The organism is Paenibacillus sp. VTT E-133291 (assembly GCF_002264395.1).
Classification (GTDB): domain Bacteria; phylum Bacillota; class Bacilli; order Paenibacillales; family Paenibacillaceae; genus Paenibacillus_AQ; species Paenibacillus_AQ nitricinens.
In genome coordinates, this window is the sequence record NZ_NFVA01000001.1 from 57,672 (window position 1) to 115,342 (window position 57,671).

The 57,671-nt window shown below is 42.6% G+C and carries 43 protein-coding genes and 2 pseudogenes (2 of these 45 cut by a window edge); 36 read left to right on the forward strand and 9 right to left on the reverse strand.

The window, feature by feature from the left end; all coding sequences use genetic code 11:
* A protein-coding gene (locus CA598_RS00275) for a Gfo/Idh/MocA family protein (RefSeq protein ID WP_094874890.1) crosses the window boundary here: on the forward strand, positions 1-620 show its 3' portion. It extends 454 nt beyond the left edge of the window; the window shows 620 of its 1,074 coding nt (coding positions 455-1,074); the start codon falls outside the window, past its left edge; the stop codon is at positions 618-620.
* A gap of 58 nt (positions 621-678) precedes the next feature.
* Here the strand turns inward: CA598_RS00275 and CA598_RS00280 are convergent, their stop codons facing one another.
* Positions 679-1,434 (reverse strand): DeoR/GlpR family DNA-binding transcription regulator, encoded by a 756-nt coding sequence (locus CA598_RS00280; protein ID WP_094874891.1) that lies wholly within the window; start codon positions 1,432-1,434, stop codon positions 679-681.
* Positions 1,435-1,618: 184 nt separating this feature from the next.
* Here CA598_RS00280 and CA598_RS00285 point away from each other — a divergent pair, with 184 nt between their 5' ends.
* From CA598_RS00285 to CA598_RS00330, 10 genes are all read left to right on the forward strand, one after another.
* A complete protein-coding gene (locus CA598_RS00285) occupies positions 1,619-2,113 on the forward strand; it encodes an RNA polymerase sigma factor (RefSeq protein WP_094868698.1) in 495 nt (164 codons plus the stop codon).
* A 20-nt stretch (positions 2,114-2,133) separates the two neighbouring features.
* Positions 2,134-3,600: a DUF4179 domain-containing protein gene (locus tag CA598_RS00290; protein ID WP_094874892.1), complete on the forward strand. Its 1,467-nt coding sequence runs from the start codon at positions 2,134-2,136 to the stop codon at positions 3,598-3,600.
* Between the two features lie 154 nt (positions 3,601-3,754).
* Positions 3,755-4,636 carry a carbohydrate ABC transporter permease gene (locus CA598_RS00295; RefSeq protein ID WP_179283542.1) on the forward strand — a complete coding sequence of 294 codons (882 nt, stop codon included), beginning with the start codon at positions 3,755-3,757 and terminating at the stop codon, positions 4,634-4,636.
* Positions 4,637-4,694: 58 nt separating this feature from the next.
* Positions 4,695-5,528, forward strand: a complete 834-nt coding sequence (locus CA598_RS00300) for a carbohydrate ABC transporter permease (protein WP_179281498.1) — start codon at positions 4,695-4,697, stop codon at positions 5,526-5,528.
* A gap of 20 nt (positions 5,529-5,548) precedes the next feature.
* A complete protein-coding gene (locus CA598_RS00305; RefSeq protein WP_094874893.1) occupies positions 5,549-6,709 on the forward strand; it encodes an efflux RND transporter periplasmic adaptor subunit in 1,161 nt (386 codons plus the stop codon).
* A gap of 38 nt (positions 6,710-6,747) precedes the next feature.
* The gene (locus tag CA598_RS00310) at positions 6,748-8,097 is read left to right on the forward strand and encodes an ABC transporter substrate-binding protein (protein ID WP_306440439.1); all 1,350 of its coding nucleotides are present in this window, start codon (positions 6,748-6,750) and stop codon (positions 8,095-8,097) included.
* A gap of 22 nt (positions 8,098-8,119) precedes the next feature.
* A complete protein-coding gene (locus tag CA598_RS00315) occupies positions 8,120-10,636 on the forward strand; it encodes a hypothetical protein (RefSeq protein WP_094874894.1) in 2,517 nt (838 codons plus the stop codon).
* A 242-nt stretch (positions 10,637-10,878) separates the two neighbouring features.
* Entirely contained in the window at positions 10,879-12,267 is a 1,389-nt protein-coding gene (gene nhaC, locus CA598_RS00320) for a Na+/H+ antiporter NhaC (RefSeq protein WP_341109023.1), read from the forward strand.
* A 113-nt stretch (positions 12,268-12,380) separates the two neighbouring features.
* Entirely contained in the window at positions 12,381-13,601 is a 1,221-nt protein-coding gene (locus CA598_RS00325) for a GNAT family N-acetyltransferase (RefSeq protein ID WP_094874896.1), read from the forward strand.
* Between the two features lie 101 nt (positions 13,602-13,702).
* Positions 13,703-14,026 carry a hypothetical protein gene (locus CA598_RS00330; protein ID WP_094868705.1) on the forward strand — a complete coding sequence of 108 codons (324 nt, stop codon included), beginning with the start codon at positions 13,703-13,705 and terminating at the stop codon, positions 14,024-14,026.
* 35 nt (positions 14,027-14,061) lie between these two features.
* On the opposite strand, the gene CA598_RS00335 is transcribed toward CA598_RS00330, so the two are convergent.
* Positions 14,062-14,937 (reverse strand): deoxyribonuclease IV, encoded by an 876-nt coding sequence (locus CA598_RS00335; RefSeq protein ID WP_094874897.1) that lies wholly within the window; start codon positions 14,935-14,937, stop codon positions 14,062-14,064.
* Between the two features lie 220 nt (positions 14,938-15,157).
* Between CA598_RS00335 and CA598_RS00340 the strand changes: the two genes are divergently transcribed.
* Positions 15,158-15,946 (forward strand): helix-turn-helix domain-containing protein, encoded by a 789-nt coding sequence (locus tag CA598_RS00340; protein WP_094874898.1) that lies wholly within the window; start codon positions 15,158-15,160, stop codon positions 15,944-15,946.
* A gap of 171 nt (positions 15,947-16,117) precedes the next feature.
* Here CA598_RS00340 and CA598_RS00345 read toward each other — a convergent pair whose 3' ends face one another.
* Positions 16,118-17,089, reverse strand: a complete 972-nt coding sequence (locus CA598_RS00345; RefSeq protein WP_094874899.1) for a M23 family metallopeptidase — start codon at positions 17,087-17,089, stop codon at positions 16,118-16,120.
* A 250-nt stretch (positions 17,090-17,339) separates the two neighbouring features.
* On the opposite strand from CA598_RS00345, the gene CA598_RS00350 reads away from it, so the two are divergent.
* The 8 genes from CA598_RS00350 to CA598_RS00385 all read left to right on the forward strand — a co-directional run bounded on the left by CA598_RS00350 (position 17,340) and on the right by CA598_RS00385 (position 26,851).
* Complete coding sequence (locus tag CA598_RS00350) at positions 17,340-18,095, forward strand: response regulator transcription factor (RefSeq protein ID WP_094874900.1); 756 nt, start codon at positions 17,340-17,342, stop codon at positions 18,093-18,095.
* A complete protein-coding gene (locus CA598_RS00355; RefSeq protein ID WP_094874901.1) occupies positions 18,092-19,843 on the forward strand; it encodes a sensor histidine kinase in 1,752 nt (583 codons plus the stop codon). Before CA598_RS00350 ends, CA598_RS00355 begins: the two co-directional genes overlap by 4 nt.
* 183 nt (positions 19,844-20,026) lie before the next feature.
* A complete protein-coding gene (locus CA598_RS00360) occupies positions 20,027-20,893 on the forward strand; it encodes an SDR family oxidoreductase (protein ID WP_094874902.1) in 867 nt (288 codons plus the stop codon).
* Positions 20,894-21,111: 218 nt separating this feature from the next.
* Entirely contained in the window at positions 21,112-21,660 is a 549-nt protein-coding gene (locus CA598_RS00365) for a CueP family metal-binding protein (protein ID WP_094874903.1), read from the forward strand.
* Between the two features lie 238 nt (positions 21,661-21,898).
* Positions 21,899-22,654 (forward strand): creatininase family protein, encoded by a 756-nt coding sequence (locus CA598_RS00370; RefSeq protein WP_094874904.1) that lies wholly within the window; start codon positions 21,899-21,901, stop codon positions 22,652-22,654.
* A 51-nt stretch (positions 22,655-22,705) separates the two neighbouring features.
* Positions 22,706-23,206: a DinB family protein gene (locus tag CA598_RS00375; RefSeq protein ID WP_094868714.1), complete on the forward strand. Its 501-nt coding sequence runs from the start codon at positions 22,706-22,708 to the stop codon at positions 23,204-23,206.
* A gap of 316 nt (positions 23,207-23,522) precedes the next feature.
* Positions 23,523-25,001, forward strand: coding sequence for an Lsa family ABC-F type ribosomal protection protein (locus tag CA598_RS00380; protein WP_094874905.1), 1,479 nt, complete (start codon positions 23,523-23,525; stop codon positions 24,999-25,001).
* Between the two features lie 221 nt (positions 25,002-25,222).
* Entirely contained in the window at positions 25,223-26,851 is a 1,629-nt protein-coding gene (locus tag CA598_RS00385; RefSeq protein ID WP_094874906.1) for a response regulator transcription factor, read from the forward strand.
* A gap of 61 nt (positions 26,852-26,912) precedes the next feature.
* Here CA598_RS00385 and CA598_RS00390 read toward each other — a convergent pair whose 3' ends face one another.
* Positions 26,913-29,642, reverse strand: a complete 2,730-nt coding sequence (locus tag CA598_RS00390) for an alpha-mannosidase (RefSeq protein ID WP_256990286.1) — start codon at positions 29,640-29,642, stop codon at positions 26,913-26,915.
* Between the two features lie 130 nt (positions 29,643-29,772).
* Between CA598_RS00390 and CA598_RS00395 the strand changes: the two genes are divergently transcribed.
* From CA598_RS00395 to CA598_RS00430, 8 genes are all read left to right on the forward strand, one after another.
* A complete protein-coding gene (locus tag CA598_RS00395) occupies positions 29,773-31,578 on the forward strand; it encodes a cache domain-containing sensor histidine kinase (RefSeq protein WP_094874907.1) in 1,806 nt (601 codons plus the stop codon).
* Positions 31,579-31,787: 209 nt separating this feature from the next.
* A complete protein-coding gene (locus tag CA598_RS00400) occupies positions 31,788-32,714 on the forward strand; it encodes an ABC transporter permease (protein ID WP_094874908.1) in 927 nt (308 codons plus the stop codon).
* 56 nt (positions 32,715-32,770) lie between these two features.
* Positions 32,771-33,655: a carbohydrate ABC transporter permease gene (locus CA598_RS00405; RefSeq protein ID WP_094868719.1), complete on the forward strand. Its 885-nt coding sequence runs from the start codon at positions 32,771-32,773 to the stop codon at positions 33,653-33,655.
* A gap of 53 nt (positions 33,656-33,708) precedes the next feature.
* Positions 33,709-35,271, forward strand: a complete 1,563-nt coding sequence (locus CA598_RS00410; protein ID WP_094868720.1) for an extracellular solute-binding protein — start codon at positions 33,709-33,711, stop codon at positions 35,269-35,271.
* A gap of 87 nt (positions 35,272-35,358) precedes the next feature.
* Positions 35,359-41,331 carry an S-layer homology domain-containing protein gene (locus CA598_RS00415; RefSeq protein ID WP_094874909.1) on the forward strand — a complete coding sequence of 1,991 codons (5,973 nt, stop codon included), beginning with the start codon at positions 35,359-35,361 and terminating at the stop codon, positions 41,329-41,331.
* A gap of 227 nt (positions 41,332-41,558) precedes the next feature.
* Positions 41,559-42,782, forward strand: coding sequence for an enolase C-terminal domain-like protein (locus tag CA598_RS00420; protein ID WP_094874910.1), 1,224 nt, complete (start codon positions 41,559-41,561; stop codon positions 42,780-42,782).
* A 38-nt stretch (positions 42,783-42,820) separates the two neighbouring features.
* Positions 42,821-43,663, forward strand: a complete 843-nt coding sequence (locus CA598_RS00425; RefSeq protein WP_094874911.1) for an NAD-dependent epimerase/dehydratase family protein — start codon at positions 42,821-42,823, stop codon at positions 43,661-43,663.
* 37 nt (positions 43,664-43,700) lie between these two features.
* Positions 43,701-45,029, forward strand: coding sequence for a family 43 glycosylhydrolase (locus CA598_RS00430; RefSeq protein ID WP_256990287.1), 1,329 nt, complete (start codon positions 43,701-43,703; stop codon positions 45,027-45,029).
* A 141-nt stretch (positions 45,030-45,170) separates the two neighbouring features.
* Here the strand turns inward: CA598_RS00430 and CA598_RS32820 are convergent.
* From CA598_RS32820 to CA598_RS32825, 3 genes and pseudogenes are all read right to left on the reverse strand, one after another.
* Positions 45,171-45,263 (reverse strand): annotated as a pseudogene (locus tag CA598_RS32820) (hypothetical protein); the annotation flags it as partial.
* Positions 45,264-45,304: 41 nt separating this feature from the next.
* Entirely contained in the window at positions 45,305-45,679 is a 375-nt protein-coding gene (locus CA598_RS00440; RefSeq protein ID WP_256990288.1) for a rhodanese-like domain-containing protein, read from the reverse strand.
* Entirely contained in the window at positions 45,666-45,806 is a 141-nt protein-coding gene (locus CA598_RS32825) for a helix-turn-helix domain-containing protein (protein ID WP_256990299.1), read from the reverse strand. Before CA598_RS32825 ends, CA598_RS00440 begins: the two co-directional genes overlap by 14 nt.
* A gap of 208 nt (positions 45,807-46,014) precedes the next feature.
* Between CA598_RS32825 and CA598_RS00445 the strand changes: the two genes are divergently transcribed.
* The 7 genes from CA598_RS00445 to CA598_RS33300 all read left to right on the forward strand — a co-directional run bounded on the left by CA598_RS00445 (position 46,015) and on the right by CA598_RS33300 (position 54,920).
* Positions 46,015-48,804, forward strand: coding sequence for a glycoside hydrolase family 3 C-terminal domain-containing protein (locus CA598_RS00445; protein WP_094874914.1), 2,790 nt, complete (start codon positions 46,015-46,017; stop codon positions 48,802-48,804).
* A gap of 394 nt (positions 48,805-49,198) precedes the next feature.
* Positions 49,199-50,755 (forward strand): stage V sporulation protein B, encoded by a 1,557-nt coding sequence (gene spoVB / locus CA598_RS00450; RefSeq protein ID WP_094874915.1) that lies wholly within the window; start codon positions 49,199-49,201, stop codon positions 50,753-50,755.
* A 200-nt stretch (positions 50,756-50,955) separates the two neighbouring features.
* Positions 50,956-51,546 (forward strand): RNA polymerase sigma factor, encoded by a 591-nt coding sequence (locus CA598_RS00455; protein WP_179283543.1) that lies wholly within the window; start codon positions 50,956-50,958, stop codon positions 51,544-51,546.
* Positions 51,530-52,342, forward strand: coding sequence for an anti-sigma factor (locus CA598_RS00460; protein WP_094874917.1), 813 nt, complete (start codon positions 51,530-51,532; stop codon positions 52,340-52,342). The genes CA598_RS00455 and CA598_RS00460 overlap by 17 nt, the downstream gene beginning before the upstream one ends.
* A gap of 183 nt (positions 52,343-52,525) precedes the next feature.
* Positions 52,526-54,142, forward strand: coding sequence for a copper amine oxidase N-terminal domain-containing protein (locus CA598_RS00465; protein WP_094874918.1), 1,617 nt, complete (start codon positions 52,526-52,528; stop codon positions 54,140-54,142).
* A gap of 299 nt (positions 54,143-54,441) precedes the next feature.
* Complete coding sequence (locus CA598_RS33295) at positions 54,442-54,579, forward strand: hypothetical protein (RefSeq protein ID WP_306440440.1); 138 nt, start codon at positions 54,442-54,444, stop codon at positions 54,577-54,579.
* A gap of 65 nt (positions 54,580-54,644) precedes the next feature.
* On the forward strand, positions 54,645-54,920 hold the full coding sequence (locus CA598_RS33300) for a hypothetical protein (protein WP_306440441.1): 276 nt from the start codon (positions 54,645-54,647) through the stop codon (positions 54,918-54,920).
* A gap of 15 nt (positions 54,921-54,935) precedes the next feature.
* On the opposite strand, the gene shc is transcribed toward CA598_RS33300, so the two are convergent.
* Together shc and CA598_RS00480 are read right to left on the reverse strand one after the other, a co-directional pair.
* Positions 54,936-56,828, reverse strand: a complete 1,893-nt coding sequence (gene shc, locus CA598_RS00475; RefSeq protein ID WP_094874919.1) for a squalene--hopene cyclase — start codon at positions 56,826-56,828, stop codon at positions 54,936-54,938.
* A gap of 132 nt (positions 56,829-56,960) precedes the next feature.
* Positions 56,961-57,407, reverse strand: a complete 447-nt coding sequence (locus tag CA598_RS00480; RefSeq protein ID WP_094874920.1) for an OsmC family protein — start codon at positions 57,405-57,407, stop codon at positions 56,961-56,963.
* Positions 57,408-57,570: 163 nt separating this feature from the next.
* Between CA598_RS00480 and CA598_RS00485 the strand changes: the two are divergent.
* Positions 57,571-57,671: pseudogene (locus tag CA598_RS00485) on the forward strand (formylglycine-generating enzyme family protein) (its annotated part continues 354 nt past the right edge of the window); the annotation flags it as partial.

Here is a 57,671-nt window from a genome sequence, read left to right on the forward strand (position 1 = left end):
GCCTAAAAGCTTGGTATTGTGATTCCACCTATCGATATACGGTCACCGAGAATGTTCAGCCAGTAATCATCTCCGGTAACAAAATGAAGAGACCGGCTGGAGATCCAAAAGCGAATAAGGAACGTTATTATATGTTAGGTCATGGAAGCCATTTGTTAGATACCGCAAGATATCTAGGTGGGAATATTGTAAGTGTTAAGGCGTGGAATACACAAAAGTTCGGTGCTTATTGCTGGTTTATTACAGCGGAGTTCGAAAGTGGCTTTGTAGCCCAATTGGATTTGACCATTGCGGTTCGGATGGATTGGCATGAAGGATTTCAAATTTATGGGGAGTTTGGATCTGTAATGGGCAAGACTTATAATCCTTGGACTCTAAAATCAAGTGATGTAGAAATTTTTAAAGCTAGTGATAACAGCTATCACAGACTGCTCGGAGCAGATGGTCATTTTTATAGATTACAGATTGAAGGTTTCGCAGATTCTGTTTTGCATCATAAGCCCGGTGTAGGGGCGACGATTGAGGATGGGTTGGCTACCCTGCGAGCGATGCTGGCGGTTGAAGAATCGGTTAAGACTGGTAATACAATTTACCTGAGTGACGTTTCTGGTTATTTGTAAAAGATGAGCACAATCTTCAATGGTGTTCATCTTTTTTTTGTGCATTATTAGGAATAGTCTATACTGTAACCACGTTAACGCCAAGTCTTTGATAGGTATCAATAATCTTACGATCTACTGTATTTTCAGTGATTAAATAGTCTAATGAGGATACATTGGCTACAAAAAAAGTTGATATTTTCTCCAGCTTCTCTTTCGTAGCTATAGCGATAACCATAGAGGACTGTTCAAAAAGTTGATTCTTAATAATGGATTCTTCATAAGAGGGAACGGTTATTCCCACTTTGGAATCCAGCGTGGATACGCCAAGGATGGTTAAATCCAAATGAATTTGCTGAATCGCTCTAAGTGTTGAGGCTCCGAATAAAACTTGGTTCTTTTTATCAAGATCGCCGCCTAACAAGGTTACACTTGCTTTTGACAACCGGCACAGCGATAACGCAATCGAAGGGGAATTGGTAATAATTCTTCCATCAAAAAACTCTGTGATGTTCTCAGCTACTTTTAGATTCGTAGATCCGCCATCAATAAAGATAACCTTAGAATTCTCAATAAGAGTGCAAGCTCGTTTCGCTAACTCCGTTTTGGTCTGGCTATTTAATTCTACACGTGAATTGAAATCCTTCATGTCGCTGATAAGGCTATGGGCTCCCCCATGAATTCGCTTGAGAAGTCCCATCTTCGACAGGCTTTGTAAGTCTTTTCGAATGGTATCTTCGGTTACATTTAATTCTTGTGTTAATTCTTGGACAACAACGCGGCCTTCCGTCTCTACTTTTTTCAGGATGTATGCCTGTCTGTCAGCTTTTAGCACCGATTCACCTTCTTTCACAAAAATGCTTTCAAGGATATACATAACGTTACTATTTTACAACATAACAAATAAATTTGAAAAAAATCAATCGTTTTTACGGTCAACTCCGTCTTACTTATATGATATGAGGGGGATGTTCCTTCCTGAATAAAGACAGAGGGGGTGGTGGAAGGTGGAAAACACAATGGATGAGATCAGAATGGTAGATTTTGCGCAAATGGATGAAGAGGCTTTTTTTAGTCGTTTATATGTGGAGCATCGAAAAATGTATGCCATAGCCTATAGTTATCTGCGAACAGAGGCTGATACGCTGGAAGTGATCCAAGAAGCGTCATGCAGAGCATGGATGAAACGCAAAAAATTAAAGGATGAGCAGTCCTTCACACCTTGGCTTATTCGAATAACGATCAATTGCTGTATGGATGAGCTTCGGCGTAAAAAACGTGTGGTGCCTACGGAAAAGATAATTGAGAAAGCGGCTCGGGAAATGAAAAGTAATGATCGAATTGATCTAGAGCGTGCGATGAATCGGATAAAGCCTAAGTATCGGCATGTCGTAACGCTTAAATATTATCATGACATGACCACTATCGAAATTGCCAAAGTGCTAAAACGACCAGAAGGTACCATTAAGACTTGGCTGCGAGAGGGACTCAAACAGCTTCGGAGCTATCTATAGTAATATTGGAGGTGAACGGAATGACAGAAAAAGAAGAATGGATGCTTCGTAAGAACATTGATGAAGTACAACAGAATGTCGAAACGATGCAGGAGATGAAAATCTACAACGCTATGAGAAAGGGAATTACGGAGGGGAAAAAACGAGAAAAGCGACGGATCTATACTACAGGAATGGGCGTGATTGCAGCTGCAGCAGTTGCATTTCTATTTACATATTCAACAATCGGATTACCGGATAAGGAAATGCTGCAACCTTCAGTACAATCGGCTAGCACTAAGCTTACGAATGATTTCAAAGCTTATCGCACATTCTCCAGATTAGATTCTGCACTTGCCAGTGCTCTTGAACAGAATCTCGTGATGCCTGTAGGTCAGAGTGCGGTAAACAAGGGATACCGAATAGATGTGACAGGTGCCGTTACCGATGGACGGAAGGTGTATGTCCTATACAGTGTTCAGAACAATACAGACGAAGTAGTTATACACGCTGATTTTGGACTTCAATTTGAAGGGATAAAGGAGTCGTCACTTCACAAAGGTGCATCATTAAGTATGCTCGCTAGTGAAAGCCGAATTCAACCTGGACAGTCTATGGATTTTATATACTCCACTAATCTTTCACCAGCAATTAAATATCCAAAGAAAGTAAACTATAATATAATTCTTACCGAAACTTCAGATAAGGCACTCCTATCCAGTAGTAATAAGTATCGGACTAGCCTTGATGTTGCTTTCGAGCTTGATCCTGACATGCTCAAAGCACAAGAACGGATTCTGAATACAGAAAGAGCGCTGATCGTGGATGGACAAAAGATTAAAGTCACTGGAGTTCAGTATACTCCGCTAAGCACCTATGTAGATCTGGAGTATGATCAGAATAATGATAAACAGATTTTCCAATTGATTAATCCTGTGCTGATTAGTAAAAAAGGGGACATCACTGATAAGTTGTATTACCCGGATACCATCAACGCTGACAATTCCGAAATCTATTCGGACAACTCCAAGTTCACGTTAGTGTTCAAACATAGTAAGGGCAGTCAGCCAGATTCAGTGTCGTTGAAGACTTTTGGGATTTCGGCAGTCGAAAAGGACCAGATGAAAATTGTCGTGGATCTAAACAAGTATCAGCTTATTCAAGCGCCCGGAACTGGACTTGAGTTAGTCACGCCAACTCCAGAGAATAACGTAGAGGAAGGAGAAATCCTCCTAAGACGTAATATTGAGAATGCTCAATATTTAGAACGCTCTACTAGACTTGCTGAGACTTTTACTGATGCAAAAGGGAAGGTGCATCATAGAGAACCTTCCACAAACAGCTTCAGCAGCTATACCACTTCTAAGGATGGGTCAGCCGTGAACGAGTTTGGATATAATTTTGGCGCGGAAGCGAAGGACTATCCTCAGCCATTAACGATAAGGATAGAGAAATATTCAAATCCAATTAAGGATACGCAGGCTGTGGAGTTATACTCGAAGAATTAGGAAGCAATGAATCATCCGTTGATAATCTATCAACGGTTTTTTTTGTGATCACAGAGACTTCACACTTTGAAATTTAAGAAATACTTAATATATACCGTACTTGTTTTTAAGAAGTTTTTCTTATTCTAAGTGCATGAAGGAGGTTACTGAAAGGATGATAAACCCAAGTATAAAGAAATGGCTCCGTAAGGATATCTCAGCGGCAATGATGTTCCTGGCACCAAGCGGTATCGGATTTGCGATGTTTTACCTTATACCGTTTGTAATGGGCGTATTCTATTCTTTTATGGACAGCACGATAGAGGGCCATTTTGTAGGGTTTGATAATTACCGAGAGTTATTAAAGAGCGATTCCTTCCGTAAAGCAGCGTCCAATACATTTTATTTTAGCGCGATAAGTGTTCCGCTAATTCTTGTACTCTCGTTAGGATTAGCGATGTTATTGAATAAAAATACATATTTTCGGAATTGGCTTAGGACTGGATACGTGTTGCCGCTTGTCGTACCTGTCGTCTCTATCATTCTGATCTGGCAGATACTTTTCGATTGGAATGGCTCGCTTAACGCCTGGCTGAACAACTTCGGTATCGAACGTGTGGATTGGATGAAGACGGATGCAGCTAGAAATGTAATCATTGTTGTTTATTTATGGAAGAACATAGGCTATAACGTGATTTTATTCTTAGCGGGATTGCAGCAAATTCCTAAGGATTATTATGAAACGGCTCAAATTGAAGGTGCCGGATCCTTACGCCAGTTTCGCAGTATTACACTGGTCTATCTAACCTCTTCGATGTTTTTTGTGGTCATCATGTCGATCATAAATTCATTTAAAGTGTTTCGTGAAACGTATTTGATCGCAGGTGATTATCCGCATGACAGCATTTACATACTGCAGCATTATATGAACAATATGTTCATGACACTCGATGTACAGAAGCTGACTGCCGCGGCAACTTTGATGTTTGGTTGTATTTTATTGATCGTGTTGGGATTGTTTGCATTTGAGCGGAGGCATCGACAATTCATGGAATAGGGGTGAAAAGGTTGTGCCAGTTGTCAAAGTGTTACGAAAAGGGGCATTAACACTCGTCATGGCTGTTATTGCTATCATATTATTATTCCCGATTGTGATCACATTCACAAATTCGCTTATGACAGAGAAAGAAATTGAGATCAATTATGGATCTATCGGGCAGATGAACGAAGTAATTGAAGGGAGAGAAGCTATCTTTGTGAATTTAAAATTACTGCCGGATCAAGTGTCCTTGGAGCAGTATGCTAAGGTTTTCCTAGACAACCCTAAATATCTGACGATGTTCTGGAACTCAGTATTCTTGGTTGTACCCATCATTGCAGGACAAACATTGGTAGCAGCACTCGCTGCCTATGCTTTCTCTAAGCTGAAATTCCGGGGGCGAGATCCTTTGTTTCTTATCTATGTCCTAACGATGCTTATGCCTTTCCAAGTAACGCTGGTACCGAACTATATTATGGCGGATAAGCTAGGCATATTAGATAGTTCATATGCGATTATATTACCAGGAATTTTCGCAGCGTTTGGTGTTTTTATGCTCAGACAATTCATGCTGGATATACCTTACGCGTATATCGAAGCGAGCAAAATGGATGGTGCAGGACATTTTTTGATTTTTTACAAGATTATTATTCCGATGATTAAGCCAGGTCTGGCAGCACTCGTTATATTATTGTTCGTTGATTATTGGAATATGGTGGAGCAGCCGCTAATCTTTCTAGAAGATCCGTTTAAGCAGCCCTTGTCAGTGTTTTTATCGAGGATCAATGAAGAAGAGCGGGGCATTGCTTTTGCTGCATCCATACTATACATGGCTCCAATGGTGATGCTATTTTTGTATGCGGAATCGTATTTTATTGAAGGCATTCAATTGTCTGGTATCAAAGGTTGATTGGAGGAGAATGACGGGATATGGAGTTAGGTATAGAGCCGACTGATCGTAGACGTAAACGAAATATTCAAGTCGTCTTCATGGTTTTTATGGGTTTGTTATTGTTTTTCACAGTATTCAGTAACACCATACAGTCTTTGACGTTGCCGAAAGTGAGAACTGAAAAACCATCAAAGGGTAATCTGTTACTTACGATTGAAGCTAGTGGGATATTGCATCCACTCGCTGAAGCTAAGCTTTCGAATACAACCGGACTGAAGGTGCAACAAATTCTTGTGAAAGAAGGTCAGCGTGTAGAAAAGGGACAAAAGCTTATTATCTATGAGAGCAAAACGGCTGAGCAAGAATTGAAAGATGAAATAACTAATTTGGAAAAGCTGAAAATTGATCAACAGAATAGGCAAGATCAGTATATTCAGTCCGCGCTGGAAGAGGATGAATTCAAAATTCGAAATGCAAGACGTGATATCGAAAAAGGTAAGTTAGATATCTTAGCCCAGGAAAATAAGATTAGCGGATTAAAAAATCGTCTAACAAGCGAAAAGCAACTATTTTCTCCGTTTGATGGATTAATTTCAAAACTGAATGCCGTTGAAGGATTAATTTCATTGGGAGAACCGGAAGTTATTGTATCGAACAGCAGTCAGGGTTACAGATTGGATATTATTATGGATTCTGCACATTTATCTAGTTTAGGGATTTCTACTGGAGAAAAGGTAGAGGTCGATGTCGATATGAGCCATGGACAAGAAGCCCAGACCATAAGTGGCTCCATCGAAGAAATTGTGAATTCAGAGTCACGTATTGATAGCTCTTCTAGTAATGATTCGGGGAAGACACAAACCATTCCTCAAAAGGCTTTGAGAATCAAAGTCGTTGATCTAGAACTTAAAGGGGGTGAACAGGCTCGGGTCAAATTCGAGAAACGATCACTCCAAGAGGGATTACTCCTATCCAAAGAAGCTATTCATGAGGATCGCGAAGGTTTGTTTGTCTATAAAGTTGACGAGCAGCGGGGGGCATTAGGCAATGTTTTTGTCGCTAAGAAAGTTCGTATTCATTCCAGTGAAAAGAACGAAAAAGAAACGATGATTCAATCAGATGTCCTCTATGTGGAGGATTCAATTATTCTGGAAAGTAGTGAACCTCTTGAAGACGGGAACCGAGTTCGACTGCAATAAGAAATCATATCAACGAGAAAATAGGAGGAAAAAATCAAATGATCAAAATGAAGAGTAACAAGCTGGGGATGTTGGCGATGGGGATGGCTATGCTTGCGACGGCCGCCTGTAGTAATTCGGGAAGCGAGTCCGGGACGAACGATCAGGGAAAACCCGTCTCGGCAGAAGGAAAAACCGTCGTGAATTTTTCGGTACGGGAGTCGAGTTCCTTCTTTGAAGCGGCGGAAAAAAGATTCGAAGAGAAGTACCCGGACATCGACCTGCAAATTCAAGCCGTGAAAAAAGCGGAAGAAGACTGGAAGCCCGGAGATTACGAGAAGTATACGAAAACGACGAATACGGAGCTGTTATCGGGCAAGGGAGCGGACATTCTCGAAGTGGCAGAGCTGCCGTTCGAATCATATGCAAGCAAAAAGCTTATCGCAAATATGAACGAGTTGTTGAAACAAGACACGTCGCTGAGTGGTGTCGACCTGCAAGCGAAGCTCGAAGTATTCAAGACGGACGGTGACTTATACGCCATACCGTTCGGGTACTTCATGAGAGGGTTTATTGGCGACGGAAATCTACTGGCCGACGAGAGTATCGACGACAGCCGGTGGACGTGGGCCGAATTCGCCGAGGTCGCGAAGGGCTTGATGTGTAAAGAGAGCGAAAGCGGCATGGACCGGCGCTACGCTTTGGCTAACGAACCGCCGGATTTGATACTGTGGGAAATCGTCGTCGACGGCTATGCCAATTTTGTGGACGTCTCGGGGAAAAAAGCTTCCTTCGACTCCCCAAAATTCGTCGCTGCCATGCAGCAGGTCAAGAAGATGTACGACGACAGCATCGCGACCGCCGAGCCGGCCGAAGTCGGCCGCCAGTTGTTTTACTCTACCGTGTTGAGTTCACCAGGCAATTTGATCGATGAAATTCACTATTATTTCGCGAATCCGAAGCTGATCGGGAAGCCGCAAGCCGGAACGGTGGGTACGAGGCTCGCCCCTAGCGTTCAGCTTGCGATTAGGGACAATTCACCGGTGAAGGATGAGGCTTGGAAATTCATCTCATTCCTGTTGTCTGAGGAAGTGCAATCGATGAAGGAAAGGGAAGATTACGGATTCTCGATGTTGGACTCGGTAAACGAGAAAGAACTGAGGGACGTTCAGAAGCAGGTGAACGCTGGTACCTATAAGCTTCCAAGCGGAAAAAAGCCGCAAGTTTCCGCTGAACAGTTCGCCCAGTACGAACAGTTCATGCGGTCTGCGGGGTACTTCACGCGGATTGACGGAAAAGTCGTGCGAATGATCGGAGATGAATCGCCCGCTTTCTTCAGCGGCCAGAAGTCAGCCGATGAGGTCGCCAAGCTGATTCAAAACCGGGCGACGACGTATTTGAACGAGTAACGGTTTAAGGGAGGGGGAACTCATGTACAAACGATTAAAGTCATATGCTGTAGTTCTGCTCAGTGCAATGATGTTTAGCCAATCTCTTGCAAACGGCACATACGCAGCATCGACAGGAGTTTCAGACGCAGCGGTATTCATTTTTGACAAACTTGGTTCAATAGCTTTGAAAAGTAATGTCAACGTGAAGCTGATAGATATGGATATTTTAGAGCAACCGAGCGGTAATATACTTATATATACACTTAGTTATAGCAATGGTAGCAGCAATAGTGTAGCTCACGTTGATTATTTCTCTAGGGTTACTACAAATGGTGGATCAGTCATTCAAGGCAAACCTATCACGAGAGATGTCACCAAAAAAATCATGCCTCCTAATAGTAGCCAAATCGTCACGTATTACGTGAATATTGGAAAGTCCACACGATTAAACGGTACTAAAGTAACCCTATTTACTTGGGATTTCAGTAGCCAGGATTATCAGAAAAAGCTAGGTGTATTTACCATTCCAGCTAGTTATTCAGCTGTCGTTCCTCAAGGTCAGAGCAAGGAAATCACTATGGATAATCTGCTAGTAAACATCAAAGCAGAAAGTCTGCAAAGGCTTAAGACGAATGGAAAAATCTATATGAGAGTAGGCGTTAGCTTTACGAATTTGGGTAAAAAAGTGCTCAGCGACACCGCTTATAAAGCATACCTGAAATCGGCCGGTGGTTCGGTGTTCGATCTTAAGCTGGAGAACGTCAGTGGCAGTTTCAATGTACAGTCTCAAGAGAAGAAGACGGTTTACTATTTAACGGAAGTTCCTTCTTATATGAAGACTGAACAAATGATATTGCAATTCGCGCAAGAAGATGAAACTTTGAAAATAATGCTTCCAGTTAAATCTTTCAAGCTTCCTGCAGTAACAACTTCTGACTTGGCTGTGGCTAATTATGCTGTTAAGAAGATTTCTATTAAGAATAACACCGTTGAAATGCAATTGAAGAGTGCTTCTGTATATTCGGAAAATGATTCCGCGAAATGGAATCTTGAGTTCCGTCTTAAGAATCTTGGAAATAAAGCTATCACGCTACCTGCATACGAGCTTACGGTTAAAGCTGCTGAAGGATTTAGTATTCCGGTAGATTCAAAAGCACTTGAAAATGTAACATTGAAACCGCTTGAAGAGAAAATTATCAATCTTAATGCGGACGTGCCATTAGAACTTAATCAAGGTAAGCTGCAGTTGCAATGGACGGAGCCCTCTGTTGATGACAAGGTTATTTTTCCAACTGCGCAGTTTAACATCCCTTATTCTCTGGAGAACAATAATCTGATGGGTCAAGAGTATACGGTCCAGAACAGGTACGGAAAATTTATGGTGAAGCTGGTCTCCTATCAGCGGTTACCATGGGATGATACGGATCAAATCGTAACTAATATAAGCATCCGTAACACCGGCTTAACCTCAGTACAGTTACCTTCTCTCAAAGCTATAGTCAAAGCAGGAATGAGTGATCAGAGCAGCTCAGCCCAGATCGTGACCACAAATACGCAAACGTCGCTTGCTCCTAATGAAGCAACAGAGATCTATGTGATAGCGAAAGTTCCATATACTTATAGTTTCAATCAGCTAAAGATTGTACTGCAGGCCACCTCAGGAGATGAAGTTACGAAGTTTCTCTCTATGAATACAAGTTCGCTAAATAATGTAATTCATACAATTTCTGTAGGTGAAACTCATCAAATGAACTCGTTAAGCAAAAAAGCAAAAGTTAGCGAGCGCCGGACAACCACTTATAATGAAAATAGTTCTAACTTGATCTATACGGAACTGGAAATGATTAACGAAGAGCCGCGCCAGTCGAAACAGGCACAGCTTGTGGCTTATTACAAGACACCTGATAACCAATTTTTCAAGGCGGTGGTTAGCCAATCGATAACTCCAACAAGCCCAAATGGTAAAAATTTGGTTACGATCTGGAGTAAACTTCCGCAAGGAGTGAGTACATCCGATCTTATGCTTTATATTGGGGAAGGGATTGCTGACGGCAAGCTTACAGATTTAGGGGGGACATCCACTGGATTTATTAATAGTGTTAAATTAGCACTTACTCCTAATACAGTAATCCCACACAATAATCTAACAAGTGTCGATCTATTCCCTTACAACTTATCGGTTGCCAATGCAGCGGGGACGATTACTGAAGAGAAAGGCACATTAGATGTAGTTGTAAACTATAGCTTATCCGAGAAAGAAGATTTTGAAGCAGGTCACTATGAACATAAGTTAGTCTTAGAACTCATTGACCCTTACGGACAATCCATGGAAAAGACTTTGGAACTGGGGGCAGATTTGCCAATGGGTAAGAATAAATCATACTTAGCCTCATTTAATAGTAACTTCCACAAAATATTAAGGGGAGGAAGCATTCGTATCAATCTATATGATGAATTCCAGGGTCATAGGATGTTACTAGGGGGTCAGTCCTATCCGTTAACTTACATTTCAGCAGAACCGAAAAACTCTAATAGTAATGGTAGCTCAGGCAATTAAAATTGTAGGAAGCTGGGTTAAGAAAAAAGTCAAAAGTGTTGGCATAATAGCCAGCACTTTTTTATATTTTTATGAACTTTTTATGGAAATTCCTTCAATGTATGTTATTTACATTGACTGTCCTCATTCTTTTCGTTAAGATTACCTCTGCGCTTCAATGCCAAAAAGCAAAAAAGCTTGAAAGTGAGGAAGCGATTAATCATTATTATTATCCCAATACAATGTTAAGGAGCATTATTGTCATGGAACGTCAGCTTAGTTTCTCAAAAAGCATGATCATCATCATTTTTATTCTCGCACTTCTATTTGTATCCATCTTTCTATTGAAAGCGGAGCCGCATCTGCCGCTTCTCGTAACTACAATAGGCACGGCCGTCTTATTAGGGATGTTTGGGTTCTCTTGGAAAAAGATCGAATCTGCCATTATTCAAGGGATACAAACGGCCATCATGCCAATTCTAATCCTCATGCTGATCGGAATTCTGATTGCGGTATGGATGATGAGCGGGACAGTGCCTTCGCTTTTATATTATGGTATGGATTATATTAATCCGAATTATTTTGCGGTGAGCGCATTATATGTCACGATCATCGTCTCGATGTTCACTGGAAGCTCATTTACGACAGTAAGCACGATCGGTGTTGCATTAATGGGTATTGCAGTAACTACGGGGATTTCCCCAACTTTGGCTGCTGGAGCGATTATCAGTGGGGCTTGTTTTGGTGATAAAATGTCGCCACTTTCCGATACCACGAATTTTGCTCCAGCAGTGGCCGGCATCCCCTTATTTACACATATTCGTAACATGGTCTACACAACGTTACCAGCGCTTGTTATAACCACAATCTTTTTCTTGTTCGCTCCAAAGAGCAGCTCAATCGACTTATCCTCGATTACGGAAATTAAACTTGCTTTACTAAATGGGTTTCATATTCATTGGTTAACGCTGCTATCTCCTATAGCTGTCATTGCTTGTTCGATCAAGCGGGTGCCGATCCTGCCTACGTTAATTGTCGGAATAATAAGTGGTCTTCTTGTGACGGCTTTCGTTCAGCAGCAGACAGAAATCGATGTCTGGTTTAGTGTGATGCAGAACGGATATAACAGTAATATCGCGAATAAAATGGTTGCTTCCATTGTCAATCGCGGAGGGATGCAATCGATGATGTGGTCTGTATCCTTAATCTTAATTGCCTTATCTTTAGGTGGTTTGATTCAGCATTGCGGTGTGATCGAGGCTTTTTTCCGTAAACTCATTCAACCCCTTAAGCGTAAAAGCAGCATTGTTCTTATGAGCGGAGCATCCTCCATTGCGGTAAACGGCATGACGGGTGAACAGTATCTTTCGATCCTATTGCCGGGGCAAATGTTCAAAGATGAATATAATCGCCGAGGCATTCCAGCGAGAACACTGTCCCGGACGCTAGAGGATTGTGGAACATTAGTTAATCCATTGATTCCATGGGGTGTTAGTGGCGCCTTCTTCGCAGTGACTCTGGGTGTACCTGTTATAGAATATGCACCTTATGCAACCTTCTTATGGTTAAGTCCATTCATCACATTTGCTTATGCTTTGATCCCTAAATTGCAAAAGAACTCACTGGGTGTGGATAAAGAAATCTCAAGATAATGGACACCATATGCATTGATTCAACGTATATAAAGAATACTATGCGTTGAGTCAATGTGATCAAGCTAGTGTTCTAAGCTGAAAAAGTGGACTATTTATCGGAGGTAATAACAGTGAGTCGCAGTAAGTTACAAGATCGAATCAGATTAGCCAATGTCGAAACCAAGCACGCAGAGCAATTTAATAATCTACTACGTTATGTATTTCAGGTGACCAATCGCGATCTGCAAATCTTTGGCTGGGAGAACCGTGAAATCACTCAGGCAAAGTTGCCAGTTCTTAAGTATGCTGATGTTGTAGGTTGGTTTGATGGAGACAAGCTCATTTCTCAGTTAGCTGTATACCCATTTCAGGTGAATATTTTTGGGCATATCTATGAGATGGGTGGGCTAACGGGTGTTGGAACCTATCCCGAATATGCCAATTTGGGTCTAATGAATAAGCTAATGCTTCATGCTTTAACTAAAATGCGGGATCGTAAACAATCGATATCTTATCTTTTTCCGTATTCAATCCCTTATTATAGAAGAAAAGGCTGGGAAATCATTACCGATAAAATCTCATTTGAAGTACCGGATACCCAGTTGCCAAAAATGAGGAACGTCCCAGGAAATGTGGAACGCGTAACCATTGAGCATCCAGACATCAAAGTGATTTATGATCAGTTTGCCGTACAGTATCATGGGGCGATGATTCGTAATGAGCTAGCATGGGAAGAATATCTGCGGTGGGATTTGGATGATATGACGGTTGGTATTTATTACAATAACAACGATGAACCCATGGGGTACTTGTTATATTGGGTCGCCGAAGAAATATTTTATATCAAAGAGATGGTATACATTGTTGAAGAGGCTCGAACGGGTTTGTGGAATTTTATTAGTGCGCATTTTTCGATGATTAAGCTGGTTAAAGGGGATATTTATAAAGGTGAACCGTTGTCATTCCTATTAGATGATGGGGATATCAAGGAGACGATTGCTCCCTATTTTATGGCGCGAATTGTGGATGTTCGTTTATTTATTGAACAGTATCCTTTTAAACGACAGGATAAGGACTGTGAGCTTGTTTTTAATCTGAGTGATCCGATGCTTGAATGGAATCGAGGGACATTTACGTTATCCGTAGATAGAGAAGGGAAGGGGAGCCTGCAAGAAGGAGGGTTAAATCCTTCGCTTACGCTTGATATTCCTACCTTAACAACCATGTTAATGGGCTATAAGCGGCCAACCTACCTGGCTCGAATCGGCCGTATTCAGACGGATGAAGTCACGATCCATTTACTTGAAGGACTGATTAGACCAGAGCATCCATATTTCTCTGATTATTTTTAAAAGGGCACGAACCTTTGAAGCATACTCTAAGGAGTGTGCTTTTTTGTTCTTTTTATAGTAGAATAATCTCTCAGCAACACAATATGATATGAGGTGTAAGAATGGCAATTAATTTTAATAAACCAATGATCACTAAATTACAGCAAGAAATTACGGAGCTTGAAAGCAAGATCAAAAACACGCAGAACAAAAAAGAAAAATCAAAATTCAAAATTAATCAATTAGAACAGGATATGAAATTTAGTAAGTCTCACACGGATTTGAGCAGTAAAATGTCGCGAATCAAAAAGTTGAACGATGAGGTAAAGAACTTAAACCGTACACAATCTGATCTTTCAAAAGAGTTAACCGCTAAGAAAAACTCTCTAAAAAAGGTTCAAGCGAACGAAACCACATCTGTTGTGAATAATTCTATAGAAGAATAAATAAGGATATAAAAACTGCATTTTGTATGCGGTTTTTATTTTTTTATCGGCTCATCAGTCTCCCCTCTTAACAATGAGATTTCATGCTTATAGGGTGCGTTGACATACTTCTTTTCACCGATGGAGGGGGTCTCTAGAAGTTTGGGAATGGTCGATAGTTGAGGATGGTGGACTACATATCGTAATGCCCGAAGGCCAATATATCCGTGTCCAATATTTTCGTGCCTGTCTTTTCGCGAGCCCATAATATTCTTAGAATCATTTACGTGAATGACCTTCAGGCGCTCTATTCCAATTACGCAATCAAATTGATCTAAGATGCCATCAAAATCCTCCTTCACATTATAACCAGCGTCGTGGATATGGCAAGTATCCAAACAAATCGATAATCGCTCATTGTGAGTCACTCCATCAATAATAGCTGCAAGTTCCTCAAAAGTAACTCCGCACTCGCTGCCTTTTCCCGCCATCGTCTCTAATGAAACCTGAACATTTCGTTTATCGGCTAACACTTCATTCAAGCCTTCTATGATCCGCGAGATTCCAGCCTCTGAACCCGCACCAACATGGGAACCGGGATGTAGGACAATTTGCGTAGAGCCTAAAGCTTCCGTTCTTATAATTTCGGATTGAAGAAACTCTATACTGTGCTCGAAGACCTGAGACGATATCGTATTCCCTAAGTTCACAATAAACGGAGCATGTACCACAATATTTGAAATGCCGTTAGCGCTCATGTGAGCTTGGCCAGCTTCAATATTCAAGGCTTCAATGGGTTTGCGACGTGTATTATGAGGTGCTCCGGTATATATCAGGAAGGTGGTCGCTCCATAAGATGATGCCTCTTCGCTAGCCCGAAGGAGCATCTTTGGTCCAGTCATGGATACATGTGACCCAAGGAGTAAAGACATCAGATTTAAACCTTCCTTTCTATAGAGAAGTAGATTGATTTTAGTCATTAATTGATGTCATTATATATCTATTAACATTTGTAAAATGCCCTAATGTTATGTATTGTAGCTAATTACGCAATTGCAACTGCAAGTGGCGCAAACGCAACCTCAATCATATAGCCTTTACTCCATTGTTTTTCTATAATAAAGGTAATATTTAGCAAAGGAGAGTAATCCAATGTCTTTTAGCGAAAAATTGTTGCAACTTAGAAAAGAAAAAGGTTATTCCCAGGAAATGCTGGCTGAAAAGCTGTGCACGTCTAGACAGGCAGTCAGCAAGTGGGAAAACGGACAAGGGTTCCCTGAAACCGAAAAGCTGCTTAAGATTGGTAACTTATTCGATGTGTCCATCGATTATTTGCTAAAGGAGGGCGAGGTGAAGGGCGGTGTTGAAGAGCGTGGGTATTATGTCAGTCAAGAGATGGCGGAAGGGTATTTGATTCATCAGCAAAAGTCATCCAATCGCATTGCGACAGGCGTGTGCCTATTAATTATGGCTTTTTTGCCGTATTTCATGCTTAGAAAGGAACCCGTCATTTATTCCTTTCTTATTATCATTTTGTTGGCGGCAGGGGGTATTGTTATTCTTGTGTCCGCCATATTGAAGAACGACGAAAGGTACCATGTGCTGGATAAAGAGGCGCTGATGTTGGATCAAGGTTATGTGAAACAATTGACGGAACGTTTGAATAGATTAAAGAGTAGATATGTAACTATGAGCATTGTGGGTGCTGGTATGTTAGCGGTAGGCGGAATGGGCTTTTTGCTGGAGAAAAAGGGGATCTCTGAAGGCGTTTTAGTCCCTTATTATCCAATTTGCGTCATTTTGATCGCTATGGGCGCATATGTAATTATTCGAACATCTACACTGTGGTCCTCTTATAGTCTGCTGATCTATAATGAGAAACATGTTAATCAGAGAAATGACGGCTTCTGGAGAAAAATCAAAAAGAAGTTGGCCGAATAATAAGCTTGGTGATAAATATGCCTCGTCAGGGAAAATGCTGACGAGGTTTTATAATTTAATGGCTCCGCAATGTTGTCTCTATTGGTTCATGCTAACCAAGTTATTGAGCTGCCTGAAAGCATGAGAACTGTGCAAGAAGCCGCAGAAGCGATTGGCTTATACGAAAGATCGCTATTCAGTAGCGGCAATCGTCTCACCTTGTATTGGTTTCAATCCGTTCTCCCACCTAACAGGGATAGAATGAGAGGTGAACAAATTCACTCCGTCAGAGATTTGAAAATGCAAATGGGGCTCACTAGTGTTGCCTGAGTTACCTGTTAGCCCAATGACATCACCTTTTTTGACTTTATCGCCTGGCTTTACTGTAATCGATCCTTTCTTAAGATGGGCTAAATGGCTGTATTCGCCACCGTGATCGATGACCACGTTATTTCCGGTTGCCTGATTAGGGTTCATGACACCGACGGGTTCATTATCTTTAATATCATTCACTACCGACACAACTGTACCATCCGCTGGTGCAACAATATTTTTTCCAAAGGCATAATAGCTTTTGTTTTTCAGCGGGTCCCCTTTATAAGAATAGTGATCCTTGGCTTGGATGAAATCATAGGCGTAACGCTGGATCTCTACTTCATAATGATAATTTACGAGGACATTCTCTCCACCCCAAAATACATACCAGTCACCTTGGAAGGGCAATGCGTATTCATGCTTACTAAGCTTTGTATCGGTTTCAGGGGAGGATGTAAGCTCTTGAATCTGGATTAATGAAATGGTTCCATCCGGATCAAACATTCCGATAAGTCCCTTATTGCCTGCATCGCTCACCCATGTGCGACGATCAAATCCATTAAGCTGCATGTCAGAAGCTTGATTCAGTGACTGGATATCCTTAGTAAATTCCTTAGCAGTCTCAGCTAATTCCGTTTCACTTATCTCATCTTTCAAAGACTGGCTAAATTGAGCGTACATTTCTTTATAGTTCCCTTTAAGCAGTAACTTAGGAAGATCACCTGGCAGGAATACGGTTTCGTTTGATGTTACGGCTGAACTGGATGTTTGCTCCATTTTTGCATTATTAATATCCCCTTTTCCTCCTCCACATGCTGTTAATAGTAAGGTAAGTGATCCTATCGCCATGATTGTTTTTGCTGACACCCCAGGTTTATTTGTAATTTTCTTAGCGCTTTTATCTATGTTTATCGCCTCCCATAGTGAAATTGTAGCAACCCAGTCTTAGCGCTTCTGAAACTTTGTATGAATTCGCTCTTAACTTTTTTGGAAATCTACGAACACGAATTAAGCTTCCGTTAAGGAAAGTGCGATTGATCGCGAGAAAAATCATGCTATGATGATAAAAACATCGGTTATTTGGAAAGGGAATTACACAATGAATGAAGCTTCGATTTTACTTGTGGATGATGAGCAATCGCTTTTGGAGATTATGGAGACAGTGCTGCGCAAGGAAGGTTTTCTGAATATTGATACAGCGGTGACGGGTGAAGAGGCTTTGAGTGCCTGCGAAGCCCATAAATATGATTTGATTGTATTGGATGTGATGTTGCCAGGACGCAGCGGAATCGAAATCTGTCCATTTATCCGGCAGACGACGGACGCACCCATCCTATTTCTTACAGCTCGAACCTCTGATTTTGATAAGCTGACTGGATTTGCTATAGGTGGCGATGATTATATCACCAAACCCTTTAATCCACTTGAAGTGGTAGCTCGCATTAGAGCACAACTGCGGAGATATTTAAGCTCGCCCGCCCATTTCAGTGCTGAAAAGAAAGCAGAGACCGTTCACAATAAATCTGCGACCGTTTACGATTATGGGAGGTTTAAACTCGATGAGACAGCAGGAGAGCTACTCGTTGAGGGGGAGTCGGTCTCTTGTCCGGCACTTGTATTTCAACTGCTTTTGTTCTTATGTAAACATCCCAATCAAATCTTCAGCAAAAGCGAATTATATGAAAGGGTTTGGGGGGAAGAAGCGTTAAGTGACGATAACACGGTCATGGTGCATATTCACCGCATTAGAGAACGTATAGAAGCAGACCCGTCTGACCCGAAATTTATCGTTAATGTTAGAGGCCTTGGCTACAAGCTGGTTAAAGCGGAACGCCAAGGGTTGTCTATGCCATGAATATCAAACGCCGACTAACGTTAAAATTTGTACTTCAGCTTGCAATTACTGGCGTGGTGGTTCTCGCTATATCTGCTGTGACGCTAACTTGGATCTTGCTGCGGTTTCTTGATATCAGTCTGACGCGTGATTTTGCTAATGTGGGTCTAGAGCAATTGGTTGAATCTTCTAAGATTGATGAGAACGGTATTCAATTTTCCCCAAGCTTACTGGAGCAAGTGAAGAAAAATAAAGGCTGGCTTCAAAGTCTTAATGAAGATGGACAGGTTGAGAGTGCCTATAATACACCCAAAGATGTACCTACACAATATGGTCCTGGTGAAATAGTTTCTTACTGGATGGGGGCTCAGCCATTTCCTTATCAGCTCGCTTTATGGATTCAAGAAAAGAATGGTAAACAGTACACACTGGTATATGGTGCACCTAATGTATTAGATCCTTTATTAAAGAAAATAAAGGAAGATTCATCCGTCGATGCGAAAGAGTTGCCGGAAATTCCTGATGATCTAAAAAAAGAGATTAAATCTGCTCAAGCTTATGTCCAGCTTATAGATTCATCAGGCAAGGAATTACTTTCGTATAACAGACCTAATATGATTCCCACGGAGTATTCCGTTCAAGAGCTTGCGCTTAGAACCATGTACAGTGATCGATATGGCTACCATGTTCTATCTTCTTTTGATAAGGAGTCAGGTCGTACTTGGATCATCGGAGAGCCTAATATCAAGGGAGCAGATTCAGGAAAAACAATGCGGGTTCCAGAAGAGGTTAAGGTCGTGATCATCGGCTCGGTTGCTATGCTTATCGCTTTATTAATCGCGTTTATACTACTCTCGTTATGGCAAGCCCATCGTTTTGGTGCGCCAATGCTGCATATGCTCGTATGGCTCGATTCCATTGGAAATGCCATTTATACAGAACCAACGGATCGTAAAGGACTTCGTCGCAGTCGAACACCCATCGGTAAATGGAGGCGAAGATATCGTGTTTTTGCTGATGTGATGGATTCCATTGAGAAATTATCAGCAACCTTGAAGAGAGATCAAGTGTTGCGTGAGGAGACGGAAAGCTTACGAGAGGAATGGATCGCGGGTGTTACCCATGATTTGAAAACTCCATTATCCTCTATCACAGGATATGCTCATTTACTGGCCGAACCGTCATATGATTGGTCGAAAGAGGAAGTTCGTAAGTTTACAACAACGATGTTAGATAAATCGGCCCATATGGACATGTTGATCAGTGATCTTGCGATGACCTATCGTTTAAAGACAGGAATTAAACCACCGGAGACCATGGAAGTTGAATTGAACACTTGGATGCAACAAGCTCTAGAACAAGCTGCTGCTAATCCTGCCTATGGGAAACAGCGAATTGTATTTCTGCCTGCACAAACCGAAGTTAAAGCTCAATTGTACACACCTTGGCTGGAAAGAGTTGTCAACAATTTAACTGCGAATGCGTTGCTCCATAACCCGCCGGATACGAAGTTAACCGTCTCGCTTATTCATCATCAGACGGACAGCGGATTTATCATTCAATTTGCTGACGACGGCGATGGAATGGATGAAGAAACAATGATTCGGCTATTTGAGCGATATTATCGAGGAACAGATACAGCATCTACCTCCAACGGCTCTGGACTCGGTATGGCAATCTCCAAAGGATTGATCGAATGCATGGGTGGTCAGATTGCTGTAGAGAGTCATGTAGGTAAAGGAACGGTTATTAAGTTAATATGGAGCTGATCTCTCCATTCAAGCCCTCGCTGTATTCCAACCGGAAACCGCGAGGGTTATTTGTATTTATTAGGTTGAGATAAGTTCAGGAATATAAAGGAGTTGACATCCTTTTAAAATGTAACTACAATAGTTACAGGTTAGTGTTTATTAAGAGGAATCATATCATTCATATTTGAGGAGGAAATTTAAATGAAAATAGCTATAACAGGAGCAACAGGTCAATTCGGATCCTTAGTAATAGAATCTCTACTTAAAACTGTACCCGCTGGAGAACTTGTAGTTAGTGTTCGGAATCCAGATAAAGCAAGTGATCTTAAAACGCGTGGAGTGGAAGTCCGTCATGGTGACTTTGATCAGCCGGAGACGCTGGCTACAGCATTTGCCGGTGTGGATCGATTGTTAATAGTTTCTGCAGATGGGGATAACGAGACTCGGATTCGCCAACATAAAGCAGCTGTTGATGCAGCTGTTAAAGCCGGGGTTGGGTTTATTGCCTACACAAGCGTAGGAGATGCAGAGAAGAGCGAGCTGTTCCTTGCTGAAGTACATCGTGTAACTGAAGAAACCATTCGAGCTACAGGAATTCCTTTCAGTTTCCTTCGTAACAACTGGTATATGGAAAATGAGGTTGGATCGATTCAAGGTGCAGTAGCAGGTGCTCCATGGGTAACTTCTGCTGGGAGTGGTAAGGTTGGCTGGGCTGCACGAGGCGATTATGCAGAAGCTGCCGCAAATGTTCTGACAGGGGAAGGACATGAGAATACGGTCTATGAATTGTCTGGCAAGCCTTTAACACAAGATGAGTTGACAAAGATTATAGGTGACGTAATCGGTAAAGAAATCAAAGTGATGCAAGTTGATGACGAAGCTTATGTGAAAATTATGGCTGAGGTCGGTGTACCAGAAGCTGCACTGCCAATTGTTGTTGCGATTCAGCGTGGTATTCGTGAAGGATGGCTGGATATTGTAAGTGACGATCTGGAGAAAGTATTGAGTCGTCCTGTCACTCCGTTAGCGGATGTCATTCGTGATTTAGTAAATAGTCTGCAAGCTTAAATAATATATCAAGATTAAAGGCCTCTTCTTGGTGAATAACCAGAAGAGGCCTTTTTTGTGCATCGTTAATATCAATGATAAAGGTTTCGTGAAAATTCACTATTATAACGTGGCTTCTGTCAGATCTCATGTTAATGTAATAATGATATAATAGGAAACATATGTGAACTATTGGTGTTATGAGAATGATTGAATCGAAGAGAAGGGGTTGAATATTAATGAGAACAAAAATCTGGATGGCTTCTGGTGCAGTAGTTGTAGTTGTTTTAGGGGCAGTTTTATTTATGGGGGGAAACGATAATAAATCTCCTGCAGCAACCGATACAGCTAACGTTAAGCAATTGGTGCAGCAATATAGCTCAAGCAGCATGAAAGACCTCTCTGCTTCCATCACTTCAGAGCAGCTCATTGTGACCGACAGCAACAATAAATCAACCAAATATGACTTGCCCAAAGATGAGTTTTTTGTTTCCATCGCACCATATGTTAAGAATACACACCCGTGTGCAACACATAGCTTGACTGGATGCCAAGGGGAATTAACAGAACAAGCGTTTAATGTATATGTCGAGGACACTGAGGGCAACGTGATTGTGGATCAAACTATACAGTCTCAATCTAACGGCTTCATTGATCTTTGGTTACCTCGCGATAAGAAATATAATGTAACGATTGAACAGGATGGTGTAAAAGCGAAAGCCGCACTTTCCACTTTTAAGAGTGATAATACATGTGTAACGACCATGCTATTAGTAGAGAGTATCTAAACACCAGAGACAGCGAAGTCGCTACTTTCTCTAAAAATTCCATATCAGGCCTGCCGTTTATAATCCTTCCATTTCATGAAACCTTGATCTAATAGGTTCAATTTATGGGAGTTTTTTTTATGCTTCTGCAAGAATATATAGGTTTTCAGGTATAGTTTATTTATAGTTATTTTCCACGTCTTGGAAATGGTATAATCTGATGGATATCAAGATTCGAGCTTTTATAGGGAGTGCTATTATGCTTAGTTTTAAGAATACAACATTGGAATTATCTAATAGTGGGATTGATACAGTTGTTCTATCAGTAGGGGCAACGGAGCAATTTGGACCCAGTTTACCTATGCATTTGGATACGCTTATTGCAGAGTTATATGCAGATGCTTACGGGAGAGAATTAAATGCTTACGTGTTACCTACTTTACCGTTCAATACCTCTGAAGAACATGCGAATTTCAAAGGAACGGTTACAGTAAGTCCAATTATTTTAACAACCATGTTAGAAGAAATTATTTGTAATTTAATAAGACAAGGCTTTAGAAAGTTCTTGGTATGTACAGGACATGGTGGATCCTATTGGGAGGGAGCATTTGTTAAACAAATCAACTATAAGTACCCTCAGATTATTTTAATTACCGCAAATCATAATAATCATAATGCATGGGAAGAGGCCGTTGAAGCGGCAGGCTTAGAAAATTTAAATGAGATGCATGGAGGATTATTATCCGTTTGTACTGCTATGTGGCTCTGTCCTGAGTTGGTTAAGATCAATTCAATGGGCTCAGATATCCCTTCAGAAAACCGGATGTATGCAGATTATTTAGGATGGGAAAAGTTAACACAGGATGGTTGTTGGGGAAAGTTTGAAGAAGGAAATTATACTAACGAAGAACTAGCTGAAAAAGGTAAAGTATTTTGGAATACATTCATTCAAAAAAGAACTCAAGGCTTACGAGAAATCCTTGAAGAAGGGTATCGTCGAAAAACTCAAGGGTGATGCTCTATGATAAACTTAGTGGGTACTTCATTTTTGAGAGGAGATAGAGGAATGGATAAAGATCTGATCATTGGGGATGTCTTGCAGGAGTTAGCAGGTACGCGTCGTATGCTGGAGAAGCTGACGCAGGAGCATATGACATGGAAACCACACGAAAAGTCAATGAGTCTCGGTGGGCTATCCACACATCTCGTCAATCTGCTAAACTGGCAATCAGCCATTCTTCTTCACTCGGAGTTTGATTTAGCATCTGTATCATATCGTCGAGAAGCGCTGGAGAGCCCAGCCGCAGTTCTGCAAGAGTTCGACATGAGAGCTCACGAGATCGAAAAATTAATAGCTGATAGCAATGTAGAGACACTTGGTGAGGAGTGGACACTGCGTAATGGCACAGCGGTTATCCGCCGTCAGACACGGGCAGTCGCGCTTCGTACCATCGGATTGAATCACATGATTCACCACCGGGCACAGCTTGGGGTATATTTCCGGCTTCTAAATATCCCAGTTCCGGGCCTTTACGGCCCCTCGGCAGATGAATTAGCGAACGCCTAACGAATGAATTTCTTAATGCGTTAAGGATCGGAAAGTTGAAAAAAACAAATCGGCATGATAACATGGATACAAATTAATGATCGGAGTTGAAAAGTATAGTGTAGTAATTATTCTTGCGACACATGATGAATAAAACAACAAAAACGGTTTATTTCGTTTGTTTTATTTTTTGTATGCAAGAAAGTTACTACTTCTTTTCACTCGAACAATATATCCTTATCTAACTCCATTAGGGGCTAGATTTGCTGTATTTATTTGAGTCACAAGAAAGTAACTTTCTTGTGGCTTTTATTTTTTTATACAGGAGGATACTTATATGTCATTAATAAATGTTACCAATCTAACCTTTGCCTATGAAGGCAGCTACGATAACATCTTTGAGAATGTTAACTTTCAAATCGATACGGATTGGAAATTAGGATTTACCGGAAGAAACGGTAGAGGAAAGACCACCTTTTTGAGTTTATTACTAGGAAAATATGAATACAGCGGAAATATCTCTGCGCATGTCAGTTTTGAATATTTCCCTTTCCAAGTGGATAACAAGGAGCTTAATACCCTGGATGTGATCAGTGAGATTTTTCCGGATTATGTTCATTGGAAATTACTGCGTGAGCTTTCATTGTTAAAGGTGTCTGAAGATGTGTTATATCGGCCCTTTGACTCATTGTCTAACGGAGAGCAGACGAAAGTGCTGTTAGCCACTCTCTTCATTAAAGAAAATAGCTTCCTGTTGATCGATGAACCTACCAATCATTTAGATATGACGGCTAGAAAACTGGTCAGTGATTATCTCAATACGAAAAGTGGATATATTCTGGTCTCTCACGACAGATCTTTTCTTGATAATTGTGTAGACCATATTTTATCCATAAATAAGACTAATATTGAGATCCAAAAAGGAAATTTTTCAAGCTGGTGGGATAATAAAGTCAGACAAGATAACTTTGAGCTAGCAGAGGACGAGAAACTCAGAAGAGATATTAAACGCTTGTCTGCTTCTTCTAAACGGACAGGCAACTGGTCACATGAAGTGGAAAAAACAAAAAACGGAACGAGAAATTCCGGCTCAAAGGTAGATAAAGGCTACATTGGACACAAGGCCGCTAAAATGATGAAACGCTCTAAAGCCATTGAGCAAAGACAAAATTCTGCGATCAATGAAAAGTCTAAGCTTCTTAAAAATATCGAAAATTATGAGAATTTAGAGATTACACAGCTTGCCTATCATAAACGTCAACTTGCTGAGCTAGACCATATTTCGATTTTTTATGGTGGAAAAAGGGTATGTTCAGATGTAAGCTTCACTATCGAGCAGGGTGAGCGGATTGCGCTTTCGGGTAAAAACGGCTCAGGAAAATCAAGTATCATCAAATTGATGTGTGACGAGGATATAGATTTCACAGGCACTCTCATAAAGGATAATCAGCTTACCATTTCTTACGTATCCCAAGACACTTCTAATCTTCAGGGGAATTTAACGGATTATGCCAGAGAGAATGGAATCGATGAAAGTCTGTTTAAATCTATTCTACGAAAGCTTGATTTTTCTAGAATCCAATTTGATAAAGACATATCCACTTACAGCGGTGGTCAAAAGAAAAAAGTACTGATTGCCAAAAGTCTTAGTGAGAAAGCTCATTTGTACATTTGGGATGAACCGCTTAATTTTATTGATGTCATTTCACGGATGCAAATTGAAGAACTGTTGCTTGAATACACGCCGACTCTTGTTTTTGTGGAGCATGATCGGGAATTTTGCAACAATGTTGCTACGAAGATCGTTGAACTTTAATACAAATGAAGAAATGAAGGGGAAGTCGACAGAGTTTATCTGTCGGCTTTTTTGTATTATTTTACAAACGCTGCGCATTTAAAAAAGCAAGTTAATATCCCCCTATAAAAGTTATGGATTACCTCCGTGCAATCCTAACTCGTGTCGAGTACTATGAAACTAAAGACTATAATTTCCAAAAGAAATTGTTGTACATCCAAGTGAGTCAGGAGGGAGATCAGATGCTTAGTGTACTTATAGTGGATGATGAATATGAGATTCGTGAAGGATTACGGAATCGCTTTCATTGGGAGAATTACAATATTACAGAGGTTCTTGTTGCGGATGATGGTGATGTGGCTTTACGTACGGCACTTGAGATCAGGCCCGCTCTGATTATTACAGATATCAAGATGAACCGCATGTCTGGTCTGGAATTCCTTAGCGCCTTATCTGCCGAAGAGGAGTATAAGCCTGAGAAGATTATTGTAAGTGGTTATGATGATTTTGAACTGGTCAAGCAGGCCATGAAAATAGGGGTATGCGATTATATTTTGAAACCAATTAATTTGGATGAACTAGGTAAAATGGTAGATAAATCGATAGAGAACATCAATAAAAAGGAGATGGATCATCGGAACCGGCAAATGCTTAAGAATCAGGCGGTCTTCGCCATCTCTACAATGCGCGAGGAATTATTAAAGGAAATGATTGAGCAGGTTTATGACCCTAATCTTGAAATGCGTAGATACCACCGTCTTCAAACATTGGAGCTTGAATGGATGCTAAAGGAGCCCACGATGTTGATTGTCGTTGAGGCTGATAATTTAAAAGCGATAGAGAATAAAAATCCGCATGAGAAGGAACTGATTCTATTCGGGATTAGTAATGTGTTACATCAGACGCTTGAAGAGGAATACGCCCATCCTTCTGCTCTCTATAAGGACCGTTATAACCGCTGGATTATTGTGCTGGGGACCCTTTCGCAGGAGCATTCGGATATCGCACAGGGCATGGCACAGCTCTTCATTCAAAGAATCAATGATTTTGTCAAAATCACTGCTAGTGCAGGAATGCTGACTAAACCGGGCAATACAAGAAACTTGCACCATATGTATATTGAGGCTGTAAGTGTAATGGAGCAAAAGGCGGTTTATGGGGGTAACAGATTATTCACTGAGCAAGGACTATTTTACGACGGTGAGAGTGATAACTTGTCACTTCAGAACCCGGAAGAAATGCTTGATTTGGTTCGATATGGTTCGGATGATGATATAACAAAAGCGATGGATAACTTCATAGAGATGATACAGTCTTGGCATCTTACACAACTAAGGGATATCCAGCAGAAAATTTTTGAATGGCTGTTCGAAGTGTTCCGGCGGGGAGCGGAGGGAACCGTTCTTAAGAGTTGGAAAAATAATCCTATCGCAGTTTGGGAGCTGTTGGAGCAATACGATACTCTGCAGGCGCTTCGTGAACAAACAGAGATCTTTCTGCATGAGATTGCTGCCGACTTTCGAAAGCTTTCGCATACACCCAGCCAAATTGTTAGCGAAGCTGAGAAGATTTTACACCGTGATTATGCTGAAAGCCTAACGCTGCAAATTGTAGCTTCTGCGGTTCACGTAACTCCGGTTTGGCTTAGTAAGTTATTTAAGAAAGAACTGCATATGACCTTTCTCGAATACTTAACAGATATTCGTATTAAAAAGGCAAAAGAAATGCTATACGATGTGCAGTTTAAAATTTATCAAATTTCCTATCAGGTCGGCTACAAAGACCCGGTGCATTTCTCAAAGCTTTTCAAGAAACAGGTAGGCTGCACACCTAAGGATTTCAGAAGACAGCTTGGAATTGCTGAAGAATAAAGAATCCAGGCGACTCGGTTCAGTAGAATCGGGTTGCCTGGATATTTACGAGTGTTAAGACTTAAGAATTCGTGATCCCTATGGTTACAATCCCTGCCTTACTTACCGGAAGTGGTTGTGACTGAACGACGGATGTTTTCTCCTCCAGAATGTTGCTGAGGTACAGATTGGCATTCACATGGGAATGAATACTTAGATCGGAGGGTGTGTCAGCGAGATTGTACCAGCGTGCCATTAGATCTCCATTATCTTCATTGATTTTTAAGCTGGAAAAAGCTATTTCTTTACCTTCCCATGCAAGAAAACTGTGCACAGGAGGAAGTGTTCCTTCATGAATCCCTGTCTGAGCAGTAGCGACGGGAACAGCAAAACGGTAGGCTTCACGGTAGGCCGCGAAGCGGTTGTCACCTCCGCTATGCGGGATAAGGCTCCACTCTGCTACATTAACGCCAAGGCACTGAGCGTCAGGAGTATGGAAGACGCCCCAGTCGCCAAGCTCTCCTATCGAACGAAGGAGTGTTAGGGCAATAGTACCTTCTTCATCCTGCAACACTTCATACTCGTTCAGACCTTTACCAGATGCAGTCAAGCCGCGTTCATTAGCATGTACATCCACAAACGACTGCATATGCTGGCAGTTGCTTGGGTTCTCCCATTCAGGTGCAGGTACAGTCTTGCGCTCGGCGACTTCAAAGACAGAATCGGCATAATGGTGCGCTGCCTTAACCCCAGATGGTAGCAGAACACGGAGACGATGATCCTTTGCAGTATTGTCGATACGAGTATGCACTTGCAAGGAATGACCTTCACGCTCCAGACTGATGCAGGTCACAATATTCAGAGTGACAAGCTGCTGTGACCGGACTGACTTCCGCTGCCGGAACTCAACCATGGTTTCTACTTCCTGCTGAAGCTGTTCATCGGCTGAGACCGGAACTTCTAGGGTATGTCTGATTTCAAAAGCAGCTCTGTAAGGGGTATTCTCCGATAGGTGAATCTCCGCAGGGATGTCGCGTGTAGTTATGGCCACATCACCTTCGGGTTGTTTGAAAATGTATTCATTACCTATGTCACCGACATCCTCGTATACACCCAGACCGCTGTATAGCTGTTCACTGGTTTTATCGAACATAGAGAAGCTTCCATCTTCTGCCACGCGGATTCGAAGATATTCATTCTCTATAGTGAAGTCTTCGGTGATCATAGTACCTGATAAAGTCTTTGGTATCGCTGAATTCTTTGTGGGAATCCAAGAAAAAGTTGCCAGTCCAAGGGCAGGAAGCGATTTTGTCTCAAAGGTTAGCCGTAATGCACGGGCCATATAAGGCTGTCTGAATTTATCTTTTGGCAGCTCGTAACCGAAGCGTACTCCCAGATCTTCAACAGTGCAGTCTAATCGATCACCTTGGGAGTTGACCAGGTAGCCCTCGCCATGCGTTCTGTCCCTGACTTGCTTGAATATGGCACTTGGGTCTTCACTTTGATTGAAGAAACGGTGAGACCACTCAATTTCCAAGGTCACTACACTGCTGCTAGAATAGCCGCTAGTATTATAAACTACGAACGGAATGGCGTCTTCTCCAAATGATGCGAAGATAGAGGTGTCGACCTTAGCACTAATGAATCTGGTGCTGTCAGTTATGAGAGCTGAACCGACCTCCATGCTTTTTGCAAACCGAGTCTTCATCTCATGGTAGACCTCATCTACGCTGCAGCCGCAAATGCTGTCATGCGGATGGTTCTGCATGAGAGTCTTCCAGGCATATTGCAGTAGACCATGGGGATAAGGTTTGCCTAATCCGTGTGCGAGTGCGGCTAGTGGCTCAGCTATTTTTTCAAGCAACGTCTGGTTCTGTTGGTTAAGCTGCTTGATGTATATCCTCGCTGAAGCAGTATTCACTAGGGAGTACCAGCCATCTGTATGTTGCCCGCGAAGCTCTCCTGTAGTTAGGGTTAAGTCATCGGGAAGTTCCTCTTTAATGGCTTTTACATAATCATCATAATTAGAATGAATGAATTCGCAGTCTGGATATAAATCACGCGCAACCCGTAAAGCTTCAGAAAGATCGGTTTGGATGGGCTGGTGATCACAGCCGTTCATGAGCAGTAAGTGCCGGGTGGAGGCGTATTGTCTGGCACGTGCAAGACGATGATTCCAGTAGCTTTTAGCTGTGTCAGGATCTACAGGAATTTCCATGCCGTTGTTGTACCAATTCGCAAAGAGAATACCAAGCACTTTGGAGCCATCAGGGGATTGCCAGATCAGTTCAGAGTAAGGAGATTCTTGGTCAGAGGTTTCTTCCACACGATTGTTGAAACCCGTGGCTTTTACCCCTCTGCCGAAGACGGCCGTATCGATACCAGCTTGCTGAAGAATCTGCGCAGCTTGACCCATATTGCCAAAAGAATCGGGGAAGTAGCCGATCTTAGAGATGGGACCGAATGTCCTTGCATCACGATGTCCGATTTGCAGGTTGCGAACATTCGCTTCACCGCTCGTTAGGAATTCGTCTTGAAGAATGTACCATGGCCCGAGGGAGAGCTTGCCATCATCGCACAGTTTTTGGATCATTTCACGCTTCTCCGGATAAACCTGCAAATAATCCTCCACTACAATGGTTTGTCCATCTAAATAGAAGCTTTTAAAATCCGGGTCGGATTCAAATGTGTCGATCAAGGAATCTATAGTTTCAATAAGCTTAACGTGATGGGCTTCATAGGGCATATACCATTCCCTATCCCAGTGAGTGTGAGAAATGACATGTACAACGGTTTTGCTAGCTCCAGTCAATACGTTTCCTCTTTTCCATTAGATGATGAACGCTACAGCCTAATTATAGTAAATGCATTTTTTACCACAATGAGTGAATTGCAAATTTTCGCGGGGATTATTGTCGATATGCCTGGAAGGAGGAAATGTTATGAATCGGTTCACTCTGCGTTTGGGCGCATCGTTAAGGAACCGTATAATATTGGTATTTTTAATGATCATTATTGTGCCGTTTCTTATTTTCGCTTACTTTGCACATATCAAGTCTATTGAGGGTATCACAAACACGAATACGAAGATTTCACTGAGCTATCTCCAGCAAGCAACCAAAAATTTTGAGATTTATCTGAATACACTTAATGACCAGGTCAATACTCTAATCGGCAACAAACGAGTACAAGATCTACTGATTGCTCCACCAGCTAATCCTGCTGAAGAAGAGGACTTCACTGTTAATCTGCTTACTGTACTCTATCAGGCTACTCCACAAATCGATGCCTTCCGAGTGCGGGTCTATCCGATAAATCCTTCGCTTTATCCTTCTTATATGAATACATTGGGAGAAGCGGCGAATATTACGTCAGAGGAATGGTTTAAACGGTCACAAGGAACTGTAGGTCCAATGTGGGAATTATTTATGCCACAGCAAGGCAAATATGGTCGTCCTTTATTAGGGTATATCAAGCGCTTTACAGGTCTCTTTGATCGGAAGCCCAGAGGTATGGTCGTGACAGAAATTTCAGAGGATCATTTGAAGCGTTATTTCTCACCCACCGAGCAATTGAAAAATCAGAAGCTGCTGCTGATGAATCGGGATGGCACCATTTATTATGACTCCTCCTCCAATGAATGGGCAGGCAACCAATTCCCTTCGAATTCATTCGTCTCCCATCTTCAACAGAACTCGCAGGGCTCACAGACGCTTAAGATTGACGGGCACAAGTATCTTACTACTTATGTCAGCTTGGACAGTGAGCCTTGGGCGATTGTCAGTCTGACGTTATTGAAAGAACTGTCTGGATCAAGTGACGAAATGACTCGTTTGCTGATCATCTTCTTGATTATTTATCTCATCTGCTGTTTTGCCGTTGTCTTCTACATTACAGTGTATTTCACTCAACCTATCGCACGTCTGGTAAGGCTGATGCGGAGAATGGAGGAGGGGAATTTCCAAACAGAAGCGTTAACTTCGCCAAGAAGAGATGAAGTAGGCTGGTTATATCGAGGGGTTGGCAGCCTTGTTCAACGAATTGATGTATTGATCCAAGAAGCTTGGCGTTCCGAGCGAAAGAAAAAGGCACTGGAGTTTCAGGTTCTGAGCCATCAGATCAACCCACATTTTCTCTATAATACACTTGAATCAATTCGCTGGAAGGCAGAGAACCACGGGCGCAGCGATATTAGTGAAATGGTATCTGCACTTGGGAATCTCCTGCGGTTGAGTTTGAATCAAGGGAAGGAGATCACTACACTGCGGCGTGAGATAGAGCAAGTGAAAGCTTATGTGCTCATCGAGCAGGGCCGTATGGGCAAAACGATCCGTATATTATATTCCTTAGATGAAGATTTGCTAGATTTTCCATTCCTTCGCTTGCTGCTACAACCACTTGTAGAGAATGCGATCCAACATAGTGTGCGGAGTGACTTTGAGAAGGGGAAGATCATTGTGTCTGCTAGGCGTGAAGAGGAAGATATGATCATCGAGATTGCAGATAACGGAAAGGGCATTCCACAGAGTATCATTGATGAATTGGATCATGATGATGCGGAGGAGGAAATGTATACAACAACTCGTCGAGGTGTAGGGTTAAGAAATGTGAATGACCGTTTGAAGCTGTATTTTGGGTCTGAGTATAAGCTCCAGATTCAGATCGGTACAGAAGGGGGAACCCGTATTTTGTTGCGCCATCCCATGAAGGTAGGCGAAGAACTGTCCAAAACAGATGATACCCATTAATCGAGTAGCTAGACCTATTAAATCGTTAAAATCTTATAAAGTAGCGATTCTCCCTTCTCGGAGAATCGCTACTTTTATTTTTAGACTGTTGATCACGTATCTCGGTGATCAGGATAAAAATGAATCAACAAAGTGCAAGATTGACTCATAGTAAGTGCATATCCACTCTTTTACAATTAAATTATCCAAACAGCGAAAGGGAAATCGATATGAAACTAAACGGAGTGTTCAAGGAACTGTACAAAAATCGCACCTTGCTGCTCATGTTCTTACCCGTCGGGGTACTGTTCTTGCTCTTTAACTATCTACCGCTGGCTGGTCTTGTAATCGCCTTCAAAAATTTTGATTTCTCCAAAGGAATTTTCGGAAGTGAATGGATGGACCCGCTATTCAGCAACTTTGACTATGTATTCTCTTCTCCGGTGGCTTTTCGAGCCATTCGAAACACGATTCTCCTGAATGCTCTTTTCATAGTAGTAGGGCTCGTATTTGAAGTAGGGTTTGCACTACTGCTGAATGAAATGCGCAATAAGTATTTCAAAAGAATTACGCAATCCTTAACCTTTTTACCTTTCTTTATCTCATGGATTGTCGTAGGTGTATTCGCTTATAATCTGATGAATTATGAGACTGGAGCAATTAATCGCTTCCTGGAGTACCTACATCTACAACCGATTGACTTCTATAGTCGGGATGAATTATGGCCGGCGATCTTAACCATTGCTGCCCGCTGGAAAATCACTGGTTATGGCACAATTATCTATTTGGCCGCGCTAACCTCTATTGACAGTTCCTATTATGAAGCTGCTTCCATTGATGGAGCGTCGAGATGGCAGCAAATTAGATACATTAGTATTCCGATGCTGCGACCAACAATTATTATCCTGACATTACTGGCGGTTGGAAGAATTATGAATGCAGATTTCGGGATGTTCTATGCCATGGTAGGAGACGCTTCGCTGCTCTTCCCAACCACAGATGTTATTGACACCTTCGTCTATCGGAGCTTACGGAAATCGGGTGATATTGGAATGGCTTCCGCTGCGGGCTTCCTACAGTCCTTTGTTGCTTTCTTCTTAGTACTTAGCAGTAACTATGCCGCACGGAAGATCGACAAAGACTCAGCGATATTCTAAAGGTCAGTTGTCCCGAAGTATAGACAGATTCAATTCTAAGGAGGTCATCCGACACAATGTTAGCAAGAAAATTTTCTCTCAGCCAGTTTTTAATTGCTCTGGTAATCGGTCTATTCAGTCTGGCCTGCCTGTTTCCGTTCCTCATGGTCATCGCAGGCTCACTGAGCACAGAAAAAGATATTATGCAGTACGGCTATTCTATTTGGCCCAAGACGATAACGTTTGATTCCTATCGTATTTTGCTTCTTGGCTCCAATCGGATTTTTGAGGCGTACGGAGTCAGCACATTCGTCACTGTTGTCGGAACTGCTTTGTCACTCTTCTTGACTAGCATGGGTGCTTACGTAATGGCAAGACGTTCTTTTAAATATAGGAATATTCTATCCATCTTTGTCATCATCACCATGCTCTTCAGTGGGGGGTTAGTGCCTTGGTATATCGTCATTGTCAGATATCTGCATTTGAAAGATACGATATGGGCACTTATTCTTCCTTCGCTGGGCAATGCCTTCAACATGTTTCTTATTCGAAACTTTATGCTCTCCATTCCTGAGGATTTGCATGAATCGGCAAAAATGGACGGTGCGGGTGAATTCAGAATCTATTCTAGACTGATCATGCCACTTGCTCTACCGGTTCTAGCGACCGTTGGGCTGTTCGTAGCTCTCGGATATTGGAACGACTGGTTCCTCGGGTTAATGTTCGTAGATAAACAGGAACTTCAGCCACTACAATTGCTGCTACGCACACTGATCTCCAATGTCGATTTCTTGAAGAACTCCGGAAATGCGGCTGCGATGCAGCGAATTTCTGCTCAGATTCCTTCCGAGTCTATCAAAATGGCGCTGACGGTCATAACTATCGGACCTATCATTTTCTTGTATCCATTTCTGCAGCGTTATTTTGTTAAAGGACTTATGGTTGGAGCAGTTAAAGGTTAACTATGTCGACGAATGTCGTATAGTATAAATTAAAGGTATAAGGGGAGATTAGGATGCGCAAACGCATGGGTAGATTTCAGATCGTCCTGATAGCAACGCTATTGCTAGGACTGATTATGTCCGCATGTAGCTCAAGTGGTGGAAATACGTCGTCCAATGATGGAAATCAAAGTAAAGACAACAACACTAGCACTAACACAGAAACCGCGAAAGGTGAAGATGAGGTTACACTCAAATTCTATTTTGGTGGGGATAAAAAAGCTGCCACAGACGAGGTTTGGTCCAAGATCAGCGATTATGTGAAATCCAAAGGTCTAAACGTAAAGTTCTCTGTGAATTTCATTCCGTTTGGAGACTTTAAGGAAAAAATGCTAGTCATGGCCGCATCCGGGGACAACTGGGATATGAACTTTGATGGAGATTGGCTCTCCTATAAGCAAATGGCGGCGAAAGGCTCTTACATGGCCTTGAATGATCTGCTTCCAAAGTACGCACCTAACCTTGAGAAGAAGTACCTCGAACAAGGAACATTAGGAGCTGCAACGGTTAACGGACAAATCGTAGGACTTCCATGGACAATGAAAATGAATGAACGTAAATTTGCCGGCTGGCGTTCAGATCTGGCTGAAAAAGCTGGCATTAACATCGCTCCGGATTCGATTCAAACGATTGAAGATGTCGACAATCTGCTTCGTGAGCTGAAAAAGGCTTACCCGAACGAGAAACTTTCCCGTACTACACCACTATCTTTGTATTATATCCGCGATGAATGGGTTGATCTCAACTTCCATGGGTTAGGCTTCTATCTGAGTGATCCGAAAATTACTATTCAATCTGTTGAACAACAGCCGTTCTTCCTCGAAGCTTCACTTTTGGCGAAAAAATGGTATGACGACAAACTGATCAACAGAGACGCTATGATCGATAAAGAAGGTGCAGAGGACCAATGGAGAAATGGTAAACTGCTCTTTACGGTAACCTCTCATGAATGGGCTTACGCAGATCCAGGCTTTTCCGATGCCAACTATAAACAAGGAATGTCACTTATGTATCCAGACAAGAAATATGTTAACCGAACAGCGCTCGCTAATGTTGTTGCCATCAATGTAAACTCCAAACACCCAGACCGGGTTCTGCGTTTCCTCGATATGGTGGAGACCGATCAGACGCTGTATGATTTGTTGCAATATGGTATCGAAGGCAAAACCTATGAGCTGAACGGTGAAGCAGCGGATTATCCAGAAGGCATGCAGTCTTCTACGAGCAATTACATGGAGTGGGGTGGACAATGGGCATTCTGGAAACCACAATTCATGCGCCCAACTACAACCTATGCTAAAGATTTCTGGGTAAAGGAAGCCGATTTTGCTAATCAGCCTAACAATGTCAATTCGCCTATCGATGGATTGTTTATTGCCGAAGACGCTATGAAGAATGAAATAGCTAAACGTGATCAAGCCACCGATGAGCTCAGCAGACCGATTGAATACGGGATGGTGAAAGACGTTAATAAAGCTGTAGCCGATTATGTGGAGACTCAAAAGAAAAACGGACTAGATAAAATTATTACCGAAACTCAGAAACAAATAGACGCTTATCTTGCTGCCAAAAAATAAGGTTTAGGGCAAAGGGGAAGCCGCCTTCATCGGCGGGCTTCCTCTTTTTTTGAAATGAACAACTAATAATCCTTGGAGGTGCGTTACTTGCGTATACATCAATCCCGGTCAAAGCTCAGCGTACAGCTATCCCGAATATTAGCGATTCTGCTCTTTGTGTCCTGTATTCAATTTCCACTAAACTCAGCGAAGGCCGCGTCAGAATCCGTGCATATTAGTCTTGGAGAAATACCTACGGAGAATGGGATTACTGCTAGAGCTGGAGATTCGCCAGCTGGTCTGAAGACCGGAACAGTTTCAGGGGTCACTTATTGGGAGACAGGAAAAGATCTGGCAACTAGCTACATCTATCTAGATGTAGCTGATGAATTCTTGTACAACAGTGATGATTATGATGTAGATGTTACCGTTGATTATTATGATGAAGGCAATGGAAAGTTCCTACTGCAGTACGATGCGCATTCCGCGGCGTTCAAGGATGGAGAAGTATTTCAGTATGGCGACTCCAAGACCTGGAAGAGCAAAACGTTTACCTTAAAAGATATCCGGTTCGCAAATGGAACTAACGGTACGGATATGCGGCTTAGTGTTGAAGGTGGAGGGATAGATGCAGCCTCAAACCGAGATTTAAAGGTTGCTGCGGTCACGGTTACAAAGAAGCTGAAAGCGGATTCACGAAATGGCGTTAGCATCAAGCTGGGAAATCAAGTGGTATCCGACGGAATTGCGGCATTACCCGGTGATGGACCTGCTTCGGGATTACAAACGGGAATTCTGGATGGTAAAGACTATTGGCAGACCAACCAGTCCGTGAGTGCCAGTGATCCGGGGCAAAATATTCTCTATTTCTATTTCAATGTAAATGATGACTATTTATTTCAGAATAAAACGCAAGATGTATTCGTTACCGTAGATTATTATGATCGCGGCAATGGAAGCATAGTGCTGCAGTATGACGCGGAATCAGCCCCATTCAAAGATGCTCCATTGTACACTTACAAGAATACGAATAGCTGGAAAAGCTATACGTTTAAGTTAAGCGATGCATACTTTGCGAATGGCACGAATGGTGCAGACTTTCGAATTGGTGTAAGTGGAGCAGGGGCTCCAACCAATAATCCTGAGCTCTATCTCTCCTCAGTGACAGTCAACAAAACATTGAGAACAGCAATAGATGCGCAGACTAAAGTATATTCTACTAATTACACAACACAGGATGTCGTTATTGCTGATAGTAATGTGAAGGATTTTGGCGCTAAAGGGGATGGGATAAAAGATGATACGCAGGCCTTTCAAGATGCACTGAATGCAGCAGGCAATCGTGGAGGTGGCGTTGTTTTTGCACCGGAAGGACATTACAGGATGAATGGGAGTCTAATCATTCCTACTGGAGTTACGCTCCGCGGGGATTGGATAAGCCCCGATGATGTTAACAAGGAAGTGAAGGGGACCATTCTTGACGCTTATGGCGGCAAGGGAGAAGAGGAAGCACCTAGCTTCATTCAGCTTTCTCCTTCCAGTGGAGTAACTAATCTATCGGTTTGGTATCCGGAACAATCAGCTATACATCCGTCAGGATATCCGTGGACGTTTGAACAGCTTTCGGGCGATAGTGCAACGATTCAGAACGTGACCTTAGTTAACGCTTATAAGGGTATCAAGATCGGACCGATCTGGAATGAACTTCATTATATTAAAAATGTATATGGCACTGTTTTAAATACAGGGGTTTTCCTTGATTTCACAACGGATATCGGACGCATAGAACATCTTCGTCTAGCTCCAGATTATTGGTCTGGTTCAGGACTGGCGGGATCGCCTCAAAAGAATACGTTAACAGAATATCTTGTTGCTCATGCCGAAGGGATTGTTATGGGACGCTCTGACTGGGAATACATGTCAGATGTATTCTTGTCCGGCTTCAAGACAGGTCTGCGCATGACAAATCGAACCGACAGTCTAGAAACTGCAAATGCGCAGCTCTACAAAATCAATATTGAGAACAGTGAGACCGCACTCAAAATTGAAGGTGTCAATGATTATGGTTTGTTGATCTCTGATAGCAGCTTCAAGGCGGATGCGGGAGAGAACCCGGTAGCAATTCACGCTACAACCGGCTTTCGATCTATCGTTCAATTCAATAAAGTAACCGTAGGTGGTAATCCCCATCAAGCAGTTCTTAATGAAGGAACAGGTGTACTTTCTTTCGAGAACAGCAGTTTTGAGAATTGGGATGACCAATCTGGAGGATATGCGATTACAGCAAAAGCCGGTTCACTTATCCTTGGCCAATCTACTTTTGCCAAACCAACACATCATGTTTTGTTACAAGGAACTGCAGCAGAACTGAATGCAATCAATTCTGGGTATCAAGGTAAGCTGCAGGTGCAAAATGAGAGCGACGCCGCGCAATTGAATATTCATTGGGATGAGAAATACAATCTGGAGAAGTTGCCTGAAGTAGCCTCTCTCGATTTGGCTCAACAACCGAAACCTACAACTGTGGAAATGTACAATATAACAGATCAGCCTTATGGAGCAGATAAAAGCGGACAAAGCGATGTCTCGCCGATTCTACAGCAAGCTTTAAATGATGCGAAACTAGCTGGAGGAGGTACAGTTTACTTACCGGCTGGGATCTACCGCGTGAATTCGGCAATTACGATACCAAGTGGAGTGGAGCTGCGGGGTTCTTGGGATGTGCCTCACCACACGATTGGTGGCGGAACGGTACTATTCACCAATTATGGGGAGAATGATCCGCAAGGAACACCACTGATCACATTGGAAGCTTCCTCCGGGGTCAGAGGCTTGTCAGTATATTATGACCAGCAGGATTGGAACACTGTAAAGCCTTATTCTTGGACGATCCAAGGGAAAGGTCATGGCGTGTACGCCATCAATACTACCTTGATCAACTCCTATCAAGGCGTCGACTTTGGCAGCTATGATACGAGTGGACATTATATTGATTATGTTGCCGGTTCTCCTCTAAAAGAAGGGATATTCATCGGTGGTGGAGCAGAGGGAGGCATGGTTCGCAATGTCCAATTCAACCCGCATTATTACGGAAGAAACAATTACCCGAATCACCCGGCCAATGATGCTGACTTCAACAAAGTCTGGAACTATCAGAAGGATAATTTGGATGCATTTCGCGTCGGACATGTGAAGCAGGAAACCATCTTTAACACATTTGTGTATGGCTCTATGTATGGTATTCATTTCGAGGAGCAGAATGGCTTTGGTCCTGAAGCAATTGTTATCGGTCACGGAACGGATGGAAGTAAAAAAGGGGCGGTGATTGACAGTGCTGGGCCTGCGGGACTGTCTCTAATCAATACCGAGCTCGTATCCATGAGCACCTCTGATAAAGTTTATGTGGTAATCGGCGAAGATTTCGATTCCAAAGTGACGTTATTCAACACCTCTATGTGGGGAGACACCACTCGTTCGATCGATGTTCATGCTGGAAAGGTTCGAATTCAACAAGCGAACTTCACGACTGTCGGAGAGCGGGGGATTAATGCTCTAGGTGGTGATACTACGCTGTATAATTCTTACTTCCAGCAGCCACGTACTACGCATGTTTATGCTGGACCTGATATTGATAAACTTGTAATTACGAACAATATTTTTAAGGGTGGCATGCAATTTGTTAACGAAGCCGTAAATAAAGTGTTTGGCACCAATCTGGTTCCGGTTGCACTAAGTCTTAAGAGAACTCCATTTCATGCTGACGAACCGGAAAAAGCAAACAGCGTGCTAACTGTGACTAATGTGACCAGTGAACAGACGCTGAGTGGGCGCATTGAGTTGCTACAGCCTTCCGTTTATGCCGGCAGGTTCAAACCTGTCCGCTTCAAAGAAATTGCTTTAGGGCAGTCTTTGGAAATGGATCTCCCTTACTTGTCGAGTGATACGCTGAAATACCGCGTTACACTGGATGATGGCTATACTTACACAACCTCTGTCCGATTGGCGCAATCATTTGCCGAGCGACATGGAGTGGAATCAGCGGTTGCTCCAACCATCACATTGTCGAGTATCGACCATTATTCCAGTGTCGGCGGGCAATGGAAGGGTACAGACGATCTCAGCGCACAAGCCAATGTAAATTGGGATGCACAGAATTTGTACACAACTATTGTAGTTCAGGATGATGTGCATGCACAGACCTGGAATGGCGGAGATATTTGGCAAGGTGATAGTTTACAGCTTGGTATAGACCTGTCCAAGAAGGACGGTTCATCCAGTAAAAATGTGAGTGAATTAGGCTTTGCCTTGAACAACCAAGGTAATGTCAGCAAATGGAGATGGAGAGCACCAGAGGGCGTACAGACTGGAGCGCTGAATAACGTTCAGGCGGATATCACTCGTGACGAGGCGAATCATCAGACGACTTATAAACTGACGCTTCCGTTTAGTGAACTACACAAAGCTGGTTATACGTTCTCACCCTCAGATGTAATTGGTTTTACGGTATTGATCAATGAAAATGATGGAGCAGGGCGTTCAGGGTTTATGGAGTTCAATCAGGGGATTGGCTCCAGTAAGGATGCTACGCTGTATGGAGAACTGATCCTGCTGAATCGTGATTATTCAGAGATCCTTGCACAATCTGCTACGGCACAGGTTGCTCAAGCGGAGATTCATAAGGATGCCTCACGACAAGATACTGCCGCTAATTTTGTAAGCCTATTACCTGATGGAAGGGTGAAGACTGCATTGGTTGCGAGATTGGCTTCTATCGGAGTGCCGGGTAAACCAAATCCAGATCCAGATCCAGATCCCGTGAAGCCAACACCAGGACCTGGCACAGAAACACCAGCACCAGTTCCATCCGCTACCCCTAAGCCTAGTAATAACGTATCAATCACTCTACGAGCCGATGGTATTGTTGAAGTGAAGATCTTACCAGTTCTTGATCCCCTATCGAAAAGTGCTAACGCTGTAGTCACAGCGGAAGAGCTTGCCAGAGCATTCGCACAAGCAAGAACTGATAAAAATGGAGTAAAGCAGGTAGCGGTTCAGATAACAGCAGTTAATGGGGCTGTAGGATATGGTATTGAATTGCCTTCAACATTCGTAGCGAGTGGTACTGCAGAGCAAACACTCGAGCTTGTACTGCCAACAGGTACTCTTTACCTGCCGGGCAACTTACTGGCATCTATCCGAAAAGATCTCGATACGACGGTTACTTTCTATCTGCGAAATGCAGACCGTATGAAATGGAGTAAAGACATTCTGGATAAGCTGGGTAAACTTCCAGCAGTAGAACTTACAATTGTTTCAGGTGGCAAAATCGTTTCTTGGAGTGATAAGAATTCTTTGCTTACATTGGCGATTCCCTATAACCTCCCAGCGAGCGAGGTCAATAAATCTTCCAGTCTAGGCGTCTTACAAATTCTTCAGGACATGAAGACAAAGGTTGTACCCGGTGCAAAATATAAAGAGGGTGCTGTAGTCTTTAAGGTGCAGGATCTGGGGCAATATGTGGTATCGTTCAATGCTCTATCCTTCACAGATTTAGAGAATGTACCGTGGGCACAGGATGCTATAGAGCAATTAGCAGCTAAAGGGATTATACAAGGTGTTTCAAACACAGCCTTTCAACCGGCAGCACCTATAAAACGGGCCGACTTTGTGAAGCTGCTTGTGGATACATTGGGTCTAAGCGTCTCAGAAGCAACACCGTTCAGTGATGTGAACCCAAGTGCTTACTATGCTGAGGCAGTTGAAACGGCTAAAGCGCTGGGTATTGCAACCGGAGTCGGTACCGGAAGATTTATGCCAGATGCGATCATTAGTCGGGAAGATGCAGCCGTCTTCATTGTTCGAGCTTTGAAACTCAAAGAGTTACTCCTGACACCACTAGGGGAAGTCAAACTGAGCAGCTTTAAAGATGAGAGTCACATTTCCGGTTACGCGCATACCAGTATGAACATGTTAGTAGAGGCAGGTTTGTTACAAGGAAGTGGTAGTCATCTGAATCCTTCAGGTAAGCTAACCCGTGCGGAAACCGCAGTCCTTCTGTATCGGATTTATAACTTAAAGTGAAGTCAGTATTTGCCATAGCAAAGGAAGCCGAGTAATTATAAAGCTTCTGATAATTAAAAAGGCGTCCTGAGCTGTTGTTTAACGACAGTCTGGGACGCTTTTTGCTTTCTGCCATTCTACAATTAAATAAGAGGATAGAAATGGGATGGAAAGTTTAATAACGCCCCGTTTGGAAGTGTCGATGATTGCATTAAAATAGAAGCGACACATAAGGGGATGGTGAAATCATGGCAAAAATAACAGGAATAAAATGCATCCGCACCAGACACGATGGAAGCTGGACTATTGTGAAAGTAACGACGGATCAGGACGGTTTGTACGGAGTTGGTTCCGCATCAGATTTGTACAATCCCGAGGCTGTAGTTCAAGTGGTTGAACAACTGCTTGCACCACTACTTGTGGGTCGTGACCCGGCAAATATTGAAGATCTTTGGCATCTCATGCATATGAGCGGCTATTGGAGAAATGGTGCGATTATGAACACGGCTATCGGTGGCATTGATATGGCCTTGTGGGATATCAAAGGCAAGGAAGCGAAGCTGCCAGTCTATCAGTTACTGGGCGGTGCCTGTCGTTCGGCGGTGCCTTGTTATGGCCATGCGGGTGGTGCCGATATCACAGAGCTTAAGGAAGAGGTTCATAAATTTATAGAAGAAGGATACACCGTGATCCGCGTCCAGATGGGAGGATACGGAGGCGGTGGTTTTGTTAGCGGAAAGGAAGCGAACCTCCCAGTCTTTCCTTGGAGCAGTGGTCCTGTATTTGACGAGCATGCTTATCTGACTACCATTCCTGACATGTTCGAGAAGCTCCGTGTGGAATTTGGTTTAGGGGTTCAGTTTACGCATGATGTTCATGAGCATCTTTCACCTATCCATGCGATCCAACTTTCAAAACGTTTAGAGCCATACAGCCTTTTCTATTTAGAGGATGCACTTGCACCCGAGCAGATGGGCTGGTACCGTCAGCTTCGACAACAGAGCGCCACACCGCAGGCGGTAGGGGAGTTATTCGTGAATCCGCAGGAATGGACAGGACTTATGCAAGAGAAGCTGATTGATTTTATTCGGGTACGAGTCTCCAAGGCAGGTGGCATCAGCGCATGTCGTAAAATAGCTGCACTGGGTGAAATCTACGGCGTCCGTACAGCCTGGCAAGAAGGTGGCGAGAATGATCCGGTGAACCAGGCCGCTGCAGTGCATCTGGATATGGCAGTCTGGAATTTCGGCATTCAGGAAATCAATCATTTCAAGGAGAAGGAGTTAGAGGCTTTTCCAGGTCATATCATCAGACATCGTGGGTATCTGTACCCCTCTGACAAACCGGGACTCGGTATTGATATCGATGAAGTGATGGCTAAATCTCTTCTCAGAGAACAATGGAATTCTAGTTCATATCATCGGCCTTATCCTCTGGACCGCAAAGCGGACGGAACGTTGGTTCGCCCTTAGATTCAGAGAAAAAAAGCTGATAAAGGAGGTATATTGAAATGAACACTATTGCAGTTACGGGTGGAGGGGGCAAACTCGGCTCTCAAGTGATCGGGATGCTCCAAGAGCAGCATTATAATGTCGTGTCATTAGATAATCATCTGTCAGATCGAATCCGTTGTAAGCAGGTTAAAGTCGATCTAAATGATTTCGGGCAAGTGGTGGGATCGCTAGAAGGCGTAGACGCTATCGTTCATTTGGCAGCTATACCTGCTCCGATTCATTATCCACACGCTTATATTTATGCGAATAATACGGTGGCTGGGTATCATGTGCTGGAAGCGGCTTCGCTCTTGGGTATTCAAAAAGTAGTCATGGGCTCAAGTGAGTCCTCTTACGGGTTTGCCTGGGCTCCACAACCATTCTCTCCGCACTATTTTCCGGTAGATGAAGAGCATCCCCAGCTGCCGCAGGAATGTTATGGTCTCTCCAAGGTTGTCAACGAACTGACCTCCGAAATGTTTCACCGGAGAAATGGTATGCAGGTGACCTCACTCCGATTCTCAATGATCACTGGCCCAGGAGATTATCGACATTTAGCGTTAGCCAAACCGGAGACATTCAAACATATTTTATGGAGTTATATTGATATTCGCGATGCAGTTAGCGCTTGTATGGCCGCTTTAGATGCGAAGCTTAATGGAGCCATTCACCTGAATATCACTGGAGATGATACATTAAGTGACCGGACAACGGAAGAGCTGCTGAAGAGCTTTTACCCTGAAGTCGTAGATTTGCGTAAGCCATTCCTAGATAGAGAGGCTATCGTTAGTAATGCTTTAGCTAAACAGCTCCTGTCTTGGCAACCAAAATACTCATGGTCTAATACAGAGTTAGAGTAGCATCCAATCAAAAAACAAATTTCAGGAGGTATTTAGCGTGACTTACAACAAGCAAGAACTATATGTCGAAACGAATCAGAAAACATCCTTGAACCCTGTAATTACGTCTATCTATACAGCAGATCCATCAGCCCATGTCTGGAAGGATGGCAAGATTTATATTTACGCATCTCATGATATGGACCCGGCCAGAGGTTGTGATCTTATGGACAGATATCATGTTTTCTCCTCTCAGGACATGGTTAATTGGTTGGATGAAGGCGAAATTCTTAGTTCGGATGATGTCTCTTGGGGCAGACCTGAAGGCGGTTTCATGTGGGCTCCAGACTGTGCGTACAAGAACGGAACCTACTATTTCTATTATCCCCATCCAAGTGGTTCAAATTGGAATGATTCGTGGAAAATTGGGGTAGCGACCAGCAAGAAGCCAGCCAGTGATTTTAAGGATCAGGGATATATTCCGGGGCTTGGCGGGTTCGCCTTGATTGATCCATGTGTATTAGTGGACGAAGAGGATAGTGCCTATATGTATTACGGCGGGGGCAGTGTATGTCTAGGTGGGGAATTGAGTGAGGATATGTTGTCTCTGAAGAATGGAATGACCGAAATGGAAGGACTAGAAGATTTTCATGAAGCAGCCTGGGTATTTAAAAGAAAGAATCTGTACTACCTCACCTATGCCGATAACTTAGAAGACAATAATAGAATGAGATACGCAACCAGTGAGAATCCGTTAGGTCCGTGGACGTACAGAGGAATCTTTCTGGAGCCGACCGGTTGTTCAACAACGCATGGATCTGTGGTGGAGTTCAAGGGGAAATGGTATTTGTTCTATCATAATCAAGCCATTTCTGGAGAAGGCAATCTGCGCAGTGTGTGTATCGATTACCTAGAATTTAACGAAGACGGTACGATCAAGACGGTTATCCAGACCAAAGAGGGCGTCTCTTCGCTTGGAGCTGCACCGGAAGCGAATCCTTATCTTAAGACGTATCCTGCAGCCGAGGGAATCGTTTTTGGAGGAGCAGAAATACAGACACTGGCATCGGGTCAGCAGGTGGTGAGCCACTTACAAACAGAAGGTTCTTACGTTCTCATCAATAATGTAGATGGAGGTGAAGGGGGAAGAGCGTCTATAGAACTTCAATATGCTACGCGTGAACGCCTGGCAAAAGTGAGATTATACGTCAATGATAAGGATTATTCCCTCCTGAATGCCCTATCCACAGGTGGTTCTCAGGAATTTAGTAGAAATACGAATATTACAGTGAATTTATTGCCGGGTGCTATCAATACGCTCAAAATTAGTGGTGGCCATGGCGAAATTAGTCTTAATCAAATTTCAGTTAGCCCACTCTTAGGATAAAACGAATGCTATTCTAAAAACAGGACCGCTAAATAACAAAGGATAATCTCATAGCGTGCTTGAGATCACCCTTTGTTATTATTTTAAATTTCGGGATGACAGAACGACCGGAATCAGGAATAAAGCAAGGAGGCCACCACCAGTCATTGTCATAATTGCGATCATAATAATTTGTGTTAAGACCATTACAGTGGCTCTAATAATAACGCTCTTTTTATTGATAGAAGCTGTATGAATTCGTTCTAATCTTGGACCTTTGTTCCAAGCGAAAAGCATTAACCCCCTTTTGTTGTTAATAATTCGATTGCCTCCACGGATATTAAACAGTAAGGTCCTCTACAATAAGCGACTGCATCACAATTTGAAGGTAAGGATACAAGCTTCTCTTTTAATTCTTCAATAGGAATAGATATAGCCCCTGGAATATGTTCCTCATCATATTCTTCCTTCGGTCTTACATCCAGCAGCAAAACTTCACCATTATCCATACGGTTTTTCAATTCGATCAAAGACAATCCATCCATCTGAAAATGCTTGTTTTGAAATTCTTTTTGAATTAGTTGTACTTGAACTAATTGTTTCTCAGATAAACTATGCAACGTGCGTATGAAATCAGTTATCGAAGAGTCAGCTAATTCATAAAAAATCAAAATTTCCTTGCTTCTTGAAACTTACTAGCTTTGCGTTGTGTAGTGTCTGTAAATGCTGCGAAACATTAGCAACCGTCATTTGCGTATTTTTAGCTAAACCTTTTACGGATTTTGGACTTTGAGATATATAGTCAACTAATTTTTGCTTTGTGAATTACTCGTTATTAAATTAGTGAATGGTCTAAACTAAAATTATTATATTAATAAAGTTAATTATTATATATATTCCAGTTTTCCAATGTACTATAATGATATAGATGCATTGTTAGCATGTTATTAAAGGAATGAAGATTTCAAGAAACAACCTATAGAATTGAACAACAGGAGGAAATAAGTTGAGCACACAGAATGTGGGAATTCCATTAGAAGGTTTTGCAGAATTTAGCCGGACAGTAGCCGCAGAAGGTGCAGTGCTGCTGAAGAATGACAATCAGGTATTACCGCTTGGCGCAGGCGATAATGTTGCGATTTTTGGCAGATCCCAAGTGAATTATTATCGAAGTGGTACAGGTTCCGGCGGTAGTGTCCATGTTACTTATACGACCAATTTATTGGATGGTCTTCGCACTAAGAAGAACTTTACAGTTAACGAAGAACTGGCAGCGGTTTATGAAAAGTGGATTGAGCAGAATCCATTTGACAACGGTGGAGGCGCATGGGCTGCAGAACCTTGGCATCAGAAGGAAATGTCTTTGAACGATGTATTGGTATCCGAGGCTAGAAACAAATCCAACAAGGCTGTCATTGTAATCGGACGTACAGCAGGAGAAGATCAGGATAATGCCGACGCTCCGGGTAGTTATCAACTAACGAATGATGAAAAGGCAATGCTGAAGCAAGTAACTACATATTTTGAGCAAACGATCGTTGTTCTGAATGTTTCCAACATTATTGATATGAACTGGATGAACGATGAAAGCTATAAATATCCGATTTCAACTGTGATTTATTCATGGCAGGGTGGTATGGAAGGCGGAAATGCGATTGCAGATGTGCTGTCTGGAGAGGTAACTCCTAGTGGTAAACTGACGGATACAATCGCATATTCCATCAATGATTACCCGTCAACACAGAATTACGGAAACGAATTTATGAACTTGTATCAGGAAGATATCTATGTAGGATATCGTTACTTCGAGACATTTTGCCCAGATAAGGTTCAATTTGAATTTGGTTATGGTTTATCTTATACAACTTTTAGTATCGAGCCAGAAGAAGCTAAATTGATGACCAAAGAAGGCGAGTCTTACATTGAAATCGGCGTAACCGTTACCAATACAGGAACTACCTTTGCTGGTAAAGAGGTTGTTCAGGTCTATTATGAAGCTCCGCAAGGTAAGCTCGGTAAACCAGTTAAAGCTCTGGTGTCATTCGGTAAGACAAAAGTCCTTGAACCAGGTGAAGCTCAGCGCCTTACCGTGAGTTTCTCAGCTCAGTCGATGGCTTCTTATGATGACGCAGGCGTGACAGGGCATGCTTCTGCCTATGTTCTCGAAGAAGGTACATACCGCTTGTATGTGGGAACTAGTGTTAAACAAGTGGTAGCAGTCGGCGTTGAGGGTAAAGATGGCTACGTTGTAGAAACTCTTCAAGTTGTGGAGCAACTGCAAGAAGCTCTTGCGCCTACAGAAAGCTTCACGAGAATGATGCCAGGCACTCAGAAGTCGGACGGTTCGTACGAGATTGTTTATGTTGAAGTTCCTAAACGTAAGATTTCGTTAGCTGAGCGAATTGAAACTAATCTTCCAGAGACGATCTCACAAACAGGTAATAAAGGATATAAATTAAGAGACGTATATGAACAGAAGGTTAGTATGGAAGCTTTTATTGCCCAGCTCAGCGATGAGGATTTGGCTGCAATTGTACGGGGCGAAGGCATGAGCAGTCCTTTAGTTACACCGGGAACGGCCTCTGCATTTGGAGGCGTAAGTGACAGTTTATTTAATCTCGGAATTCCGGTTGCAGCTACAGCTGATGGTCCTTCAGGGATTCGTATGGATAGCGGTGCTAAGGCGACTCAAGTTGCCATCGGAACACTTCTTGCAGCTACATGGAATGCGGATTTGGTCGAAGAGCTTTATGTTCTGGAAGGACAAGAATTGTTAAGAAATAACGTTGATTCCTTGCTTGGACCTGGCCTTAATATCCGACGCAGTCCGCTTAATGGGCGTAACTTTGAGTATTTTTCAGAAGATCCGTTGATCTCTGGAGTGTTTGCTGCTGCATGTACTCGCGGTATTCTGAAAGGCGGCTCTACCGCTACGATGAAGCATTTCGCTTGTAATAATCAGGAGAAGCACCGCAGTAAGGTAAACGCCGTAGTGTCTGAACGTGCGCTTCGTGAGATTTATTTAAAAGGTTTTGAAATCGCGGTGAAGCAGGGCGGTTCGAATTCTATCATGACTTCCTATAATCCAGTTAACGGACATTGGGCGGCTTCTAATTATGATTTGAACACCACAATCCTTCGCGGGGAGTGGGGCTTTAAAGGGATTGTAATGACAGACTGGTGGGCGATCATGAATGATGTCGTTAATGGCGGACCAGCAGATCGTAAATTTACAAACTGGATGATTCGTGCACAAAACGACCTCTATATGGTTGTCCCTAACTATGGTGCGGAAATTAACGGATGGAATGATAACACCATTGAGTCCTTGGAAAATGGTACGTTAACCCGTGGAGAGCTGCAACGTTCTGCTAAAAACATTTGTGAGTTTATCATGAATGCACCTGTATTCTCTAGGAAACAGGAAATCGTAGAAACAGTGGAGTCCTTCAAAGCTAATCCTTCACTTTCTGGACAACAAGCTCAATCGTTATCTCAAAATCCACAGGTTAAACCTGTCGTAGAAGGATCGACTAGCTTTAAAGTAGAACATGCTGGTCAATACCGTATCCTGGTGCATATCATGTCAACCGAACCTGAACTGGCTCAAAGTGCATGCAATGTGTCTGTGAATGATCAATTGATGACAACCATTCAAACGAATGGTACTGAAGGTCAATGGATTAGACAAAAGCTTGTGAAAGTTGAGCTTGAAGCAGGTCTTTATGATATGAAATTAGAGTTCATCAAACCAGGTTTGCAGATCGATTGGATTGAATTCAATAAAGTCGACTAGGTATCACGTGTTTTATTATTAGATAGATCGTTAATACCGTTTATTTCTAAAAACCGCGATATTTTTCGCGGTTTTTTTGTTGTACCTATTGTTGCATGGAACCGCTAGTAACCACTTCTGATGGGAGTAGGTCACGTCATTAATGCTGTGAATGATTTCCGTAAAGACCTTTGTATTCTGTTGGCGTGCATTTTTTGTGATTTTTGAACACGCGGTTAAAGGTGGGAAGACTCTCAAATCCGTTAAGAGGAAAGAATTTCTCGGTACATCATCAATGATGTGCGGGCTTCTTGTAGTTTAAATTACTTTACAAATACTTGTCTGCATGTCCTAGCCTTTGTTCGAATAAGTTAGAAAGTAGGACAGGACAAACCATAGGTGGAGATGCGTAGAAATGGCGATGCGTAAACAAAGCTTTATTCGTGGAACGTTCATTTTAACCGTGTCGGCATTTTTTACAAAAGGGCTCGGATTTTTAAATGGCGTCTTGCTGGCACGTTTCTTGGGAGCCGAGGGGGTAGGGCTGCTTATGATTGCTCATCCACTGCTTCCCTTGTTTATTACGCTGACAGAGCTGGGGCTTCCTGTTGCGATTTCAAAGCTTGTCTCAGAAGCTGAGGTTAAGCAGGATGAAGCGCGAGTGAAGCGTATTCTCACAGTATCCTTAAGCATTACGGGTACATTGAGTATTATTCTAACTTTAGTGGCTCTATTGGGTTCCAAATGGATCGCGTCGGTTTTTCTAGCCGATCAGCGGGCGTATTATGCTATGGTCGCTATAACGCCGATCATTCCAATTATTGCGATGTCAGCTGTACTGAAAGGTTATTTTCGTGGGAAACAGAACATGAACCCGCTGGCCTTTTCGGATATTATTGAGAATTTGGCGCAAATCATTGTCATTATCGGTGTTGTCAACGTTTTGCTGCCTTATGGGATTGTCTATGCAGCTGCGGGCGCTATGGCGGCTTCCGTGATCGGCGAAGGTTTTGGTTTGCTCTATTTATTTTCTGTCTTCAAATGGGCAAATCGAGGGAAGATCAAAACCTCCCCACCGCCTCCATCAAGTCTTTCACCCAAAGGAGACAGTACGTTGAGAGATCTGCTGCGCATCGGCTTACCGATGACAGGCAGCGGTTTTATTCATTCCCTCTATCATGCGTTTCTCCCACTGCTGATTACGAAAAGTCTAGTCCTGTTTGGTGTAGGTGTTGAGATGGCGACCAAGCAATTCGGACTTCTGGCGGGATATGCTCTCCCGATGTTGTTTCTTCCCAGCTTCTTCACACAATCGTTGTCCACTGCATTAATACCGGCAATAAGCGAAGCGAGTGTGAGCAATAATAGTAAGCTTATGCATAGTCGGATGGATATGGCTATGCGATCGGCGCTTATTGTAGGTCTCCCATGTACAATCATCCTGTACTTATGGGCTGTACCATTAACTACTATGATCTATCATTCGCCAGAAGCGGGTGAGCTGCTAAGGCTGATTGCACCCTTGTTTTTACTTTATTATTTTGGAGCGCCATTGCAAGCGATTCTGCTTGGTTTGGGGAAAGCCTCAACCGTCATGTGGAACCATATTCTTACGAATGTTTTTGAAGTGATTACGATCTTTGTTCTCGGTTCTAATATTGGAATCCAAGGGGTTGCTATAGGGTTCGGACTGGGACTCATGCTGCTGACACTGTTGAATTTTTTGTCTGTGGCAGGAACGATCGGATTTTATTTTGATTTTCGCATTGTATTCAAGGTGGGTGCAGGAGGGATTGTCATGACGATCTGCGGGTTGACGGCTCACGGTATTCTGGAACGAATGGCTCTGGGGCAGTTCCTTGAACTATCCGGAGCGCTATTCGTTTCGTTGATCACCTACGCAGCAACATTGCAAGTCACCCATGCTTGGGAAAGAGCAGCGAAGCCTCCAACGATTACACCTGTTTCTTGAATGAGATATAATTAGGGAATAACGTTATTTATAGAGAGTCACATTAGATTAAATCTGATGTGGCTTTTTTTGTGATGAATCATTAAACCTCTACATTCACCCAAACCTTTTGTAGTAGGAACCGAATCATCTTGCTCTATTTAGAACATACCTTTATGATGTGTTAGATAAAAGCAGATTTTATGAGAGGGGGAGCCACCTTGCAGGAGTCGTTATCTGATGAGATATTGCTGCAGAAGATTGCCAATCGCGACACGGATGCACTGGAGCAATTATATGATAGATACGAGAGGCCTATTTATTCGTTTGCACTACGTATTGTAAAAGATGCGATGGAAGCGGAAGAAATTGTGCAAGAGTTATTCGTGCGGATTTGGAATGCGGCCAGTCGAATCGAAATAGAGAGCAATAAAGGAAAAATAAGTACATGGATGTTTGCAATTACTCGCAACTTGGCAATTGACCGGCTTCGCAAGCAAGGGAGGCAACCAGAAGATTCCGTGGAAGACGTTGTATGGGAGCGGCTCCGGAGTAATGAGGATTCAACCGAACTCACAGTTGAACATAATCTGCTAGGACAGCAGCTGAAGAAAGAAATAGAGGGTTTACAATCGGACCAAAAACAAGTGCTGGAATGGATTTATTATATGGGATACACACAGCAGGAGGTTGCCGATCAGCATAAAATTCCGTTAGGAACCGTAAAGAGCAGAGTAAGATTAGCGCTTAAAGCGTTGCGAGGGCGATTCGAGTTGTGGAAGGAGGAGGTACAGTATGAGCGCAGATCGTAAGGAGCTGTGTGAGGAATTGAGCATGTATGTGCTAGGGGGATTGGACAAAAAGGAACGCGAAGCCTTTGAAGAGCATTTGAAGCTTTGTCCTGAATGCCAACAGGAGGCTGCTGAAATGACGGAACTTGTGAACTATTTTCCTCTTACCACAGAAGAGGTTGAGCCTCCCACGGGAATGAAATCCCGGATCCTTACTCATGTTATCCAATCCTCTATAGAGCCGAAACAGGAAGCGAATGAAACAGAAGTCTCTGGCCTTGTGGTAAATCATGAACCTGAGAGAAGCGTTCGTCAACGTAAAGGGAGAATATACACCATATTAAGCGTGGCTTCTATCGTTCTTTTAATCACAACAAGTGTACTAGCTGTAAGGTTAAATGTGCTAAATGAGGATAAAAGCAATCTGCTTGCTGAGGTAGAGAAGCTGCGAGGTCAACTTGCGTTAAGTAATGAACCCGCGACCGGTCTTCAAGTCCATAATGTGGTGTCATTAAAACCAACGGTCAAGGATTTGGTTGCCCAAGGGACAGCGATGATTGTGATCGACAGCAAAGGAACGCATCTGATTGTGCAGGCGGAGAAGCTGCCTGAGCTGAAGGATGATGAAGCTTTTCAGGTATGGCTGCTCAAAGGTGGAAAACCGGTTAATGCGGGCACATTTCACACTCGGGATGGAACAGGAGCACTTTATTATACGTTCTCACCTGATGATTATGATACCATTGCGATCACGCAAGAGCCGGACGCGAACGGTAAGGAACCTCGTGGAAACATAGTGCTAGCTGCGGAAATCTAAAGGTTAAAATGTCAGAAAACGATTCACAACGAATGTCCTGAGATTTCTATCCGGGGCATTCGTTTTTTTTATTTTTAAAATATTTTTCTAAAATAGTGATCCAGATCCTACTGACCGGCGTGTAACTGTATGAAAGCAATAATACTTTGGTCATACCATAACAAATAAGGGAGATGGAAAAGAATGAAGTTGAAGAAAATTGTTGCAACAGCAATAGTCACAGTACTACTGGTTCCGTCCATGGCGATGGCAGCGAATAATGGGGCAGTAAATCCAAATGTTAGAACGCCAGCTTCAGATCTGAGAGCGACTCTTAGTCAGCTGCTCTCGACTCATTTTGAATACCAGGCGCTGACCACGTTAAAAGAATATCAAGGTGTAATGGATGCAGAAACAGCAAAGAATATGCTGGAAAAAAATGCGGATGAAATGAAGGCAGCTGTGAAATCGATCTACGGTCAAGCGGGTGCCGATCAATTCGCAGAAATATTTTCTTCTCAGTATAATGACACTGCCGATTTGGGATCAGCTGTGAAGAATGGCAATGCCACACAAGAAGCAGAAGTGAAAAAGGATTTGTTACAGGAGTTTCCGACTGAGCTAGGTAATTTTCTAGGTACAGCAACTGCTGGTAATCTGCCAGCGGCTACGGCAACACAAGTGTTGAGCGCTCATGAGAAGGACGTACAAGATTTCTTCTACAGCTACATTAAAGGGGATTATGATGCTGCATACGAACATTTCACTGTTGGATTCAAGAGGATGTCCGATATTGGCACGGCACTTGCCGGAGCCATCGTGAAGCAATTCCCAGAAAAGTTCGACAATACAGTTGTAGTAACGCCCGCAAATGATTTAAGAGCGGTGCTCGATCAACTGTTAGCTATTCATTTCTTCTATCAATCTATGACCACACTTGAGCAGTATAATGGTGCGCCAGACGCGGAAACCGTTAGAGAACAGCTCGAAAAAAATGCGAATGAAATGAGCGCTGCTGTTAAATCATTATACGGTCAAGCGGGTGCCGATCAATTCACACAAATCTTCTCATCGCAATACAGCAACAGCGCTGACTTGGGCATAGCCGTGAAAAACAACGACATGACCCAAGAAGGAAAAGTGAAAATGGAGCTTCTGCAAAACTTCCCAACTGTGCTTGGTAATTTCCTTGGTACGGCTACGGGTGATAATCTACCTGCTGCGACTGCAACACAAGTACTGAAAGCACATGAACAAGATGTGCAGGACTATTTCTACAATTACATTAAAGGCGACTATGAGAAAGCCTATAATGTTTTCGCTGCTGGCGATAAAAGAATGTATGTTATTGGCACAGCACTGGCTGATGCCATCGTTCAACAAATGCCAGAAAAGTTCACTTCCCAGGTAACTCCGTCACAACCAGCTTCCTCTAACAACATGACAACAATCTGGATGAAGATTGGAAGTAAGCAGCTGATCATCAATGATAAGACCACACAAATGGATACAACTCCATTCCTGTGGAACAACTGGACGTTTATCCCTCTTCGGTATCTGAGTGAAGGAATTGGAGCGCAAGTAGGCTGGGATGCAAGTAATGATACGATAACGGTCAAAGCAGGGGATGATACGTTAACTTTCTGGATCGGCAAAGATTATATGATGGTTAACAATGTGAAAAAAGAAATTGGTACACCAGTGATTATAAAAGATGGCCGGACCGCCGTCCCACTACGTTTTATTACTGAACTGCTTGGCTGGCATGTTGATTTCCAAAAAGCAGATGGGTCGATTACGCTGACTAAAGCAATGAAGTAAGAGAAGATCAAAGATTCTATGTAACGAGGTTTTCAAAAAAACACTTGTTCGTAATATCCTGCGGTAAGCCGCCGCAAATTCAAAGTAACAGGCAGTGATTCTCCATAACCGGAGTGTCGCTGCCTGTTCATCTATTATTTAAATTACGCTATTCCGTTAATTTTCAAAGAAAACATAATCCCCGATAACCGAGGATCATTGCTCTGCTGTTTTTTACGAATCGTATTAATTCCTACCTAGAAGGAATTTCTGGATTTTCATCTAATTCTTTTATAAAAAGAAAAAGGAGGCCGACCTATTTGAAAAGAAGACATGAAGTTTTATTTGAACAGTTGAATACTTACCGGATTGAGTTACTAGAAATGGTGGCTGAGCTAGCTGAGGGAGAGGCTGATGTTATCCCTCAAGGTTTTAATAATAACATCCGGTGGAATTAGGTCATATCTATGTAGATCAATATTTAAGGATACAAACACTGACCAAAGAAGATATCCCAGTTTCAATGGGATTCAATGAATGGTTTGGTTACGGTACAAGTCCTTCTCTGTTCACGAATGAGACACCGTCATTCTCTGAGCTCATTCGGATTTTACAGCAACAGCCACATGTCATTCAGGAGCTGTATCAAGATCGATTGGAGAAAGAGTTCGCTCCGATTGAAATGGGGATGTATACTATTGAGCAGGTGTTGATTAGAACGATTTTTCATGAAGGGTTACATATGGGTATGATTCAAGCAATAATAAGGCAGTTAAGAAGTGGAGCAGATCAACACTAGTTATAGAACTCTGTGTTATTCTTGACCGTATTTCGTTCTGTAGTGACTCAGTGTGAGTAAAGGCCAGATATAACGGTAACTGTGATAATTGGAATAAAAATTACCGGGAAGACCGGCTCCTGTCGGATAAGAGCTTTTCCAATCGTCTTCGCGTATAGATGCGATAAGCTTTTCAATGCCTCGATTTACTGCAGGTGTTGGTTCTGGCTGAACAGCGATGAGTGCGTCAAGCGCCCAGGAGGTTTGGGAAGGCGTACTTTCGCCTAATGGCACATACTTCAAAAGTCGATCACTATGACAAGATTCCCCCCAACCCCCATCCGAGTTTTGAATGCTAAGGAGCCAATTCGCTCCTTTTTGCAATGCTTCATGTTCTGGAGGCAGACCAACGGCCCGCATTCCTGTTAAAGCAGCCCAAGTCCCATAAATATAACAAACACCCCATCTTCCGTACCATGAGCCATCGCGCTCCTGATGCTGAATCAACCATTTCACACCTCGTTCGATGAATTCATTCCGCGTATCAAGTCCGGCAAAGTTTCCGAGATACTCCAAAGTTCGCCCGGTAAGATCTGCCTCCGAGGGATCAATAGCAGCAGATTTAGCGCCATCGATTGCGAGCCATGTAAGCATTTCTTTATTAGTGTTTTTTTCAAAGGCTGGCCAGCCACCGTCTTTATTCTGCATCGATATGACCCAGTTCAGTCCTCGATTCCATGATTCTAGATATGATGGCTGAGTTATTGATAAACTTCGAATGGCTCGTAAAGCAGCGGTCGTATCATCCACATCCGGATTTATTGTATTAGATTCTGAGAATCCCCATCCCCCGGAAGCCGTATTCGGATTATGAATGCTCCAATCTGCAGTTTTTTCATGTTGTCTGGTCAGCAGATATGAAGTAGCACGTTTCATCGTAAGATGATGATCGGGAAGTTGTGCCTCCTGCAAAGCATAGGCAATTAGAGCCGTATCCCATATCGTAGACGGAGAGTTTTGAATTGTTGTTTGGTCTTCAGAGCGGCATTGCATGGCGGTAAGCCCATCTATAGCATTCTTAATTAGTGGATGCTGCTGATCATAATCGAGGGCTAGCAGTGCAAATACCATAAGAATTGTACTAGTTGCGTAACTGTATAGAGTCCCGTCGGATTCAATCCGCCGGAGCATGAACTGCTCTGCTTTGGCTCGCGAGACTTCGTGAATATGACGAGGACTTCCAAGAAGTCTTTTTAGGCCAGATTGCAAACCGTCCTGCAGCTCTTGAAATCCACGGGAAGCGGGTTCATCTTCTTCAATGCGTGTGTCTATGAGATCAGACAGATCAGGAGCATTAGCGTCTGAGATCGAGAAACGCCGATCGGCCATAATGAGCATTGGAGTGAGGTGTACCCTAGAGTAGCCGGAGAACTCAAAATAGTTAATAGGAAAGTAGGATGGGAATAATAGCACCTCTAATGGGATCGAGGAAATAGCCAAAGGCCATTTGCTCTGTCCTGTAGCTGCAAGAATGACTCTAGTTAAGATGCTAGTAACTTTTCCAACCCCACCTTTGGATTGAATATAATGCTTAGCGCGCAATATCGGCCCATCTGTTACCTTGCTGTACCCAGAGTAGAGAAGGGCATAGTAGGCTTCAACCGAGGTGGATAAGTTTCCATCTTCTTCATCGCTATACAATTGCCAGAATCCAGCCGACTGTTGCTCAGCAAGAATTCGATCATGTAGCTTACGGATCAGATCTTCATTCTGCACATTCAATATCCGAAAGAGGATGATGATATACGCATCGATAACGATCCCATTCTCAAAACAAAAATGCCAAGATCCATCTTGCATCTGTTGATCAATCAGGAATGTCGTTAAACGCTCGATCTCATTATCTACTGTGCTCAGTATAGGATTCATTCCTTAGGTACCTCCGCAGTCCTTCATTTTTAGTATTATATGATGGAAGCGAGGGTGAAATGAAAAAGGACTGTAAAGTTGCTTATGCAACCTCACAGCCCTATAAATTATGTTAGCTAATCAATAGTTTGATTAATTTTCAATCACGATACGATTCAGCTTGAGATTCACCTGAGCGGCAATTGTGTCACCCACAGGGCATTTGCTCTCTAGAAATTGTACGAATGCTTTCACCTTCTCGGCAGGCGATGGGGTCTTTATGTAGAATGTATAGCGAATATCGGAGTAGCCAGGCCGTACTTCAGATCGGTTAAAAAATCCATCAAGATCCAAATCGCCTTCAACATCTACTCTGAAGTCTTCAAGCTCTACCTCAAATTTAGAGGCATAAACTCGAGCCACAATAGATTGGCAGGCCCCTAAAGAAGCAAGTAAAGCTTCAACAGGATTCATTCCTGTATCGGTACCCCCAAGATTTTGTGGTTCGTCGATGACAAGCTCGAATTGTCTTGCTTTAGTAATAACCTTAACTCCATCTTGTAAATGGGCGGTTGCTTTGAAAGTTTGAACATTTGGCATTTGTCTACACTCCTTCTTCTGGGAAACCAATTATGAGTAGATACTTGGAATACTATTTAATTCATAGTATTTTTCTAGGAATTGTTTAGATTATAGTTCGTTTCTTTATACCCTGTCAATACTTGATTAGTTTTATTGGATTCGTACATCATAATGAGTTGAAGATGCTATTTCCTTTTGTAATCTACTTTCCCAGAAGGCTGGATTGAAAGAAGCTTATGTTATAAGCAATGATGGTGAACATATTACTTGGGAAAGGGAATC

What these genes read in the sequence shown, in the direction of transcription:
- CA598_RS00290 (WP_094874892.1), top strand. Translation starts at nt 2,134, where the DNA reads ATGACAGAAAAAGAAGAATGGATGCTTCGTAAGAACATTGATGAAGTA.
- CA598_RS00405 (WP_094868719.1), top strand. Translation starts at nt 32,771, where the DNA reads ATGTTAGCAAGAAAATTTTCTCTCAGCCAGTTTTTAATTGCTCTGGTA.
- CA598_RS00400 (WP_094874908.1), top strand. Translation starts at nt 31,788, where the DNA reads ATGAAACTAAACGGAGTGTTCAAGGAACTGTACAAAAATCGCACCTTG.
- CA598_RS00340 (WP_094874898.1), top strand. Translation starts at nt 15,158, where the DNA reads ATGTCTTTTAGCGAAAAATTGTTGCAACTTAGAAAAGAAAAAGGTTAT.
- CA598_RS00295 (WP_179283542.1), top strand. Translation starts at nt 3,755, where the DNA reads ATGATAAACCCAAGTATAAAGAAATGGCTCCGTAAGGATATCTCAGCG.
- CA598_RS00385 (WP_094874906.1), top strand. Translation starts at nt 25,223, where the DNA reads ATGCTTAGTGTACTTATAGTGGATGATGAATATGAGATTCGTGAAGGA.
- CA598_RS00315 (WP_094874894.1), top strand. Translation starts at nt 8,120, where the DNA reads ATGTACAAACGATTAAAGTCATATGCTGTAGTTCTGCTCAGTGCAATG.
- CA598_RS00300 (WP_179281498.1), top strand. Translation starts at nt 4,695, where the DNA reads ATGGCTGTTATTGCTATCATATTATTATTCCCGATTGTGATCACATTC.
- CA598_RS00480 (WP_094874920.1), bottom strand. Translation starts at nt 57,407, where the DNA reads ATGCCAAATGTTCAAACTTTCAAAGCAACCGCCCATTTACAAGATGGA.
- CA598_RS00425 (WP_094874911.1), top strand. Translation starts at nt 42,821, where the DNA reads ATGAACACTATTGCAGTTACGGGTGGAGGGGGCAAACTCGGCTCTCAA.
- CA598_RS00380 (WP_094874905.1), top strand. Translation starts at nt 23,523, where the DNA reads ATGTCATTAATAAATGTTACCAATCTAACCTTTGCCTATGAAGGCAGC.
- CA598_RS00350 (WP_094874900.1), top strand. Translation starts at nt 17,340, where the DNA reads ATGAATGAAGCTTCGATTTTACTTGTGGATGATGAGCAATCGCTTTTG.
- CA598_RS00465 (WP_094874918.1), top strand. Translation starts at nt 52,526, where the DNA reads ATGAAGTTGAAGAAAATTGTTGCAACAGCAATAGTCACAGTACTACTG.
- CA598_RS00360 (WP_094874902.1), top strand. Translation starts at nt 20,027, where the DNA reads ATGAAAATAGCTATAACAGGAGCAACAGGTCAATTCGGATCCTTAGTA.
- CA598_RS00305 (WP_094874893.1), top strand. Translation starts at nt 5,549, where the DNA reads ATGGAGTTAGGTATAGAGCCGACTGATCGTAGACGTAAACGAAATATT.
- CA598_RS00410 (WP_094868720.1), top strand. Translation starts at nt 33,709, where the DNA reads ATGCGCAAACGCATGGGTAGATTTCAGATCGTCCTGATAGCAACGCTA.
- CA598_RS00460 (WP_094874917.1), top strand. Translation starts at nt 51,530, where the DNA reads ATGAGCGCAGATCGTAAGGAGCTGTGTGAGGAATTGAGCATGTATGTG.
- CA598_RS00375 (WP_094868714.1), top strand. Translation starts at nt 22,706, where the DNA reads ATGGATAAAGATCTGATCATTGGGGATGTCTTGCAGGAGTTAGCAGGT.
- CA598_RS00310 (WP_306440439.1), top strand. Translation starts at nt 6,748, where the DNA reads ATGATCAAAATGAAGAGTAACAAGCTGGGGATGTTGGCGATGGGGATG.
- CA598_RS00285 (WP_094868698.1), top strand. Translation starts at nt 1,619, where the DNA reads ATGGATGAGATCAGAATGGTAGATTTTGCGCAAATGGATGAAGAGGCT.
- nhaC (WP_341109023.1), top strand. Translation starts at nt 10,879, where the DNA reads ATGGAACGTCAGCTTAGTTTCTCAAAAAGCATGATCATCATCATTTTT.
- CA598_RS00420 (WP_094874910.1), top strand. Translation starts at nt 41,559, where the DNA reads ATGGCAAAAATAACAGGAATAAAATGCATCCGCACCAGACACGATGGA.
- CA598_RS00395 (WP_094874907.1), top strand. Translation starts at nt 29,773, where the DNA reads ATGAATCGGTTCACTCTGCGTTTGGGCGCATCGTTAAGGAACCGTATA.
- CA598_RS00355 (WP_094874901.1), top strand. Translation starts at nt 18,092, where the DNA reads ATGAATATCAAACGCCGACTAACGTTAAAATTTGTACTTCAGCTTGCA.
- CA598_RS33300 (WP_306440441.1), top strand. Translation starts at nt 54,645, where the DNA reads ATGGGATTCAATGAATGGTTTGGTTACGGTACAAGTCCTTCTCTGTTC.
- CA598_RS00365 (WP_094874903.1), top strand. Translation starts at nt 21,112, where the DNA reads ATGAGAACAAAAATCTGGATGGCTTCTGGTGCAGTAGTTGTAGTTGTT.
- CA598_RS00345 (WP_094874899.1), bottom strand. Translation starts at nt 17,089, where the DNA reads ATGGCGATAGGATCACTTACCTTACTATTAACAGCATGTGGAGGAGGA.
- CA598_RS00330 (WP_094868705.1), top strand. Translation starts at nt 13,703, where the DNA reads ATGGCAATTAATTTTAATAAACCAATGATCACTAAATTACAGCAAGAA.
- CA598_RS00370 (WP_094874904.1), top strand. Translation starts at nt 21,899, where the DNA reads ATGCTTAGTTTTAAGAATACAACATTGGAATTATCTAATAGTGGGATT.
- spoVB (WP_094874915.1), top strand. Translation starts at nt 49,199, where the DNA reads ATGGCGATGCGTAAACAAAGCTTTATTCGTGGAACGTTCATTTTAACC.
- shc (WP_094874919.1), bottom strand. Translation starts at nt 56,828, where the DNA reads ATGAATCCTATACTGAGCACAGTAGATAATGAGATCGAGCGTTTAACG.
- CA598_RS00335 (WP_094874897.1), bottom strand. Translation starts at nt 14,937, where the DNA reads ATGTCTTTACTCCTTGGGTCACATGTATCCATGACTGGACCAAAGATG.